The 45712-nt window shown below is 68.7% G+C and carries 40 protein-coding genes and 2 pseudogenes; 16 read left to right on the top strand and 26 right to left on the bottom strand.

What is annotated here, in order from left to right:
- Positions 1-367: 367 nt before the first annotated feature.
- The gene (locus tag ABZ783_RS33915; protein ID WP_357446050.1) at positions 368-1669 is read left to right on the top strand and encodes an RNA-binding domain-containing protein; all 1302 of its coding nucleotides are present in this window, start codon (positions 368-370) and stop codon (positions 1667-1669) included.
- Between the two features lie 354 nt (positions 1670-2023).
- Here ABZ783_RS33915 and ABZ783_RS33910 read toward each other — a convergent pair whose 3' ends face one another.
- The 9 genes from ABZ783_RS33910 to ABZ783_RS33870 form a co-directional block, all read right to left on the bottom strand.
- Positions 2024-2452: a hypothetical protein gene (locus ABZ783_RS33910; RefSeq protein ID WP_357446047.1), complete on the bottom strand. Its 429-nt coding sequence runs from the start codon at positions 2450-2452 to the stop codon at positions 2024-2026.
- On the bottom strand, positions 2449-3330 hold the full coding sequence (locus ABZ783_RS33905) for a hypothetical protein (RefSeq protein ID WP_357446044.1): 882 nt from the start codon (positions 3328-3330) through the stop codon (positions 2449-2451). The genes ABZ783_RS33910 and ABZ783_RS33905 overlap by 4 nt, the downstream gene beginning before the upstream one ends.
- A 264-nt stretch (positions 3331-3594) precedes the next feature.
- Positions 3595-4521, bottom strand: coding sequence for a TauD/TfdA family dioxygenase (locus tag ABZ783_RS33900; RefSeq protein ID WP_357446041.1), 927 nt, complete (start codon positions 4519-4521; stop codon positions 3595-3597).
- 382 nt (positions 4522-4903) lie between these two features.
- Complete coding sequence (locus tag ABZ783_RS33895) at positions 4904-5092, bottom strand: hypothetical protein (protein ID WP_357446038.1); 189 nt, start codon at positions 5090-5092, stop codon at positions 4904-4906.
- A gap of 202 nt (positions 5093-5294) precedes the next feature.
- On the bottom strand, positions 5295-6362 hold the full coding sequence (locus tag ABZ783_RS33890) for a hypothetical protein (protein ID WP_357446035.1): 1068 nt from the start codon (positions 6360-6362) through the stop codon (positions 5295-5297).
- A 130-nt stretch (positions 6363-6492) separates the two neighbouring features.
- On the bottom strand, positions 6493-7146 hold the full coding sequence (locus ABZ783_RS33885; protein ID WP_357446032.1) for an N-acetyltransferase: 654 nt from the start codon (positions 7144-7146) through the stop codon (positions 6493-6495).
- 24 nt (positions 7147-7170) lie between these two features.
- Positions 7171-7845 carry a GPP34 family phosphoprotein gene (locus ABZ783_RS33880; protein ID WP_357446029.1) on the bottom strand — a complete coding sequence of 225 codons (675 nt, stop codon included), beginning with the start codon at positions 7843-7845 and terminating at the stop codon, positions 7171-7173.
- An 11-nt stretch (positions 7846-7856) separates the two neighbouring features.
- Positions 7857-8870: an acetamidase/formamidase family protein gene (locus ABZ783_RS33875; protein WP_357446026.1), complete on the bottom strand. Its 1014-nt coding sequence runs from the start codon at positions 8868-8870 to the stop codon at positions 7857-7859.
- Entirely contained in the window at positions 8867-10273 is a 1407-nt protein-coding gene (locus ABZ783_RS33870) for an APC family permease (RefSeq protein ID WP_357446023.1), read from the bottom strand. The genes ABZ783_RS33875 and ABZ783_RS33870 overlap by 4 nt, the downstream gene beginning before the upstream one ends.
- 481 nt (positions 10274-10754) lie before the next feature.
- Here ABZ783_RS33870 and ABZ783_RS33865 point away from each other — a divergent pair, with 481 nt between their 5' ends.
- Positions 10755-11369: a hypothetical protein gene (locus ABZ783_RS33865; RefSeq protein ID WP_357446020.1), complete on the top strand. Its 615-nt coding sequence runs from the start codon at positions 10755-10757 to the stop codon at positions 11367-11369.
- On the opposite strand, the gene ABZ783_RS33860 is transcribed toward ABZ783_RS33865, so the two are convergent.
- Positions 11359-11805: a hypothetical protein gene (locus tag ABZ783_RS33860; protein ID WP_357446017.1), complete on the bottom strand. Its 447-nt coding sequence runs from the start codon at positions 11803-11805 to the stop codon at positions 11359-11361. The two genes, ABZ783_RS33865 and ABZ783_RS33860, sit on opposite strands and share 11 nt — an antisense overlap.
- Positions 11806-11952: 147 nt before the next feature.
- Between ABZ783_RS33860 and ABZ783_RS33855 the strand changes: the two genes are divergently transcribed.
- The 4 genes from ABZ783_RS33855 to ABZ783_RS33840 all read left to right on the top strand — a co-directional run bounded on the left by ABZ783_RS33855 (position 11953) and on the right by ABZ783_RS33840 (position 16085).
- The gene (locus tag ABZ783_RS33855; RefSeq protein WP_357446015.1) at positions 11953-12429 is read left to right on the top strand and encodes a metal-dependent phosphohydrolase; all 477 of its coding nucleotides are present in this window, start codon (positions 11953-11955) and stop codon (positions 12427-12429) included.
- Positions 12430-12476: 47 nt separating this feature from the next.
- Positions 12477-13424 (top strand): aminoglycoside phosphotransferase, encoded by a 948-nt coding sequence (locus ABZ783_RS33850; RefSeq protein WP_357446013.1) that lies wholly within the window; start codon positions 12477-12479, stop codon positions 13422-13424.
- A gap of 232 nt (positions 13425-13656) precedes the next feature.
- Entirely contained in the window at positions 13657-15288 is a 1632-nt protein-coding gene (locus tag ABZ783_RS33845; protein ID WP_357446011.1) for a helix-turn-helix transcriptional regulator, read from the top strand.
- Positions 15285-16085: a methyltransferase domain-containing protein gene (locus ABZ783_RS33840; protein ID WP_357446008.1), complete on the top strand. Its 801-nt coding sequence runs from the start codon at positions 15285-15287 to the stop codon at positions 16083-16085. The genes ABZ783_RS33845 and ABZ783_RS33840 overlap by 4 nt, the downstream gene beginning before the upstream one ends.
- A gap of 733 nt (positions 16086-16818) precedes the next feature.
- Here the strand turns inward: ABZ783_RS33840 and ABZ783_RS33835 are convergent.
- From ABZ783_RS33835 to ABZ783_RS33800, 8 genes are all read right to left on the bottom strand, one after another.
- Complete coding sequence (locus ABZ783_RS33835; RefSeq protein ID WP_357446005.1) at positions 16819-17217, bottom strand: RidA family protein; 399 nt, start codon at positions 17215-17217, stop codon at positions 16819-16821.
- Between the two features lie 344 nt (positions 17218-17561).
- Complete coding sequence (locus tag ABZ783_RS33830) at positions 17562-17843, bottom strand: Tn3 family transposase (RefSeq protein ID WP_357446002.1); 282 nt, start codon at positions 17841-17843, stop codon at positions 17562-17564.
- A 22-nt stretch (positions 17844-17865) separates the two neighbouring features.
- On the bottom strand, positions 17866-18390 hold the full coding sequence (locus tag ABZ783_RS33825; protein ID WP_357445999.1) for a hypothetical protein: 525 nt from the start codon (positions 18388-18390) through the stop codon (positions 17866-17868).
- Positions 18391-18553: 163 nt separating this feature from the next.
- Positions 18554-19222 carry a 2'-5' RNA ligase family protein gene (locus tag ABZ783_RS33820; protein ID WP_357445996.1) on the bottom strand — a complete coding sequence of 223 codons (669 nt, stop codon included), beginning with the start codon at positions 19220-19222 and terminating at the stop codon, positions 18554-18556.
- Entirely contained in the window at positions 19219-20574 is a 1356-nt protein-coding gene (locus ABZ783_RS33815; RefSeq protein WP_357445993.1) for a helix-turn-helix transcriptional regulator, read from the bottom strand. Before ABZ783_RS33815 ends, ABZ783_RS33820 begins: the two co-directional genes overlap by 4 nt.
- 653 nt (positions 20575-21227) lie before the next feature.
- A complete protein-coding gene (locus tag ABZ783_RS33810; protein ID WP_357445990.1) occupies positions 21228-21596 on the bottom strand; it encodes a hypothetical protein in 369 nt (122 codons plus the stop codon).
- Positions 21597-21666: 70 nt separating this feature from the next.
- Entirely contained in the window at positions 21667-21894 is a 228-nt protein-coding gene (locus tag ABZ783_RS33805; protein WP_357445987.1) for a hypothetical protein, read from the bottom strand.
- A 162-nt stretch (positions 21895-22056) separates the two neighbouring features.
- Complete coding sequence (locus ABZ783_RS33800; RefSeq protein WP_357445984.1) at positions 22057-22632, bottom strand: dihydrofolate reductase family protein; 576 nt, start codon at positions 22630-22632, stop codon at positions 22057-22059.
- 307 nt (positions 22633-22939) lie between these two features.
- Here ABZ783_RS33800 and ABZ783_RS33795 point away from each other — a divergent pair, with 307 nt between their 5' ends.
- Together ABZ783_RS33795 and ABZ783_RS33790 are read left to right on the top strand one after the other, a co-directional pair.
- Complete coding sequence (locus ABZ783_RS33795; RefSeq protein ID WP_357445981.1) at positions 22940-23197, top strand: hypothetical protein; 258 nt, start codon at positions 22940-22942, stop codon at positions 23195-23197.
- Between the two features lie 164 nt (positions 23198-23361).
- On the top strand, positions 23362-23613 hold the full coding sequence (locus tag ABZ783_RS33790) for a hypothetical protein (protein ID WP_357445978.1): 252 nt from the start codon (positions 23362-23364) through the stop codon (positions 23611-23613).
- 1001 nt (positions 23614-24614) lie between these two features.
- Here the strand turns inward: ABZ783_RS33790 and ligA are convergent.
- Entirely contained in the window at positions 24615-26765 is a 2151-nt protein-coding gene (ligA, locus tag ABZ783_RS33785; protein WP_357445975.1) for an NAD-dependent DNA ligase LigA, read from the bottom strand.
- Positions 26766-27618: 853 nt separating this feature from the next.
- Between ligA and ABZ783_RS33780 the strand changes: the two genes are divergently transcribed.
- Positions 27619-27744, top strand: coding sequence for a hypothetical protein (locus ABZ783_RS33780; RefSeq protein WP_357445972.1), 126 nt, complete (start codon positions 27619-27621; stop codon positions 27742-27744).
- Between the two features lie 367 nt (positions 27745-28111).
- Here ABZ783_RS33780 and ABZ783_RS33775 read toward each other — a convergent pair.
- The 5 genes and pseudogenes from ABZ783_RS33775 to ABZ783_RS33755 form a co-directional block, all read right to left on the bottom strand.
- Positions 28112-28243 (bottom strand): annotated as a pseudogene (locus ABZ783_RS33775) (IS3 family transposase); the annotation flags it as partial.
- Between the two features lie 286 nt (positions 28244-28529).
- Positions 28530-30116: an MDR family MFS transporter gene (locus tag ABZ783_RS33770; protein ID WP_357445969.1), complete on the bottom strand. Its 1587-nt coding sequence runs from the start codon at positions 30114-30116 to the stop codon at positions 28530-28532.
- 43 nt (positions 30117-30159) lie between these two features.
- The gene (locus ABZ783_RS33765; RefSeq protein ID WP_357445966.1) at positions 30160-30786 is read right to left on the bottom strand and encodes a TetR family transcriptional regulator; all 627 of its coding nucleotides are present in this window, start codon (positions 30784-30786) and stop codon (positions 30160-30162) included.
- Positions 30787-30921: 135 nt separating this feature from the next.
- The gene (locus ABZ783_RS33760) at positions 30922-31077 is read right to left on the bottom strand and encodes a hypothetical protein (protein WP_357445963.1); all 156 of its coding nucleotides are present in this window, start codon (positions 31075-31077) and stop codon (positions 30922-30924) included.
- Positions 31078-31781: 704 nt separating this feature from the next.
- Complete coding sequence (locus tag ABZ783_RS33755) at positions 31782-32306, bottom strand: HAD domain-containing protein (protein WP_357446053.1); 525 nt, start codon at positions 32304-32306, stop codon at positions 31782-31784.
- 189 nt (positions 32307-32495) lie between these two features.
- On the opposite strand from ABZ783_RS33755, the gene ABZ783_RS33750 reads away from it, so the two are divergent.
- Both ABZ783_RS33750 and ABZ783_RS33745 read left to right on the top strand, forming a co-directional pair.
- On the top strand, positions 32496-32933 hold the full coding sequence (locus ABZ783_RS33750; RefSeq protein WP_357445960.1) for a DUF6228 family protein: 438 nt from the start codon (positions 32496-32498) through the stop codon (positions 32931-32933).
- A gap of 40 nt (positions 32934-32973) precedes the next feature.
- Positions 32974-34071 (top strand): hypothetical protein, encoded by a 1098-nt coding sequence (locus tag ABZ783_RS33745; RefSeq protein WP_357445957.1) that lies wholly within the window; start codon positions 32974-32976, stop codon positions 34069-34071.
- A gap of 171 nt (positions 34072-34242) precedes the next feature.
- Here the strand turns inward: ABZ783_RS33745 and ABZ783_RS33740 are convergent, their stop codons facing one another.
- Entirely contained in the window at positions 34243-34665 is a 423-nt protein-coding gene (locus tag ABZ783_RS33740) for a hypothetical protein (RefSeq protein ID WP_357445954.1), read from the bottom strand.
- A gap of 238 nt (positions 34666-34903) precedes the next feature.
- Between ABZ783_RS33740 and ABZ783_RS33735 the strand changes: the two genes are divergently transcribed.
- From ABZ783_RS33735 to ABZ783_RS33720, 4 genes and pseudogenes are all read left to right on the top strand, one after another.
- Complete coding sequence (locus ABZ783_RS33735; protein ID WP_357445952.1) at positions 34904-36799, top strand: Hsp70 family protein; 1896 nt, start codon at positions 34904-34906, stop codon at positions 36797-36799.
- Positions 36800-36820: 21 nt separating this feature from the next.
- Entirely contained in the window at positions 36821-38929 is a 2109-nt protein-coding gene (locus ABZ783_RS33730) for a bacterial transcriptional activator domain-containing protein (RefSeq protein WP_357445949.1), read from the top strand.
- 265 nt (positions 38930-39194) lie between these two features.
- A complete protein-coding gene (locus ABZ783_RS33725) occupies positions 39195-42275 on the top strand; it encodes a BTAD domain-containing putative transcriptional regulator (protein WP_357445947.1) in 3081 nt (1026 codons plus the stop codon).
- A pseudogene (locus ABZ783_RS33720) lies at positions 42272-42553 on the top strand (hypothetical protein); the annotation flags it as partial. The gene ABZ783_RS33725 and the pseudogene ABZ783_RS33720, both read left to right, overlap by 4 nt.
- Positions 42554-42678: 125 nt before the next feature.
- Here the strand turns inward: ABZ783_RS33720 and ltrA are convergent.
- Positions 42679-44136 (bottom strand): group II intron reverse transcriptase/maturase, encoded by a 1458-nt coding sequence (gene ltrA / locus ABZ783_RS33715; RefSeq protein ID WP_357445944.1) that lies wholly within the window; start codon positions 44134-44136, stop codon positions 42679-42681.
- Positions 44137-44753: 617 nt separating this feature from the next.
- Between ltrA and ABZ783_RS33710 the strand changes: the two genes are divergently transcribed.
- Positions 44754-45422: a DUF2637 domain-containing protein gene (locus tag ABZ783_RS33710; protein WP_357445941.1), complete on the top strand. Its 669-nt coding sequence runs from the start codon at positions 44754-44756 to the stop codon at positions 45420-45422.
- The last annotated feature ends 290 nt before the right edge of the window (positions 45423-45712 follow it).

Here is a 45712-nt window from a genome sequence, read left to right as displayed (position 1 = left end):
CGTTACCCATGAACGTCCTCCTCCTGCGATGGGACACCAAGCCCGACAAGCGCATCAGGGGGACGTTCCTACGTCCTGCATCGACACGCAGAACGCCTTTCTATGCCGCACACAACGCTCGCCCGACCCTCTGCGGCGCGTCAAGATACTGTTGACCGCGTAATCGACCAGATCCTTCTGCACCCGCCGGCCGACTACGTCTGTCGGCCTGCTCGAGCTGCGGATCTTCGAAGCGTGCGGCGCTGACATCGCCGATCTTGGTGAGGAACACGGCTATCGCGTGCTGCGGTTCTGCGGCGAGGTCGTGCTCCTGCCGCTACCGCCCACGTGCCTCGGTGATCCGGTGGACCCGGAGTATTCTCACCTGGTGGTCACGCCCGATGACGTACAGCAGCTCCTGGCCCTTGGTCATGAAGTTCGTTCGTTTGAGGTCAAAGGCCCGGGTGACCTAGACGACAAGGCTTACTGCGCAAGAGTTGCCCGAGCAGCGATTGCACTCGGCAACCTCCGAGATGGAGGGTTGATCTGCGTCGGTATCGATGACACACGCATGGTCGATATGCTTCCCGGCCTGAGCGCCACGCAACTTAGCGGGTGGTCCGACTTCGATAACGTCAACGACGCGCTGGCTCGCTATGCCGACCCGCCAGTCGCGTTCCATCTCTATCCGATCCGACTTGTCAACGGGATCGATGTGGTGGCGATTGAAGTTGCGGAGTTCGAGGATATTCCTCACCTGTGCCGGCGAGACTACCCAGGCATCCTGCAGAAAGGCATGACGTACGTACGTCCACGCGGCAAGCCAGAGTCCGTCCCCGTTCCGTCCTCAACTGAAATGCGTGAAGTGCTCGACCTGGCAATCACCAAGGGCGTACGAGAGTTCGTCCGCAGAGCCGGCGTGGCTGGGGTCCACTTGACTGCTGGGACTGTTGAGGAAGCCGAACGGGAGCAGTTCCTAAAGGAAGCCGAGCTTGCTTGGGCCAATCCGACAACCGTGGCAGAACAAGTACTGCGCCTGGGCCATACGGACGTTGCCATCCAGCCTGGTCCTTACACGCGCGATCGCGTATCTCCGGCCAATCTTGAAGAATATGTGTTGCAGAACGTCGTCCGACTTCGTGGCTGGCCCGTTCCCTTCGTGGATAGCCGTACCCCGATCATGCGACACGGAGCATGGATCGGTCAAGATATAGGACCGGGGGGTGTCCCGCACCTCGAAGCGTGGCGTGCGTGCACGAGCGGCCAATTCCTACATCGGCGCGCACTGGCTACCGACCTTGAGGAAAGCCAATACCTCAAGCCGTATGTTCCAAACGCCTCTGGAGCTGTTGCCGTTTGGGACATTCTTCTCTATTCGGTTGAGGTGGCCGAATTTGCCGCCCGAATTGGAACTCGGCTGGAGTGCGAAACGGTCACCATCTCTGTCGCGTTGGCCCAAATCGGCGGTAGGCAGCTGATATCTGGCAGTCCTCACCGCGAACTGAACGCCAACTACGTCGTGAACGCTCGGACGCTGGAAGCGATCGAGACCCTTGAAACGGCCCGCCTAATCGAGGATCCCCGCCGAGTTGGCATGCAGATCACGCAACAACTGCTTCGCCAGTTCGGCGCGAACATTAGTGACCAAGTCCTGAGTGAATGGCAAGATCAAGTTTTCGGCGGCCGTTGACTCGCCTTGCCAGAAAGGACTCGCACGCCCACGCTATGCCGCCAACCGCGCGCATACGCGGGCGACCAACCCACCTTTGATCCGGTTCGCTCTCATGCCGCAGACAAGGCGCGTCGATGCTGGCAAGTCCGCCACTCCCGGTAGCCGTCACCGTGGCGCATCCTAGTGCGGAGAATTCCGGATTTGGCCGATGTGAGTGCATTTGTGTTCACAACGTGTACCTGTCGACATGAACAACTAGGGCCCCGGCGATTCTCCCGCCTAGCGCGCACCTGCGACGGGAGGGCGCAGCGTTCCATCTGGCGGGCTGACGCGGCTTAGGTTGAGGCGGTAGGAAGCGAATGTAGGGAGAGTCTATTGAATCGACTTCTCCAATGAAGATTCTTCCTGGGAAAAACTGCCTTGAAACGTCCTGCGCAAATGTGCGCTCACCCCCCACGACGCGGCAGTCACCCCACCGCCGGCGCCGAGCACCGATATGGCTGCAAGCACAGATTCATCGCCGACCCTAATGGCGACAACCACCAGTGTCATGAGGCAGATGAAATTAAGAGCAACTCCAGTCATCTGAGTCCACCAAAGGCGCCTGTCCATGAGTTCGCGGTGGGCGGCCTCCCTGCGGCGCAGGTCATCGTCCAAGAGGGCGCGCTGGCGTTCAATCTCCATTGCGTGATGCGCCTGATCTTTTGCCATTTCCACGATGTCCGCCGAGAGTTCGGGAGCGACCTTGAGCCATCGTGCCGCCTTATCCCAGGGGTCCAACGAGGTCCACTGGGCGGTCACCGCGCAACCACCGGAGAAAGAGGAACTGGCGACCGCCCATCCTGTTCGAAATCTGCCGGGTCGGGAGGTGGCCCGAGTGAATCGAGCACCTTATTAAAGAAAGCAGTTACGCTGTCGATGTGTCTACCGTCGACAGCTGGGGGCAACTCATCGCCGATATCCGAGTGGATCGCATTGTCATGGGTGGCGGGCTGCTGCAGAGAAAAGAGTAGATCAATGATGCGTCGCGCGTCATCGATGTCATCCACGATCTTCATGCGGGATCGACGGGAAATTTCAGGCAAGTTACTGGGATCGACATCCGTTAGAAGTCTGTCGGCCAGCTCGGCAAATATTTCGTCGGCAGACATTCCCGTAGCAAGGCCGAGTAAGATATCAAACTGCATATCTGGCAGTACGTCCGCTAGCCCCTCTAGCTGTCGCTCCGTGGTAATTGCCCGCACAGTTGGGAGTAGGTCTGGTTCGACGCCCAGGCGCAATAGGTCGCTGTCTGACACCTCCGCAAACAGGCCTCTTTCGGTTGATGGCTCCTTGCTCTGAAGCGCAGCTAAACGTTCGTCGTCACGCACTTCGAATACACCGAGCCCTTGATTCACGGTAAGCAAGAGGCTGTTGGCATAGCTGATGGCTTCGTCGTGGGGCTTGACCGTCAGGAGAATATTGATGTCCTTGCCGAGCGCGAGCACAACCCCCCGATAGTACTGGTCTACTCGGAATGTGCGGACGCGAGAGTCGCGGGCGAGCGGGTAGGTCTCAAGATGGATGGCATCCCGCGATGAGTCTAGCCTCCCTAAGGCTGAATCTACCCTGCGTTGGTCCGCTCTGGGCAATTCGGCATAGGCGGCGAGAAAGGTTCGCGAGATCGCTAGCTCGGCCACGCTCGATATGCTATCGCAAGCCGCACCACCATGGACGAGGCCGTTTAGCGCCCGAAGACGCAGATCGCGCTCCTCGCTGGACGATGGCGGTGGCGAGATGGTAAAGGACACGTCCGCTTCTGCCGCTGACCGAGCGCTACCCGCTTGGCGGAGGTTGCTCTTGGCGAGTCACCTGTCGGGTCGACGGTCACCAGACCTGTGGCAAATCGCGGACGATCAGTGACGCGCGGGAGGGGGAGCCGTTGTGGCTCGTTGCTTGCGCCGTCACATGTCGAGCCACAGTCGGAGGAGGTGCCGACGGCGCTCCGGCTCCGGGTGGTCCTCGTATGCGGTACGGCTGTGCAGGATGACACGGTTGTTGAGCAACTGCAGGTCACCCGGACGCAGCTCCATGGTGAGCAGGAAGTCGGGAGCGTGGTTGAGTCGGTCGAGAGCCTCCATGGCCTCCACCCGATCGGCGTCGAGTGCCGGTACGTGGGCTCCCCGCTGGGCGCTGCGAATGTAGTCCGGGCCGTAGCGAGTGCTGAGGCGGCCGTCGGTCCCGATGGCGTAGACCGGCTGCTGGTAGAAGCTGTCCGGACCGTCACCGGTGCGTCGGTCGAACCACCACGGCTCGTAGAGCAGCCGCGCCAGGTCGGGACGTGCCGCCACGAGCGCATTGTGCACCGCGACCGAGCTGACGATCGCGCTGAGCCCGCCGGAACGAGCCGGCCGCAGACACAGCAGCGCGACGACATCGGTCGGGTCGGCGTGGAAGCCGAGCCTGCCGCTGTGCTGGTAACTGCGCGTAATCGAGGACGCCGCGTCGGCGCCTCCGTCACGTACGTGCACGACCGGTGCCCGCTGCGGCCCCTGCGGCACGAGGTCGCCGATGTAGGCGGAGATCCCCACCGCGACGAGCACACATTGCTCTTCGGTGAGCGCGTCCACCGGCACGCCCTGCACCAGTGCGAACCCCCGGCCGTGCACCACATCATCCGCGAGTCGCCGCAACTCGACACCCAGTGTCGGCAGCGGGAACACCTCACGCGAAACGCTGTCAAGCGGGACATCAGCGCCCTGAGCCACCGCCAGCGCGACCAGCACCTCATCCTGTTGGGCACTGCTCAGCGGCAACCGCCAACCCGGATCGTCGGCGACCTGGCTGCCACGCCAGTCCGCCGCACTCCACACCTGCGCGATTTCCGCCACGCCAGCACCTCCCGATCACCGACCGCGAACGCCACTGAGCACCGACGTTTCAAACCTGCCGCTATTGTGTGTGCCGCTCCGACGCTGGCGTGAGCCCGTTCGCTGTCGGCAGACGCAATCGACTGACCATCGAGATCAATTCACTCTCATGCCGCCGACCGCGCGGTCCGGTAGCCAGGCGTCATGAGCAGCCGCCGGCTTCAGGAGAGCATGCCAGAGCCCCTCATGTTGGGCGAGTTGCTCGACGCGGATGTGAACGGCGTGAACGAGTTGGAGTCGATCGCCGGTGGCGGCTCGCCGTGGGTGTAGGTCTGGGCCAGCGCCCTGCCGGATCAGTAGTCAGCCGATCAGGGGCGACAGCGGCAGATTCCGTGGAGTGCCGCTACCCGGGAATGACCTCGTGGCGGTACGCCCGCACGCATGTCCCGTCACTCAGAACGACTTCAACCTGGCCGCTCTCGTCGAGCGCCGTGCCCACGAAGCGAACCTGCTTGCCGGCGTGCTCCTTAGCGTTGTCGGCACGCTCTGGACGGAAGATCCACCCCAGGCTCACAGGCTCAACGGACCGCACGGCACTCTCCCGACTAGTACAAACGTACGATCGCCAAGCTTAGTCATCCGGTAGCAGTCGCACCACGCGACACGTCGACCCAAAAGCGATGGACGGGCCGGGCTCACAGAGGCCGTACGCCGGACCTTGGCTGCTGATCCAGGTGCCGAGTGGGGGACCGGCCCCAGCGCCGACGTCCAAGGCCCGTTGGCGGTCCGGGTGGTCAGGTGTCGTCGTGGTGGTGGCCTTTGGTGGCACAGTCGTTCCAGATGCGGGTCAAGTGTTGGGTCATACGGCCGGTTGCCGGGTGATCGGGATGTTCGCGTCGATGAGTGGTGATGGTGTCGGCGAGGAGGGTGCGGGCGGCTTGGCAGTGGCCGAGGTCGTGAAGGATGAGGGCGGTGGTGGCGTGGATGGCAAGGGTCTGGTGGGTGTGCGGGCCGTCGGTCGTGGCGAGGTGTTCGGCGAGTTGGCGGTAGAGGTGGTAGGCACGCTGGTGGTGTCCAGCCTGCCGATGGACGGCGGCGTGGAGATGGAGGGCGTGCAGGCTCCGTGGGTGGGTGGGCCCGTGGAGGCGGACGGTGCTGTCGTGGGCGTAGGTGGTCCAAGCAATGGCGTCGGACGGGTGACCGAGCCGGGATAGCAGGTCCGCCAACAGCGCGGCGGCTTCGGCGTGCAGCGGGTGGGCGGGCGCGGTGGCGGGGTCGACGCCAGCGAGGCTGTCGTGCAGGAGCTGCCGGGCGCGCAGTGGGTCGCTGAGGGCGAGGTTGCGGGCGGTGGCGACACGCTGCGCGCGTTCGGCCTCGAGCCGGTCGGCCACGGGCCTGGGAGTGGAACGCCAGGTGAGGGTGATGTCGGTGAACGTCGCGCCGATGGTGATGCGGGCGAAGACGCGGTGGGCGTGGATCGCGGCGAGGTGTGGGGGTGTCGGCGTGCTGCCGGCGGGGATGATCCGCGGCGTGTGCCGCAGGATCGCCCGGCCGACCGTGTCGGCGATGTGCGCGGCGTCGAGGGGTCGGGGCCGGCAGCCCGCCTGGCACTGGTAGCCCCGCATGGAATCGTGCAGCTCGGCCTGTTCCATGGGTTGGTGGCAGAACGTGCAGTGCAGCAGCCCTGTCGGTAGGTACGCCTCCCACGAGTCGGCGGCCGGCCTGCCCGGCTGGGGTGCGGGTGGGGCGGTGGCTTTGGTGACCCATTTCTGCACGAGGCGCGGGTCGAGGTTGAGCTGGCGGGCGACGGTGGTGACCGCGCCGTATGCCTTGATGGTGCGGGCATCTGCGACGCGCTGCACTACAGCGTCGATCAGGTCTGGAGGGTGTCTGCGAGGAAAGGCCATTGGGGTGCGGGGTCCGTTGGGAAGGTCGTGGCTCAGTTGGCGGTAGACGGAACTGGTCGACTTGCCGGTGGCGACGGCTGTGCGGCTACGTGTGCAGGTCCTGCCAGCGGTTGTCGACCGGGCGGGCCGGGTTGATCGGCATGGCGCCGCTGCCGCGGCGGGAGTTGCGGCGCATCGGGAGCAGGGTCGGCCCGTCGGGCAGGGTGATCGCCGGCCGGGGTGTGTAGCCGTAGCGGGCGAGCAGGTGTTCCCCGCCCAGGGGGATGGTGGTCCAGGCGGGTAGGTCGATGCGGTTGAGGCGGCTGCGGTGATGGGCCAGCAGCGCGGCGCCACGGCCGGCTCGCTGATGGGTGGGGGAGACGGCGAGGAACGCGAGGTGGTGGTGCGGTTCGGTGGGCTGTTTCACCGATAGCAGGCTGTCCAGCAGGTCGAACCGGTCGGCGTGGCCTCCGGCGGCGTCGGTGAGACGGATGCGGTAGTTGGCCGGTGGTGGGATGGGCCGGTAGCGATGGAAGCCGACGGTGGCGGCGGTGAGGTCGTCGGTGAGGTGGATGTCGCCGAAGAACATCGCGTGTTCCACCCAGATCCCGACCACATCGGTCAGCACTTGGCGCCGCTGATCTGGGTCGGGCACCAGCCACATGGCGAGCGGACTGGAGTGCAGGGCGTCTGCGATCAGCGCGGCGACCAGGTCCTTGTCCGTCCAGCGGGCGGCGCGGATACGCAACGGAGCGTCCATCGGATTGATACCCCTCTGGATTCGCTAGCGGTAGGTGGCGGTGGCGAGGTCACCGACCGCGGCGTCGACGACGGCGGTGATGTCCCGCACCGTCCGGTGGTGCTGGCCGGCGATCGTCTTCAGCCGCGCAGTGAGGGTGGTGGTGTCGTCGTCGAGGTAGAGGTGCTCGGTGAGGCCGAGAGTGGCGACCAGGCCGGCCAGGGCGGCAGTGTGGTTGTCGGGCTGGTCGCGGCCGGTGGCGAGGTACCGCAGCCGGGCTCGGGCGACGACCGCCCATTTGGTGTCGGTGGCGAGGTAGGTGTCGGTGCGGGCGAGGCCACCAAGGCGGCGGCGTGTGCTGTGGCGGAGGACGCCGGCGGCGACGAGTCCGGCGCGGGTGCGTTCGTACAGGTCGGGGGAGAAGCCGCGCAGGAACCCCTTCACCGATGGGGCGGTACGCCCGTAGCGGATGGCGGCGAGGGCGGTGTCGGCGATCAAGTCCCCGACTGGCTGATCGGTGTGCAGGCGCAGCCACCGTTCGCCGGCCGGACGGTCGTCGTGGGGATCGAGGACGATCCGATCGGCCAGGAACAGGTCGACCAGAACCGCGCCGGCCAGCCCGAGTGCCAAAGCCTGGCGGTGAATGTGTGGCTGGCCGGTGTCGTCGTTGTGGCCGAGCAGGAACAGCTCGTCCCGCAGTGGCAGTCGAGGAAGACTCATCCCCGTCGCCCCTACCGCATCCCGGCCGCGGACTGCCGCAGCCGGCCGTGCACCCCGCCATAGCGGGTGGCAGGCGCGGGCAGTAGCGCCTTGTCGACCGCGGCGAGGACCGTGTAGTTCGGGTCGCACACGTTGCCGATCGGCGCCCGCCCGGCCTGAGAGATGAGCTGGTATGCGTCGAGCGTCTCCAGGCCGGTCAGGGACTCCACCCAGCTGACGAGGTCGTGCTGCGCGATGCGGTAGGCGTCCTCGAGTGGGCGGGCGCAGCCGATCGACATGATCGCCGTGTCGGTTTCCAGGCGCGGCCACACCGTCGCAACGCCCTTGATCACTTCGATGGCGAGGGTTGTGGTGGTGGCGATCTCGACACCGACGCCGCAGGCTTCGCCCTCGCCCTGGCGGGCGTGGCCGTCGCCGAGGGCGAGCATCGCCCCGTGCACCCTGACGCCGAGGTAGAGGGTGGTGCCGGCGTGCAGTTGCGGGGTGTCGAGGTTCCCGCCGTGGGTGTCCGGGACGATGGTGGAGCGGGCTTCGAACCCGCCGGGGGCAACACCCATCGTGCCGATCATCGGCTCCAGGGGCATGTCGATGGCGTGGTCGGTTTCGGTGGCCTGGAAGCGCACGGTCCCGGCCTGCCGGTCGATGCCGTACACCCACACCCGCTCCTCCAGTGGCGGCTGCAGGGTCGCGGTGTGCGAGGTCGACGTGAGCGCGCCGAAGTGCGGGAACGTTGAGGACACACCCCAGTCCCGCGCCGGGGTGATCGAGATGAGGTGGATGGCGAGGGTGTCGCCGGGCTCCGCGTCCTCAACGAAGAACGGCCCCGACACAGGGTTGAGGTAGGGCATGCGGCACACCTGCGACGGCAGATCCCCCGGCCCCCGTACGAGCCCGCCGAAACAGTCCTCGGTGAACACCTCAAGCACATCCCCGGAGCGCAGGTGCGCGACCTGCATCCGCCCGCCAAAGGTGTAGGCCAGCTCGTCCCGCGCGGGACGGTAGGTGATCTTCTCCATGGCGGTCACACCCGCTCCACGTCGCGCTGCTGCGGCTGGGCGGGTGCCAGCCCGGAGAGCACCGGCCGGCGGCCCGACAGGTAGAGGCCGGCGAGGACGAGGACGCCGAGGGCGAGCCAGGCCAGGCCGAGGCGCTGGGCGGCGATGTTCGCGTTCACCACCACGTAGGCGAGGATCACGAACCCGACCACGGGCATCACCAGATGCGCCCACCAGTTCCCGCTACGCCTGCGGATGAGGTGATGTACGACCACGGAGACGTGCAGGACCAGGAAGGCGACCATCGCCCCGAAGTTGATCAACGACGACAACAGCGTGATTCCGTCAGAGCGGGTGGCCATGTACAGGCCGAGGGCGAGGGACACGGCGCCGGTGAGCAGGGTGGCGTTGATCGGCACGCTCCGGCGGATCGACACCCTTGCCAAGAAGGCGGGTAGCTGCCGGTCGCGGGCCATCGCATACAGCAGCCGAGTGGTGGCGACCTGGGCGACCATCGAGTTCGGCAGCCCCCACGCCACCGCCGTGGCCACCGCACATAGCGTCGCCAGCCAACCTCCGCCGGCGGCTTGGGCGGCGTCGTAGAAAGCGGTGCCGTTCGGATCCCCGTTCGTCAGCAGCCCGGACGGGTTGGGGACGAGCATCGCCGCGAGCCACGTCTGCGCGATGAACAAAACCCCCGCCAGGAACAGGACGGCGGCCATGGCGCGGCCGATCTGCCGTGAACCACCCTTGGTTTCCTCGGCGAGCATCGAGATGCCGTCGAACCCGAGGAAGGACAGCACCGCGATCGACACAGCGCCCGCGACGAGGGACCACGTGAAGGTGTCTGCGTCGTAGAAAGCCTCCCAGCTGAACCGGCCCTTCCCGGAGGCGAGGGCCCAGCCGGCGACGGCGATGAAGACGACCAGGACGACCAGCTCGCCGACCAGCATGATTCGGGTGACCACCGCGGTCATGCGGATCCCGACCGAGTTGACGACCGTGTTGACCGCGACGAAGCCCAACAGCCACGCCCACACCGGCACCACCGGCACGGTGGCGTGCATGGCCACCGACGCCACCAAATACAGCAACCCGGGTACGAGGACGTAGTCGAGGAGGATCACCCAGCCGGCCAGGAAGCCGACGGGTGGGCTGATACCTCGGCCGGAGTAGTTGTAGACGCTGCCGGACATCGGGAACGCCTTCACCATCTGCGCGTAGGAGAACGCGGTGAACACCAGCGCCACGACGCCGATCGCATAGGCGAGGGCGACCATCCCGCCGGAGCCGGCGTAGACGCTGCCGAAGATCGCCATCGGTGCGATCGGCACCATGTAGACGAGGCCATAGGCCAACAGGTCCCGAAAACGCAACTGCCGGCTGAGCTCCTGCCGGTAGCCGTAGCGGGTCAGCTCATCCTGATCAAACATCCCGTGAGCCCTTCAAGTTCGCGTCCAGGGGTTGCCTTCTCTTGCTTTTCGAAGGCCATATGGGGCCGCTGATTTCTGCTTCTGCCACCTAAGGCGAGGGCGACCGATGTCGGCTAGGTCGGTCATCTGGTCCGACAATCCGTTGACATGCCCTGCGGCTGGTGATGAGTCCCGCCGCCAGGCAGCGGGGAAGGTGGCCGGAGGCAGACGCCAGCACGGATCGTGTTCGGCGGGCCAGCGCGACGTCGGCCGCAGGCCCATGAGATCCGACCTGCACGACGATCCGCCGACGGCGCCGATTGGGCAGCAGGAGCTGTCGGCGAATTGTCGGAGGCCGTGAACAAGCCTTATCGACAAGTCAGATCGATGACTGTGATGAGGGTGTCATCGTTCGTTCCGGATTTGGAGCGGCGGTGAGGGGAGCGCGAGTTCCCGCTCGCGATGCCTCGAGGTGTCCGTTGTCCCGTGGAAGGGAAGTGCCATGGCCAACTCATCCATGCCCGAGGCCGCAGCCGTCGGCCGTCGGGCCGCCGAGATTCTCGACGGTATGCGGCGGCATCCGGCCTTCGACCGGTTGCACAGCTCGTCGATGAAGTACTCGAGCTGCTGGGCGACGTTCACCGGGTATCCGGCGATCAGTCGGTGGTCTCTGGAGCGGGACGCGGGGCCGCTGCTGGTGGAGGCGTTGCGGGTGTTGGCGTTGAAGGCGGCGGTGTTCGAGCTGTCCGGTGGCGACGAGGAGGCTGCGGAGCTGCTGGTGCCGGCGCCGGTGGACGAGATGGTCCACGCGGTGCTGGCCCAGTTCACTCTGATGTCCGGGATGCAGGCCGACTTGGGGGTGGTGTTCCCGCACGCGACGGAGTTGGAGGAGTTCACTTACACCCGCGGGTGCGTCACCGACGCCTACTACGCCGCGGCCGGCTGGGGTGAGCAGCCGCTGCGGTACTGGCTGGATTCCGCTGAGGTGGCACGGCGGCTGGACCAGCTCAACGCCCACTACCGGGCGGCGGGTCTCGGGCGCGATGGCCGCAGCCACGACTTCGACTTCGACCAGCCAGGCCCGACGCCCGCCGTGCCGGTTGGGGTCAGCGGTTAGCCAGTTCCACCGACAGCACCCGCCGCATGGCCGCCACCACCTGCTTCGGGTCGAAGCGTTCACCGGCGAGCCGTTCGGCGCGGGCGACGGCGGCGAAGATCCCTTCCGGCGGTGTGTCCCGGAGAACGGCGACGAGCCAGCCTTCCAGGTCCACCAGGTCGGCAGGAAGTTGAAGGGCTGCCGGAGTCGGTGCCGGTCGCGGCGCCTCGGCGGGGACGGGTTCACCCTGTGAGGCGTACCGGCCGGGTGGAAGCCCGACCCGGTAGGGGTGGACGCAGACGGCGACGCCGTCTGCGGTGACCCGCCAACCGATATCCGGGTGGTAGGCGAACTCGGGTCCGGGCCGGTCGACCACGTCGAACTGGCCCGGCCCGAGCTGCTGGGCAGGACACACGACGCACGTCTGCTCACACCACTGTGGTAGCGGCCCAGGCATGGCGCCGATGCTACGGCAATTAGGAGGTATCAGGGTATGACGGTCTTATCTCCTCCCCGGCCCGTCATCATCGACCATGCGCTGCGGGACGCGAGACGGTGGTGCGCGGGGCACATCATCGACGACCGCCCTGCCCTGGCGCACGCGGTGAAGGTCGCGGTGACGGTCGGCGAGCATCTCCCCGACACGCCGCCCACCCTGGTCGCGGCGGCGTTGCTGCACGACGTCCCGGACTTCGCCCCGGCGACCCCGGACATCTACGAGGTGCTCGCCGTCGGTTACGGGTCGGAGGTGCCGCGGATCATCGCCGCCCTGCAGGCCGAGCATCACGCGCTCGACGAGCCGGACCCGCCCGTGCGGGTTGACGACCTGCCGGTGTTGCTCGTGTCCACCGCGGACAAGATCGTCGCACTGGGGTCGTTGTTACGTCGCGCCCGCAGCAGCGGCAATGTGTCCGACTTCTTTGCCCGACGGCTGGCGTTGCGCGCGTTGCTGCCGCACTTCCGGGCATTCCAGCAGGCCGCGCGCTCTCGGGTGCCGGCCAGCATGTCGGCGCGCCTCGACGTCACGCTGACCCTGCTCGAACGGATTGACACCAGCATTCGAACCGGGAGCACGCGGTGAGCACACTCGGACTCGACCAGTGCACCGTTGACCAGCTGCGGCGGGACTTGCTCGCCGGCGCCGGGCACGTCCAGACCGGGCGGCAGGTCATCCAGGCGTGGGAGCTGTCCGCTGTCGAGCGGCTGTTCCTCGCAGACGGCAGCAGCATCGTGTACAAGGCCGCCGCGGCACCCTTCGCCGGTGAAGCCGCCGTGCTGCGAGCACTCGGCGAGCAAGACGCGGACGTACCGGTGCTGCACGGCTATGCGATACGCCGTGGGACGCTGGGCATGTTGATGGACGACCTCGGTGAACCGCTGCGGCCCCCGACAGCGGCCGAGGCCGCAGCCGCCGCGGCCCAGGTCCACGCCCTCCCGCCCCTGAGCATGCTGCCGGCGTTCGACCAGGCGGCGCTGGCGTGCCTGCCAGAGCAGGCACTCGACGCGCTCGCCGCTCTTCGACAGCAGGCACGCTTCCTCAACACCGACCTCGTCGAGGAACTGCTGGAGAAGCTGGCCAAGGTCGCCCGAAGGAGAGCGGACGGTGCAGAACGGCCGCCCTTCGGGCTGTGCCACGGCGAGGTCCACCCCACCTCACTGCACGTCAGCCGAACCGGATGCCACCTCGTCGACTGGGCAAAAGCCTTCACCGGCCCAGGACTCCTCGACCTGGCCACCTGGTTCGGCACCCGCACCCCTGCCAAACCCGCCAGGCTCGCCCGGCTCATCCACAACTACATCAGCGCCGGCGGCCACCCCGCCGCGGCAACCGACCGAGGCGGCCTCCCCGCAGCACAGTGGGCGCTCGGCTGGCACCGGGTATGGGCCGCCTGGTGGTTCCTGACCACCGGCGCAGCCGGCCACCACCGGCCCGACACCGACCAACGCCACCACCAGATCGTGCAGCGCCAACTGTTGGGAGCCACGCAGCTGTTCGAAGTTGCCATACCGGCCACCACCAGCCGTGGATCACTGGAAGCGGGAAGGCCCCCACGCAGTGCCGGCAGCTTGCCGTAGAAGTCCGACAAAACTCCGACATCGCTTCCGGCTGGCCCACCACAGGAGCCCACTCGCCCACCCGCCCCGCTTTGACCTGCGTGTTCACTGCAGCAGCACGCTCCCGGAGAGGTCAGCTGGTGCGGGCCTCAGGAGGTCGCGCGTACCTGCGCGGCCGTGTCAGGGTTCACGCAAGACCTCCAGCAGCAACACAATCAGGGGCCGGCGGGCTGCGTGATTAGGGAGGCAGGAAGTGGTCGACACGGTAGGCCCTCACGACATCCGTGAAGCGCGGCGCAGACTCGGCCAACAACTCGCCGCGCTGCGAAAGGCCGCCGGCCACACCCAGCACACACTGGCACCCCTCACCCTGTACGGGCGCAGCACGATCGCGAACGCCGAAACAGGCCACCAGCGACCGGACCGAACCTTCTGGCAACGCTGCGACGAGATCCTGCACACCGACGGGATCCTCACTGCCGGCTACGACCGCATCGTGGCCCTAGAACGCGAGTACCAGCGGGCGAGAGGCACCACGCTCATGGCATTTCCGCCGCAGCCAGCAGCGGATCACACACCAGTGCCGGCTGTCTCCTGCGCGTTGGCGCAGACGACCGAATCGCCCATGCAGTGGCGTCACGCGCCATTGAAGACCACCTCCGGGGAAACCGCTGAGACAGACGGCCGCAGCCAAGGCGTGGAGCCGCGCGAACAGGCGACGCTTTCGGCTGCCGCCGAACCGCACCCGCCGCAGGTGAATTCCCTTGTCGCATTCGAGCCACACGACCACGATGACCTGGAACTCGCTGAACCCACCCCGGCGAGATCCATCGTCATCTGGCATAAACCTCCGGCCCCCGCCGCGCTGGAGGACGCGGTTGCGCGGGACGCCCAATCCGCAGCCCGGTTCACCTGGCTCGTCTCCGCCTCAGCTGTCGAGCCCATCGCCATCGACCAGATCTCGGCGGACATCCGTCGCCTCGTCCGTTCCTTCATATCGAGGCCCCTCGCGGAACTGTTCGACGAAATACGAGACCTGCGCCGCAGCGTGGCCGACGTCATCCTGCGAAACAAGTACCCACACCAGCTGAGGGACCTGCACCTGGCCGGTAGCCAACTATCCGGGCTGTCCGCCCACCTCTGTCTCGACCTCGGCGACTACACCTCTGCCGACACCCACGCCCGAGCCGCCTGGCTCTGCGCCGAACTCGCGGGACACCCGGGCATGCAGGCGTGGGTACGGGCGCTGCAGAGCCTCATCGCCTACTGGGACGGACGCATTGACGAGGCCGTCGCCGCCGCCGAGGACGGCACACGATACACCCGCGAGGGAACCATCATGGTCAGGCTGTTCAGCCTGGTTGCCCGCGCCGAGGCCCGCCGACACCGTCTTTCGAGCGCCTTGGCCGCGCTCGACGCCGCCAACAACGCCCGGACCACCCTCGCCCACGAAGATCACCTCGGCGGACTGTTCACCTTCCCCGAAGCCAAGCAGGCGGCTTACGCAGGCACGACACTGCTCAGCCTGAACCAACCCACTCTGCTCCAGCGTGCAACCGAGGAGTCCCGACGCGCGCTGGCCCTCTACCATGCAAGCGCACCAGCGGACCGCTCCGTGGGAGACGTCCTCGCCGCACGACTCGACCTGACGACTGCCCACATCGCCGCCAACGACCTCGACGGCGCCGAGTCGGAACTGGCACCCGTCCTCGCCACCCCGCCGAGCCAACGCACGGCCAGCCTCGTCCGACGCGGCCACGCCGTCGCCACCGGGTTGGCCCACCCCCGGTTCGCCGGTTCGCCGCAGGCCATCCGGGTGCGGGAGAGCCTGACGGCCTTCACCGCCGCGCAGGCTAGAGCCGCAAGATATGGGGCGGCCGTATGAGTAGCGAACCGACGACCGACCGCATCGTACTCACCACCGCCGCCTACGCCTGCGGGCAGCACCTGTCCGCCCGACAGGCGCTCTACCGCTACCAGACACCGGCGTACGACCTGCCCGCAATCGTCATCGAGAACCTGGCCACCGTAACCGGTACCGTCGCCGACATCGGCTGCGGCAATGGCCACTACCTACGACGCCTACGAACCAGACGCCCGGATCTCACCACCATCGGGATCGACATAGCCGTCGGCATCCTCCGACAGACACCCCCACCCGTAGCGGTCGCCGACGCCGCCGCCCTACCACTGCAGAACGAATCAGTCGACGCCGTGCTCGCAATGCACATGCTCTACCACATCACCGACACCGAAGCCGGCCTGGCCGAACTCACCCGCATCCTGCGACCACGCGGCATCCTCGTCGTCTCCACCAACGCCAACAACGACAAACACGAACTCGACGACCTTTGGGCCGCCGCCGCAGCGGACGTCCTCGGCACCCCCAACGGTCCACGACGCATCTCACTAAGCAGCCGATTCCCCCTCGACGACGCCCAAGACCGCCTACGGCCCCACGTCAGCGACATCCACCTCATCGACCTACGCGGCACCATCACCGTCACCGAACCCCAACCAGTCCTCGACCACCTTGCCTCATACCGAGCATGGGCCCACCAAACCGGCGTGCCCTTCGAAGCAACCCTCCACCGCGTACGCGAACGCCTCACCGAAGCGATCGACCGAGACGGCACCTTCCTCATCTCCGGACACGGAGGCATCCTTGTCTGCCGCCGATGAGGCGCAGGAAACAACCTGACGACGCCGGACAGCGTGAACCTCCGCGTTGTCGTCCTCACCGCTGGCAGGCACGGCGCAATTCGCCAACTCCCACGGCTGCGGCCGAATACGGGAGCCGCTGCCGCGCTTGGGCTACGACTGGGTGACGTCGAGGCAGGCCTGCACGTTGCGCATCTTCCTCCCGAGGTTGACCAGGCTGCGGGCGGCGGCCTTGAGATCCTTGGAGGCGGCGCGCATCGCGGCCAGGTTCGCGGCGTCGGTGCCCGCGTTGCAGGCCGCATAGCCACCGCTGTCGGCCTCTCACTCGGCATGAAGACCCTCACCGTCGCAGACGAGGATATCGCGGCCGCCCGCGCACTCCTCTGGCAGCGGCTACGCATCGTGGCCGAACCCGGCGGAGCCACCGCCCTCGCGGCGCTGCTCGCCCACCCAGAACCCTTCCCAGATGGGGCCACCGTCGTCGTCTCAGGAGCCAACACAGCACCCCGGTCAAGTATTGGCAGCTGAGGAGCCGATGCCGCACCGAGAGACCGGCTTGACCTGGGGTCTTGCCGGCATTGCTGCTGGCGGTAAGGGTGTGTTAGCCCCCAAAGACGTGCCAGCTGACGATCGAGCATCACTGGCCATGGACGATCCCTCCCGACACCGTCGCCGATCTCGTGCATGCCGCAGCTACGCCGAGCTGATCTGGGAACGCCCTGAAGTGTCACGTCGCCCGGGTCAATGGACCAGTTCAGTCTGGCTCGACCGCGTAGACCTCGATTTCGACCTTCATCCGCGGGTCAAGCAGTCGCGACACTTCCACGAGAGTGGCTGCCGGGCGTACCTGAGCAAACGCCTCATTATGAGCTTTGGCCACCAGTTCCGCGTCCGTCATGTCGGTGACGTAGGTGACCGTGCGGACCACCGCCTTCATACTCGAACCAGCCTCGCGCAGCGCGGTCTCGATGATCGCGAGCGCGGCCCTTGCCTGCTCATAGGCGTCCACCCCATCCAGGTGCGGCGGCTGGGCGGTGGTGCCGGAGACATGCACCTGCCCGGCGACTCTCACCGCGCGGCTATAACCGTAGACGCCCTCAAACGGACCACCGGAGGACACGATCTGCCTTATCCGATCGTCGTTCTGCCCCATCGTCGTGACCCTTCGTCGACCAACTTGATCAGTACTGGAAACACAAGTGCCGGCACCCTGTCAGGCTGCTGCCGTTACCCCGATCTCGACAAGCCACTCGTCGTCCAGCATGGTAGCGACGATCGCCGCCGTCGGAACCCTACGCCCGACGAGCGCCGTCACGCGGGCAGCGGCGTTCGCCTCGGTGTGGGAGGGGCCCGCAGGTAGCTCGTGAGTCTGACGATGTTGTCCACGGTCATGGCGGCCGATGCCAGCACGGCTCTGATGGATTGCCGAGGGGAGTGTGCCGTTCACCGGGGGCGCAAGTCATTTGGGCAGAGCCGCCCCGGTGGGGCCGGTCGTCGCTACAGCCCGGCTGCGGGGTCGTCGGTGGCCGAGGTCCGCAGCGGCCGGTGTCCCCGCTCGTCGAGCTGGGCGAGTTCGCGTTCGTAGTCGACGGTGATGGAGCCGTAGTAGTTCACGGCCGAGCTGCGGGCCGGGGAGATGTGCGCCAGGACTTCGGCGTCCACTGCGCGGCCGGCTTCGCGCAGCTGGTCGACGGCCAGGCCCATGTACTCGGTGTGCCAGCAAATGACTGCGTTGGTCGCGACGTGTCGACCTGTGCCGGGAGCACGACAAGTGGGCACTGCGGCTGACCGGCGCCGAGGACTACGTCGACGCCTGATCGGTAGTCGGCAGCTGCAGCCGGAAGCGGGCGTGTTCGGCCAGGGCGGCGACGTCGTCGACGGGCTGACCGTGCCGGTGCAGCACCGCGAGGTGGTGGCTAGCGAGGTGTGCCAAGGCGTCGCGGATCGCGGGCGCGGGGTGGCCGGTGCGTGCGGCCAGCCGGGTGAGGGTGGTGTCGGTTTCGTCGCCGCCGATGGTGACGATCAGGGCCGCCACGGCGGCCGCGGCGGCGTCGTCGAGCGCGCCCAGCTCCGGATCGCCGTGCGCCAGCGGTGACGGATCCGCGTGCGCCGGTGGCGGCGGGCTGATGGGCCAGGGGACGGGCAGCGGGTCCTCGCCGAGGGCGCGCAGCACCCCGTTGAGGGCGTCGCGGATCCGGTGGCGGTCCCACGCGTGGCGGCCGGCGCGGAGCTGGCCGGCGAGCGCGTCCAGGGTGGTCTCCCACTGGGAGACGGTAGTGGGCACGCGGGGCTGGGTGACCCGCTCGACGACCCGTGGGGCGGGCACGGTGAAGCGCGTTTATTGCCCCAGAGTGGTTCTCCGCACTGTGCTGAGGATCGGGAGTATCGCGTCGCTGCGTGCTACCCACCGGCATGTTGCTGCTTAAACAAGTGGTGGGCCTGCGACTTCCGCTGGGTCGCTGCTGTTCGCTTCTACATCCCGGCCGGGATCAAGGTCCCGTCAGCGGCACCGTCGCCACCGTTGTCCAACGGTAGGTGCGGCCGTCGCGTCGTAGCGCGATCAGCGGGACTTTGTTGATCCTTGCGCGGGCGGGGGGCTGGTGGCGCAGTTCGGCGAGCCGGTCCCGGATCTGGCCGGTCGGTGCCGCTGATCCGCTGTAGGCGATGGTGACGTGCGGCCGGAATCCCTGCGCGGCTTCCGGCACGGTCTTCCACACGGCGCCGATGGCTTCTCTGATGCTCGCGCGGAGTCGTTCGACTTGGTCCCAAGGTTGGATCAGGAGGCCGATTCCTTCGGCGTCGGGATCGACAGGACCAAGGGAAAATTCCAGGGGTGGCAGGCTGGCGCAGCGTTCACGGGCCTCGCCGACGATGGCGTCGAGGTTTTTGTCGCTGACCTCATCGGTGAACCCGAGGCCCTGCATGGTGAGGTGCAGGCCATCGAGTGGCACCAGGTCGAGCCCGGGCAGCGCCAACTGGCTCTGCAGATAGGTGACGAGCTGCTGGAGCTCAGGTTGATCTTCAAAGGTGAGGTGCCAGGTGTAGAACTGGCGGTCGGCTCGCCAGCCCGGGCGCCAGTACCAGTGTTCGGTGAGTTCAGGCAGCTCCTGGTAGGCGGTCCAGCGCTGATGAAGGCTTGCCAGTTCCCGGCTACTCATGACGGAGATGGTAGGGCCGGCGGCGTCCGGACGCCGATCCGAATGCGGTCGCAGAGTAGTTCCGCGACTTGCCGCAGTTGCGGCTGCTGGGCGAACGGCCGCGCGGTGGCGAGGAACTGACGCGCCCGCTGGTTGACCGATTCGTAGCGCTGGTCTGCGGTGAGGGTGAGGGCTTCCAGCGCCAGCGCGCTGGCCTGCTCGGGTTCGGGGTTGTCGGCGCGTAGATAGGCGGTGGCCAGGTCGAGGCGACTGAGGGCTTGCGGGCCGCGGAGGGCTGCCGCGTCGAATGCGTCGATGGCCGTGACCAGGTGGGTGGTGACGTCCGTCCCGCAGCCGAGGGCCAGGTAGGCGGTTGCTGCGTTCGCTGCTGTCCTCGCTTGGCAGTACGCGCCGAGGGCGAGGCTCGCGCTGACCTGGGAGCTGGACGGACACTCGGACAGTGAGTTGAAGGCATAGTCGACGGCCTTGTCCACGCCGTACCGGTCGCCGAGACGCGCGAGGGCGCGCGCCTTGCCGTTGATCGTGAGGCGGATGCTGTGCGGGCCAGTGCCGGCGCGGCGCAGGCCGTCTTGCGCGTAGGCCAGCGCATCGTGATAGTCGCCGGTGTAGTAGGCGATCAGGCTTTGCGTGGCGCGGGCCCATGCCTGCAAATCAGGCTGGTGCGCAGCGTCTGCGAGGTCGAACGCTTCCGCGGCGTAGGCGTGCGCGACGCGGAACGCGCCGAGATCCAGAGCAAGGGCACCGAGGAGCCCGGACATGTAAGCCGCGACGCTGTAGAGCCGGACACGCTGCGGCGGGTGCTGACGGCCTCCCATGAGCTGGTCGACGTAGATGCGCAGCGGTCGCATGCGCGCTACAAGAACGGCCGGGGTGAATCGTTCGTTGTCGGCGATCGCCCGACCCACCTCATCTTCGAGGTACGTCAGCCGGGCGTCATTATCGTTGCAGGACTTCAGCGTCAGCCGGCGGGCGTCGATGCTGCCCTCGTGTTCCCAGAGGACCGATCCGTCGTCGTCGCTGCCGACGTCGGGGCGCGTGTGAATGACGGCGACTGGCCAGGGACCGGTCCCAATCGACTGGACCGCCGATCGGCGGCGTTGCTGCCGGGCACGCTCGGCGATGCGGTCGTACTCCTCGGCGAGAACGCCCCCGGTCTGAAGAATGGCGTCGCACCGCGCCCAGAACGCACGGTCGGGGTACTGGTGGCCGGTCTCGGTGTTCGCCACGGAGCTGCGGGCGTACTGCACGAGACGGGCGAAGCTGTGCTGAGTGTGATCGGCGGCCTTGCGCAACTGCGCGAGCCGACGGCCGAGGTCACGCCGGGCGGCCTTGATCTCGTCGCTGTCGCCCATCGCTCCTACCCCTCATCGTCTGCGGACGCTGCGGTCACGATGCGCCTAGACAATAGCTGCCGCCTGTGACCGTCCCGGACCGTCCGAGGCCCCTTCTAATCGGGTGCGTATCGGGGCGCGGCTGGCGGTGGCGGCGGCAGATCCGCAGGCCACCGGCGTTGTTGCCGAGGGCGCGCTGCAGAGACCAGGGGCGGCCGCAGGTCGGACCGTGACGGTGTCGAAGTTTTGTCGGAGTTGGTGCGGCGTCTGCCGACAATGTCGGCCCGCGCTGTCGCGAGCGCGTCAGGCTCGGGCCGCCTAAAGCGGCGGCGGTCGCGACGACCAAGCCCCCAACGACGTGCGCGCGTCGGCGCGGTGGAACCGGATCGGCGGGTCTCCCCGGCAAGTACCGTGTGTGTGATCTGCAAGGGGTGCCACATCCACCCCTGGCGCAGCCAGCGCAGCTATCGCTAGCCCGGGCCGCGTCGTTGGAGTTGGCGCAGCCGAGTTGGTCGGCCGGGCGAGCGCGGTCACCTCGCCGACCAACTCGATCCCCGGGCCGTGCCCGGGATACCGCGGCCCGGAACGATCGGCTGGTCGTCCATCGCGGGAAGCGGGCTTGGCGGTCCCACGCGTGCCGGTTGATCGCCCTGAAGATGCGGGTGTGCATGGGACTACGACTGGGTGGCGTCGAGGCGGGCCTGCGCGTTGCGCATCTTCTTTCCGAGGTTGACAAGGGTTCGGGCGGCGGCCTTGAGGTCCTTGGAGGCGGTGTGCATCGTGGCCAGGTTCGCGGGGTGGGTGTCCGCGTTCGCTTTGGCCCAGCGGTCGATGGTGCGGGCGATGTGTTCGGCGAGTTCGGCTTCTTTGGTGACGACGCTGCGGAAGTGGCCGGCGGACTCGGTCCAGTTCCATGGGTGGGGTTCGTGACCGATCCCGGCGGTGTCGAGCTGGTAGTTGGTGTACTTCAGCGAGGTGCTGATGCCGTCGAGCATGTCCCGGACCGTCACGACCCGGCCGCTGGTGTCCCTGGCTATCGCCATCGCCACTCCTCGGTTGTTCCCCGGGGTGGCCGCGCGGCGCGGGGGAGGCTGCGCGCGGCCACCGGTTCTGTCAGGTCAGCGGGGCCAGGGTCCGCTCGATCCAGGGCGTGCGCATGCCGGCCAGCTCGCGGCGCATCGTTTCTACCTCGGTGCCGAAGGACACGGCGCAGCTGCCAGACATGTTGGGAGCGCCCTGGTAGGCGTGGACCAGCCTGCCGCCGAGAGCCGCGTGCGCGAGGATGCTCTCGCGCCGACGCGACTCGTTGAACCAGGTGCCGTGATACAGCTCGTCGAGCACTTCAGCGGTCGCCTTGTCCAGATCATAGACCCCGCCGGTCTCTGAGAAAGCCGCGCAATTGGAAGTGGACCAGCCTGCATCCTCACCGTCTCCGGCGGTGCCCGCCGCGCGGGTGGCGAGGAGTGCGAGGGGCTGTGCCGGGGGATCGCCGGATCGGCGGGGTCAGCCAGCCTTGCGTACGCGGTAGGCGAGGTGGGTGACGCCGTTGCCTTCGATGACACTCGTGGGCCCGTCCAGTTGGACGGGGGTGATCTTCAGGCCGGTGAAGAAGGGGATGCCGTCGCCGAGCAGGACCGGGACGAGGTCGACGTGGACCTCGTCGAGTAGGCCGGCCTCGAGGACCTGCGCGGCGATGGTGCCGCCGTTGACGCCGACCTGCTTGTCGCCGGCGATGGCCTTGGCGGTGTCGATCGCGTGCTCGATGCCGTCGGTGACGAACACGAACGAGTCGTTCTCGCGCTCCCAGCCGTCGGGGACGGTGTGGGTGACGACGACCACGGGTACGTCCATGGGGTGCCGGCCGTCCCAGCCGTGGGTCATGTCGAACAGCCGTCGGCCGACCACCAGCGCTCCGGTCCGTTCGGTCAGGTCGCGCAGGTGCTTGGCGCTCGCCGCGGAGGTGCGCATCGTCATGCCGGGTGTGGCCGTCGGCGTCTCGACGTCGCCGTTGTTGTACCACTGGAAGAGGTACTCGAACCCGCCGTGCGACGCGTCGGCGATGTAGCCGTCCAACGACATGGTCGCCCCCGGTCGTAACCTTCGTCATCGATCCACTCCCTGATCTCCGTCGGCCCGCCGATGACCCGGCCGGCCCGTCTCTGCCCAGGGGTCGAACCTGGCGGCGCCCCGTTCGACATCGGGCCGCAGGATTTTTTCGGCAGACCTTCTCCAGCGGCACGGCCCCCGGGGATGGGGGAAGTGTCACGCGGGTCGGTGTGGCGACACGGGCGTTCTCGTGCGCGATGACGGCCGGCGATGGGCATGGGTACGGGCCCAATCTGCGGAACACGCCCGGTGCCGCCAGGTCTCGGCCGATGATCAAAACATGTGGGCGAAGGTCGACGTACCGTGCGTTGGCGGGCCGGTGGACGGCCGCTGCGTCCTGGTGCCGGTCGACGAGGAGGGCTTGCCCCCTGCGCAACTCGATCAGACCTGGTTGTGGATCGAGTACGGCGGCGAGTTGCTCGACGCGGACATCAACGGCGTGTACGCGCTGGAGTCGATCGCCGGCGGCGGCCCGCCGTGGGTATACGTCTGGCACAGCGCCCTGCCGAATCGGCAGTCAACCGATCAGCGGCGATAGCGACTACTTCCTTGGAACGCCGCTACCCCGGAACGACTTCGTGGCGACCTCGGAGCCTGTGATCCGGCGGCGCCCCGGCCCTGCCCATGCACCCAGGCCGCTCCACGGCTTCCATCTTCCTCACATACACCACCACCACTTCCGAACACTTGTACGATAACCGGGTGGGGAAAGAGCTGGTGACGCGCTGGTGGAACGGCAGCTGGGGCCGGCTGACCCGGCGCGACGTGTGGCTCGCCCGCGAGGTCCGGTGGCACATCATCGCCAGGGCAGGCGACTCGGAGACAGGCAAGGTGCTGCGGTGGGAGTTCGACACCGAGGACGAGGCCCGGCAGATGGTGCGGCGCCTCGTGCACGCCGACGGCGGCCAGTGGCGGGAGATGAACGGTGACGCGGCCACACAGCCGCCCAGGTGAGGGACGGCTCCCGAGGGCGACTACCAGCATCCGGTGCTCGGCTTTGATGTCGAAGCCGACCGTGTCGTGCTGCTGGCAGACCCACGTTTGCCCGGCAAGGCACAATGCCGCCCGTTGCCGGGTGACTGACTGGTGACGATCGCCGCGGACAAGCGAGGACGCCTAGGGACGCCGAAGGACTGTTGCGGCTTCTCAGCCCCGCTGTGACCGTAGGTCACGGCTCGTTGTTGGTTACCTGGAAGCCAAGGCGTCCAGGGAACACGACGACCAGGCGGTAGACCCATGCCCGGTGCCGGTTACGGGAGCGGCCGGACGTGGACCCACCGGCTTACTGCCAGCCGCCATCGCAGGGTGCCCCTGTGGCCGAAGTTGCCCCGTTCGATGACCTCCGCGTCGAGGACGACGGCGAATTTGGCAGAGTAGGTTCGCCCACCTTCGCTGGTCCGCAAGATCTCCGTAGGCCACGGGGCTGCGTCACTCCCCAGCTCGCAACGCACGCGGCGGCGCCACCAGCGTCCGGGGACGTCGATCTCGAACCGGCTCCATTCCCAGTGGGCGTAGTAGGTGCCGTCAAACCGGTCCGACGAACCGACCGTGAGCACGTGTCTGGTCCGGTCCATGACGTACATAGAACCAGAAGGTCGGGCCTTGCAAGGATGACCATGGCACGTCCAGGCCGTCACCGATCTGGTGGAACGAAGGGATCAACCTCAGCGGGCGCTCACGGATGACCCCAGACGATCATGGCCTCCACCCTAGGGCCCGGCAGTCGTAGCGGTCACACGGTGCTGCCGGCGGTGCAGCGGCGAAGTACAGCAACGTCCCTGGCAGTGGGCACACGGGGGGCGCAAGACACCGTGAAACATCGTCAACAAGTGTCGAACGGTAGCAGCCCGAGACGCAGTGTGGCCGGCCGGCGAAGCGCGGCAGGAAGGTCGTGGAAATCTTGGACCGGACGACCCCTGGACTCTGTGGGCAGCATGTGAGATCGACTGTTCGGTTCAGGCAAGGATCCTGCTGATGGTGTCGATGTCCCCGGTGGCGTGGGCGTGTAGTAGGGCGGCGAACTGGTCAGCGGGCAGGATCCGGATGCCCAGATGCTCGGCCTTGTCGGCTTTTGTGCCGGCGCCGTCGCCGACGACGACCATGTCGGTACGTTTGGACACCGATCCGGAGGGCTTTCCGCCGAGCGTTTCGACGGCCTCGTTTCCCTCGTTGCGGGTCAGGCCTGGGACGGTGCCGGTCACGACGACGGTCATCGGGGTTCCGTCGGGCCTCCGCAGCGGGAGAGGACGGGCGGCTGCGCCGTCCGGGGCCGGGGCGGCGACGGCCGGGGCGCTGGGTTCGGTCAGGTTCACCCCGCGCGCGGCGAGTTTGTTGATCACGCTGGTCAGCTCGACCAGCTCGGCGGCGATGGTGACAGCGCGTTCCGGGCCGACGCCCTCGACCTGTTGGAGGTTGTCGACGCTGGCGTCGAGCAGGGCCTGCATGGTGCCAAAGTGTCGGGCCAGCCGCCGGGACATGGACCGGCCGGTCATCCGTACCCCGAGGCCGGTCAGCACCCGCGACAACGGACGGTCCTTCGATGCCTGAATGTTGGCTACCAGCTTGCTGGCGGAGATCTCACCCATCCTGTCGAGCGCGGCGAGGGTGGGCACGTCGAGGTCGTACAGGTCGGCTGGGTCGGTCACGAGCTTGGCCGCCACCAGCACATTGATGATCTTATCGCCGAGACCTTCGATGTCCATCGAGTCGCGGGCGGCGTAGTACGCGAGGGACTCGTGCGCACCGCAGGCCCGACCGCGGGTGCAGCGCCACCGCTTCTGCGAGCGGTCGATGTCGCCGCCGCAGCGGGGACAGACCATCGGAGGTTCGAACGGCGCGGCGTCGGCCGGCCGGTCATCGAGCTTGGCACCGGTGACCTCGGGGATGACATCGCCGGCGCGGCGCACGAACACGGTGTCACCGGCCCGGACGTTACGGCGGACCAGGTCGTCGAAGTTGTGCAGAGTGGCGGAGGCGACGGTGACGCCACCGACGACGACCGGTTCGAGCACAGCGACCGGGGTGATCACGCCGGTGCGGCCGACCTGGACCTCGATGCGCAGAAGTCGCGTGGTGCGGGTGTCGGCGGGAAACTTGTAGGCGATGCCCCACCGCGGTGCCCGGCTGGAGAAGCCGGCCCGGTCCCGGTCGGCGGGCTGGTCGGCCTTGATGACCGCCCCGTCCACCCCGAACCCCAGCTCCCCACGGCGAGACCGCAGAGCCTCCACCGCAGTGATGACCTCGTCGACGCTCGCGCACAGCGGCATCCCCGCCGCCGAGGTCGCGGTCGTCGCGACGCCGAGCCGCCCGACGCGGGCCATCGCCACCGAGTGCGGCACCGGCTCACCGTCGGCGCCGTCGAGGCCGTGTACGGCGTACGCCAGAAACGACAGCGGCGCGTCGTAGGCGCGGTCCTGCGCGCGCAGAGTACCGGCCGCAGCGCTGCGCGGGTGCGCGAACGCCGGCTCGCCGTGACCGGTCCGCAGCACGTTGGCGGCGGCGAAGTCGGCGTCGGTCATGAACACCTCGCCGCGCACTTCTACCGTCAACGGTTCAGCCAGGCGGGCAGGCAACCCGACCGCCCGCCGGGCCTGCCCGGTTACATCCTCACCGGCCCGCCCGTCACCGCGGGTGGCGACCAGGGTCAGCCGTCCGTCGACGTATCGGGCAGCGACCGCCAGACCGTCGATCTTCGGCTCGACCGTGTACCCACCGACCGGCCGGCCCAGCAGCCGCTCCAGCCGGACGGCCCACTTGCGCAGCGTCTCCTCATCGAACACGTTGTCCAGGCTGAGCATCGGCGAGCTGTGCTCGACGTCGCCAATCACACCGGCGCCGGCCGCGACCACCTCCGTCGGGGAGTCGTCGGCCTTCCACTCCGGGCGGGCGGCCTCGGTCGCGGCGACCCGCGCCAACAATGCGTCGTAGGTCGCATCGTCCATGACCATGCCCGGCCCGCTGTAGTACGCCGCGGCGGCCGTCCGGACGTCGGCGATCGCTGACCGGTACGCCTGCACCGAATCGAAGGGCTCGGCGCGCGCGGCGTCAACGACCGGGTCGACGGCGTCGACCCGGTCCTCAAGACCTGTAACACCGGGGCTGGCCATCGCCGACCTCCTTGAATTCGCGCTGGCCACGCCCGCGGCGGCGGCGCGGCGCAGACTTGCCCGACTTGAGCTGACCTGCTGCACAAACTACTGGTCGGGTACGACATCGATGCCGCCATCAGGCGCGGGATCATGCCTACGCAGTTGGATCGGGATGGGCGTGGCGGTGGAGGTGGGCAAGGATCTGATCCCGGTCGGCGGTGGTTAGGGCCGGGCCGAGGACCTATCGGGCGCGGGGATGGCCAGATACAGCTGCGAGACCTCGGCGGCGATGCACGCTCACTGCTGCTGACCGAGCGCTGCCGCTGGCCAGCGATCCTCACGCTCCGTACCCGCACCTTCGTAGCGTGGGCGGCGGCAGGGCGGAATGTGCTGATCTTCTTCGCACCGCGGCGGGTAAGGCCGTCGCCGGCATCATGATCACGGCGCTTGCGATGTAGCCTCGACGAGGCAGCGGATCCATCCACCATCTGGTTGGCCAGCCCTACTGGGCGGCGGCGGTCATGTGGTGTGGCGCTTGGAGCAGTGGTCAGCCGCAGGTTGTTAACTGCGGCGCGCTGGCTAGGGGCCGGGCCGTCGTTGGGCCCACGCCCGAGACCCTGCTCATCGGCGCCGACGGCGTTCACTCCGCGACCCGGACTGCGATGTTCGGCCCCGATCATCGCGTCGACCTGCCGTACGTCGTGGCCGCGTTCCCGATCCCGCATCCGGTAGCGGCCGTGCCCGAATCGTCCGCCACGACCTTCATCGGGCCCGGCCGCACGGCGGCATCATCAACCTGGGCTCACAACGGTCCTCGGCCTTTTTCGCGTACGGCTGCGCGAACCCAGGGCGGGAGCTGAAACGCGGACCGGTGGATGCGCTTCGCGCAGCGTTCGGAGACCTGGCCGCAGGCGTACCCGAGGTGATCCGTCACCTGGAGACCGACCCGGCCGCCGCCTACTTCGACCAGGTCAGCCAGGCGGACATGCCACGATGAGCACCGGCCGCACCGTGCTCCTCGGCGAGGCGGCCTGGTGCGTCACCCTCTTCGCCGGACACGGCGCGGCCCTAGCACTCGCCGGAGCCGACCAGCTCGGCACCGCCCTGCAGCGGTACGGCCACGACATCCCATCCGCTCTCGCAGAATGGGAGACCGGCCTACGTCCCGAGATCGTCAAACGGCAGGCGCTCGCCCGCCGCGGCATGTGCCAGTACGCGCCACCGAGCCGGTTCCACGCCTGGATGAACGACGTCACAATCCGAGCGATCACCCTCTCCGGCATCAGCGGCCTCGTCCGAACCGAGCAGGCCAAGAAACGCCAAGGCGAAGTCGTTCGGGGTGCGTCACCGGCGGCGCGGGGTTTGATCAGCTCGGTCTTGAACAGCCCGATCGTGGATTCGGCCAAGGCGTCGTGGGCGTCGCCGACCGGTCCGACGGACGGGTCGACGCCGGCGGCGGCGAGGCGTTCGGTGAACGCGATTGAGGTGTATTGGGTGAGTTCAACCGGTCGTCGCAGCACCTCGATCTTGGAGGTGTCGATGGGCAGGCCGGCGGGGTGGATGAAGGCGTTGACGGGCAGGTCGCCGATGAGGTCGCCGGGTGCGCCGGCGCTGAGGCGGGAAGCCGAGCGCTACCGGATTCCTGGACACGGCCCCGCTCCTTCAGGGATGACACTCCCGCGCTCAGCGGCAGGGCGACGCGCAGCGAGCCTGCGACCACGGAAACGACGAGGTGTCCCGCAGCGCGGTGCCGGCGCTGCGGGACCCCGTCTCCGCTGGGCGTCAGTGGGAGATGCCGGCCGCCTGGGCGGCCTCCTCCTGGGCCCGCCGTTCGTCGCCGCTGACGGTGTGCAGCGGCTTCTCCTTGATGAAGAGGACCACCACCATCGCCAGCAGTGCCAGCGGCGCGCCGATCAGGAACAGGTCGGCCGTGGCAGTGCCGTAGACGCTCTGCACGATCCGCAGCACCGGCTCGGGCAGCGCCGACAGGTCGGGGACCTCGCCGGCGGAAGCCCCGCCGGCCACGGCCGGGCCGAGCTTCTCGGTTATCAGGTCGGTGACCCGGTTGGCCAGGACGGCGCCGAGCACGCTGACGCCGATCGCGCCGCCCATGCTGCGGAAGAACGTCAGCACGGAGGTGGCCGCGCCGAGTTCGTTGGCGGGCACGTCGTTCTGCGCCGCCAGCACCAGGTTCTGCATGAGCATGCCGACGCCGATGCCGAGCACGGCCATGTAGATCGACAGGACGACCACGCTGGTCTCCGCGTCGATGGTGCCGAGCAGGACCATGCCGACGGTCATGATGGCGCCACCGGCGATCAGGTACATCTTCCAGCGGCCGTACTTCGTGATGAGCTGGCCGGCGACGGTCGACGAGACGAGCAGCCCGAAGATCATCGGAAGGCTCATGAGCCCGGCCACGGTCGGCGACTTGCCGAGGGAGATCTGGAAGTACTGGGAGAGGAAGACCGTGCCGCCGAACATGGCCACGCCGACCAGCACGCTGGCGATGGTGGCCAGCGAGACCGTCCGGTTGCGGAAGATGTCCAACGGAATGATCGGCTCGGCGGCGCGGGACTCGACGAACACCGCCACCGCCAGCAGCGCGACACCGCCGACCACCATCACCGCCGTCCAGCCCGACGCCCACGCGAACTTGTTGCCGGCGAGCGACGACCAGACCAGCAGCAGCGAGACGCCCGTCGTGATCAGCGCGGCGCCGAGCCAGTCGATGCGCACCTGGCGACGGACGACGGGCAGGTGCAGCGTCTTTTGGAGCAGGACGATCGACAGGATGGTGAACGGCACGCCGATCAGGAAGCACCAGCGCCAGCCGAGCCACGAGGTGTCGACCAGCACGCCGCCGATCAGCGGTCCGGCGATGGTGCCGACGCCGAAGACGGCGCCGAAGATGCCGGCGTACCGGCCGAGCTCGCGCGGCGGGATCATGGCGGCCATGACGATGGTGGCCAGGGCGGTCATGCCGCCCGCGCCGACGCCCTGCACGATCCGGCTGAGCAGCAGGACCTCGACGTTCGGCGTGAAGCCGGCGATCAGCGAGCCGATCACGAACAGCCCGAGGGACAACTGGATGAGCAGCTTCTTGCTGTAGAGGTCGGCCATCTTGCCCCACAGCGGCACGGTAGCCGTCATGGCCAGCAGCTCGGTGGTGACGATCCAGGTGTAGACGGTCTGGCTGCCGTTCAGGTCGGCGATGATGCGCGGCAGCGCGTTCGCCACGACCGTGGACGCGAGGATCGACACGAACATGCCGACCATCAGGCCGGAGAGGGCCTGCAGGACCTCACGGCGGGACATGCGTGCCGTGCCGACCTCGACGGTGTCGGCGGGCACAGCGGGTGCGGACATCAGGTTCCTTGTCTTGTCGATGGGGGAGCGCCAGGGACGGTGGTCACCGGGTGCATCGGGGGTCGGGCAGGCCGGCGGCGAGCGCGTCGAACGCCTCGTCGGCCAGCTCGGCCAGGGACCGGGTGCCGCCGGCGGCAGCCCAGCGGAGCATCGCGGTGCGGAACGCGGCACCGGTTACGGCCGTGAGCAGCGCGGGGAAGCCATGATCCGGGGGTACGCCCACCCGGGCGGCGAGGGTCTCGGTCATCGTCCTTTCCGCCTCGACGCCGAGCGCGGCCAGGCGCGGCAGCAGGGCCGGATTACGTGTGACGACCTCCATGCGCAGCAGCCACAGCTCGCGGTCGGCCTGCATCTCGTCGATCACCTCGGCGAGGGCCGTGCGGATGGCCGCGAGCGCGGACACCTCCGGCGGCACCTCGGCGACCCGGGCCACGAACCGGGCGGTGTCGACGGCGTGGTCGCCGATGAGGGCGTCGTCCTTGCTCGGGAAGTAGTTGAAGAAGGTCCGGGACGAGACATCCGCCGCCTCGCTGATCTCCTCCACCGTGACGTGCTCCAGGCCGCGCTCGGCGACCAGCCGCAGCGCGGCGGTGGCCAGCGCGGCCCGGGTCTGCCGCTTCTTGCGGTCCCGCAGGCCGGCGGTCGCGGGCGAGGTGCTGCCATCGGTCACCGGGCAACACTAGGACGGATCTTTCAGTAACTGCAAACTTTCGTGCTCTGAAGTGAGCAGGCTAACGGCGCCGCCGGCGAGGGCCGGCACGCGGCGGCCCCTCCCGGTCAGGTCATCTGCCGAGCGTCCGTCCCGTCAGTGCTCGGGGTGGCGCCGGATGAAGTCCTGGTAGCTCTCGTTGGCCAGCTCCAGTTCCCGTACCTGCGCGGCCAGCTCCGCCCGGCGCAGCTCCGCCGCCGAGCACGCCCGGGCGAGCCGGAGCTGCCACGGATGGCCAGGCGTTGCCCTCATGGTTGGCGTGGGCGGCGATGGCGATGGCCACCGCTCGCTCGTTCTTCCCAAGATCTTTCGTGGTGAGCAGGGCAGCCTTGACGGCTTGACTCATGGCTTGCGGAACTCCGTCCGTCAGGGTCCGCGGCGCCTGTCGTGGCGCCCCGGGCCGATCTCTGGGTTGAAACTGCCGGCACTTCCGGTCCGGCGGTTGGGTGATATTGCGGACTGTCGCCGACGGATCAGCCACCGGCGGACCTGATCGACGCTCAATCCGTCGCCGGGGTCAAGCCACGTCAGCCGGGACCGCCGGCGGACGCATCGGCGCCGCAGATCAGATGCTGAGCGATACGACGCACGGGTTCGCGGCGGCTGAGCGCGCTGCTGGACCGGGCCGCCGCCCTGGTGGAGTCGCCGCACCGCACTTCACCGCAAGGTCACAAAACGGGTGCCGGCGGCTCTGCCATGAACTCGGCCGAGCCGCAGGCGGTCTGCGGCCTGGACCGGCTGCCCGACGGGCGGATCCCGGCTGAACCTGGCCGACATCGCCCTCGCGCTGGATCCGTCGCCCGGGGGAGTGGATCGCCGCCCGGCCGGCCCACGGAGCCGACCAGCCCTGGTCGGCGCGGGCCTTGCCGCATCCAGCTGCCGCTGGCCTTCTATCACGGACCGTGAGGAGCGGCGACCTGCTGCGCGCACGAACGGCGGCATGAGCGTGCAGGTGATCAAGCGGCGCCGTCAATTTGCCCGAGCCATCGGCGGACCGCTGAGAAATCCGCTTCGGTCAGGCCCACGTATGGGTCGACACGTTGCAGCAGCGCCCGCACCGGGTGGTGTGCTGCGACCCATCGCCGGTCAGCATCAGTTATCTCGTCGTCAAGCCAGACGAATGGGCGGCCGGCTGCCCACCGGGTAAGGAGCACGGTCTTCCAGTGCAGACCGTGCTCCGGATCCTCGTCGTCGTCCGGCCATTCCACGATCGGCAGGTCCGGAAGCCCAAGCCGTGGTGAGATGACCTCGTTCGCCTCCGCCATCCATGTCGTCGCCCAGACCAACTGGCAGCCCAGTGCCAACAGCCTCCGCCCGTCATCTGGGTCAAGCCGATCGAGCAGAGGGTTGCCAGTACCGTCCAGTGGCTGCACGACGGCATCGTCCGAAGAACGCTCGGGGCTAACCGGCCGGGCTTTGAACGGGATCAGCGGTCCGTCGACATCGACGAAGATCAAGGGGTTGTTGGCAAGGTCGTCCATCACGCTCGAACCGTATCGTGGGCCCATCCGGGCTGAGCCAGGTGCGCGTACTCTCCCTGGAAGGACCGGCTGTTCGCTGCACGCACCCCTCGTAAGACACCCAAGACGCCCGGTCAGCGGCAGAAGAGTGAGCCGCCGCGATGCGGGGAGTGGGCGTCAAACATCGCGACACCGGCAAGCAAGAGTGGCATGCTCTTCCCGGTGTTGAGGCAGTTGGACGACGGCGTCGAAATCACCGCCGAGGCGGGGCTTGGGCCCGTCTGTCTTCATTGCGCCGAGCGGCCGTGGAACGACGAGGTACTCGACCTGCGGTGCGAGTTGGCCGATGACGGCGTCAGTGCGGTGACCTGGGTCCGGACGTTCAATGGCGACGGGGTCGTGTCGTGGGCAGCCGACCTCGCCGAGTCGTATGAGGGATGGGACGGCGTGCGGGCCTGGGGGTCACTGGAACACGACCTCCGCATCGACGCGACGCATGACCTACGAGGTCAGGTCAATCTCCGTTTCGTCATCCGGGGTCCTCGGGGCTACGACCCGAGTGCGTGGGAGGCATCCGTCATGGTGACCCTTGACGCCGGCGAGGACATGCAACGTCTCGTCGCCGAACTCGGCGACTTGGTCTCGTAGCGCGGCCTCAAGTCGGAGGCGCGCCAGTAGGATCCCGGACATGTCCGATCTTGCTGCGCGCTTCGCCCAGCTCGCTGGCGAGTACGACTCCCGAAGGAGAGCGGCGACCGCGCTCGTCGGGCGCTGGGACTGGTACACCTGGCCGGGCCTTGATCTTCGTCCGTTGCACTTCGAACGGGACCTGCTCAAGGCTGGCCGCCGGTTGGACGCCAGACCGCCGGTGGATCGGGATGTCCTGCGCATCGGGTTCGACGCCGAGGGCCGCGCGGTGGTGATCGAGGAGTACAGCGGCTTTCTTCACGGCCGCCTGTACTACGAGACGTTCATCCGCCACGACGGCGACGTGGTCGAGGCGGCGCACTTCGATACGAACGGGCCCATCTACCTGCACGAGTACCGCTTCGTGGACGGGTTGATGCGCTCGGCCGACACAGTCGCGCGGGGCGGCTCGGGGCGGGAGTCGTACGCATACACCGATGGGCGGATCAGCCGCGTCGAGATCGAGCACGACGGCCGGGCGCCTTCGGTGCTGACGGCCGAGCACGACGACCGCGGCCTGGTCCGCATCGTCGAGGTCACGGGCCGTCGGTCCGAGGTGCGCTATGAACGGCCGCCGGCCGGATTCGACCTCGAAGCGGCGTGCCGGACCATCGAGGACGCATTCCTCACGCTGATCCCGGACGCCGTGGCGCGCCTGGTGGTCGACGGCCCCGCCGCCTGCGTCGCGCTGAGCTACTACCGATCGGACGCGCTATCCTTCGAGGTCCACGGGGCCACTGAGGACGAGCGCGCCGCCTTGGCGGCGATCGACGCCCAGGCAGCATGGTCGCCCGCCGACTTCGAGGCCAGTACCGACGTCGACCTCGACGACGCAGGATCGGTGCGGCTGGTACGACAGGAGCTCGCCCTGCTCGACGCGGGCGACCTCGATGCCGCCGCCGGATCCGAGGTGGGCCGGCGACTGTTGTGCGCGGTGGCGGCTCGGCTCAACCTCCGCGACTGGTCGGACACGCTGCCAGTCGCCGACGACTTCGTGGTGTACCCGGTCGACCTTGAGCTGGTCGACCTGGAGCGGAACCTGGCCGACTGCCTGCCGCCGGACCGGCTCGCCCGGCTACGCGAACGCGGCCTACTGTGACTGACCCCGGCCGGGCCCGACCTCTGCATCCGCACATCGGCACGAGCGGACGCTGACCGGGCGCGTGATCAGCGGCAGAACAGTGGACCTGTCTGCGAGTTTCGACGCCGTCGCGCCGCAAGCCGCTGATGGCCTGGGTGTTTACTTGCCCCTGGTTGGCAAGACCGGGCGTCAGCACCGGACGAATCCCAGAGCCTCGTCACGTAGCCCTTCCAGCACTTCGACGTTATGCAGCATGACGCCTGGGTCGTAGGTATGGGTCACCGTCAGCCTCGACATCCGATCGAGCACCTCCTCGTCGGTCAGTTGGGCCAGCCACGCTGCGATCTGCTGGTCGCTCGGGGAGCCGTCCACCTGGTCGATCAGATCGACCAGGTCGGTCCGGACGACTGCCGCGCCCAGGCGCTGTATTTGGCGATCTGCGGCCGACGTCGTCGAACCCATCGACATCGCGCGGCGTTCGTCCTGGTGGCCAACGGCGATCTCATAGCGCGTCGGAAGTGCCGGCTCGGGCGGCTCCGTGCCCGTGACGAGGCGCGGCACCGCCTGGGTGCGGACCCAGTGGGAGATCTCATCGAGCTCCTGCATCAGCACCGGCCACCGGTCCGTGCCCCCGGATAGTCTCGTCCCGCGTCCGCATCAGGGCCGACCGCAGCGCGTCGAGGCGTCGCACCTCCAGAGCGAGCTCCGCCACCAGCGCCGGATCAGCTTCCGCCTTCGGTGCCGTGGCCTGATGCAGCTCCTCCACCGCGTGGCGCCGGTTGCCGGGTCGCCGTCTCTGTGAGTGATTCGTGGGTGACGTGAACGTGATCCTCATGTTTGACTGAGGTCTATGCGAGCGGGGGAAGCGCGGCTGGCGATCGACTGTGGCAGCGCGAGCACTACGGCGGTGGTGGCGTGGCCTGACGGCAGATGGGTGCCGCTGATGTTCGACGGCGAGCCCGCCCTGCCCAGCGCGGTACTGCTCGGTGGGGACGGGAACGTGCTGACGGGCCACCAGGCGTGGCAGGCCGCCGCCACCGACCCGCAGCGGTTCATCCCGGCCCCACGGCAGTCTCCCGAGCAGCAGCTCACCATCGCCGACACGGACGTGGACACCCTCGATCTGGTCGCTGCCACTTTGCGGCGGGTCGCGGGGGAAGCGCAGCGGGTCGTCGGGTCGGTGGTGGAGGATGTGCGGCTGGTGGTGCCGGCCGGGTGGGGTCCGCGGCGGCGGACGTGGATGCGGCACGCCGCTCACCGTGCTGGTCTGCCCCAGCCCCGCCTGATCGAGGCCCCCGTGGCGGTGGCCGGTCACCTTGTCGCGGCGGGGGTGCAGCTGCCGGTCGGATCGTTCATCGTGGTCTGCGATGTCGGTGCCGGAGCGGAGGTCAGCGTCCTGCGGCGCGGCCCGGCCGGGTTCGAGGTGCTCGCCACCCTCGCGGATCCGACCGCCGGCGGCACCGCTATCGACGAAGCTCTCGCCGCCACGCTCGACAACGGCAGCCCGGCAGATGGCGACGGTCAACGGTGGGCGCTGCTGGCCAGCGTCGGCGCCGCGAAACAGGCCCTGGCCGACCGGGCCGCGGTGACCGTTCCACTGCCCCAGGGCTCTGCGATGGTGCTCAACACCGGCCTGCTGGAACAAGCCGCCCACCCGGTCCTGCACCGCGTCGCCCAGCTAGTAACAGAAACGATCGCCGCGGCAGAGATCAACGCCACTGACCTCGCCGGTGTCTACTGCGTCGGCGGGGTCGCCCGGATGCGGCTGCTGGAAAAGGCACTCATCGAGACCGCCTCTGTCACCCCGACCCTGGTCCCGGACCCCGCCACCGCGGCAGTACGGGGCGCCGCGGATGCGGGTGCCGCGGACGCAACGGCGGTAGGCCCGCCGGTCGAGGTGCCGGTGCCGCCGGTACGGCGGGCGGTGGCTATCGCTGTTCCGGGGCTGGCGTCTCTTGCCCTGATCTGGCAGTACTTCCTCACCGCGGAGTACCACAATGGCAGCCGAACGCTGCGGGGTCTTTACTACTGGGTGGTCTTGAACTGGGGTGAGCTGGCCATGGCGGCCGTGTTCGCCCTCCTGGCGTGCCTGGCAGCGGGCACCGTCCTCGGTTCCCTGATCGCCGCCCGCAGCCCCACCACGGAGATCAGATCCGAAGGTGGGAAGGTCAGCGTCGGGATCCTCGCCGCGGTGTCCCTCGGCGTCGCGATCGCCGGCCTCTACGCGGTGGTCGCCAGCCAATATTTCAGGCTGCCGTTCGGTGGATTCCTACGTTGGGCATTGTGGCCGATCGCACCGATTGCGGTGATGGCGGTGGCCATGGCGGTCGTCGCAGCCCGCCAGTGGCGGGTACCGCAGGGTGGCTGGTCGGCGCTGCTGACGGTGCCGGCGGGTTCTGTGATTACCGCCGCCGTCGGGATGCTGCTGATTCAGTACTCGCTGACCGCCGCCCGGCGGCCGCATCTGGTGCTGTGGATCGATATCGCTGGCCGCGTCGGTGGCCTGCTGCTCGGCGTGGGTGTGGTCATGGCGCTGGTGACACCGTTGGTGTTCCGCCTGATCCTCGGCGCACCGCTCGCGGTGATCGCCGCCGCGATCGTCAGTTGGCGGGCCTCTGGGGTTCTCGCGGTCTTCTACGCCATCGCCGTGGCGGTGTGGTGGGCGGCCCGGTTGTGGACCCGCGTCGTCCGCCCCGTCACCCCCCACACCTTCCCAGCAGGCGCAGGTAGCAATGCGGGCAGTTGATTCGCCGCCGGGTGGGGGTGGGTGAGGTTGCGGTGGCCGCGGCAGGTGCTGTCGCTGCTGTTCGTCCTCCTGCTCCTGATCGGCCCGCCAGCGGTGCTGCTGTTCGTCGTCGGCCCGCCGATGCGGGGATGGCCGACTGGGCAGCAGGTTCGGGCGTGGGTGGAGCAGCCGCTGACCGAGCAGACTCTCGCAGCCGCGTTGACCGTCGCGGCGTGGCTCGTGTGGCTGGTGCTGGCTTACACGGTCACCGTTCGGGCCCTGGCTCGCCTCCGCGCCGGGGCCGCATGGCTGCGCCGCATGCCCCTGCCCACGCCCCTGCAGGCAACGGCCAGCGGAATGGCCGGAGCGGCAGTCTTCACCGTCAGCGCCAACACGGCGACCGCCGCGCCGCCGGAACCTGCCCTCCCCGTCGCCGCTGGCACCCTCGATAGCCGAGACGACACCGCCCACCTCGACGCCTACAACAGCCGCAGGGATGACGGAGTGGTGTTGTCCGGCGGCTGGCTGCCCCGGGACGTCGCCGACCAGGTCGCCGCCGCCGCAGCCCTCGTCTGGCTACGCCGCCGCCTCGGCTACCGGCCCCGCCGGCCCGGCCCTCCCGCACGCGAGGATCCGGACCTGGCCCCGCTACCCGCGACCGCCACCGCCGTGCAAGCCGCCCTTGCCGACCACCCCCCGATACCGCAGCCAGCCGACGTGACCTCGGGCGGCGATGGATCCTCCGGTGCGATGCCGGCCCTCGTCTCCGGTCTTCCAGCCCCGCGTGTGGGGCTCAACGGAGCGGGCGCCGCCGCCGCGGCCCGGGGTCTGCTGGTCACCGCCCTGCTGACCGCACGCCGCCATCCGGCGATGTCGCTCGTCGTCACCCGCACCGCCCTCGCCGGCCTGCTCGGCTCCGCCGCCGAGGAACTACGTCGGCACCTGACACGGCTGCACGTCGTTTCCAGCGTCGACGAGGCCGTGCAGGTCCTTGCCCGAACTCGCGGCCATGACCGCCACGGGCTAGACGAGCCACGCCGGCGCGACGACCTGCCGGACGCCCGGGCGACCGTTGTCCTGATCATCGACGAACCACCGTCCGGTGCGGTCGCGCAGCGGTTGGCCGTCCTGCCGCCTGCCGCCGCGACCGTCGTGGTGTTGGGCGGGTGGCCAACCGCCGCGACATGGCAGGTCGACGCGGCGGGCCACACCCACGACCCGGACCGGCCCGAGTGGCGCGGACCACGGCTGTGCGTCCTCGACGCGCAGGCGGCCACAGACCTGCTCACCGTGATCGCCCACACCGACCCGCCATCCGACCAGCCCGCACCGACTCCCACCCCACACGCCGTGCAACGATCTCGGCCCCGCGTGCCGCGGCAGGCAACCGGACAGGACCCCCGTCCCGGACCCGCTGCCCCCGGCCACCGCCTGGAGCTGCGGGTCCTGGGTAACCCGATGCTGGCCTTCGGCGGTGAGCCGATCGTCGTCCGCCGCACCGCGGCCATGCAGGCCCTCGTGTTCCTCGCCGCCCACCCCGACGGGGCGGACAGCCGGAATCTCGTCGACGCAATCTGGCCGGGCTTGCCCCGACACTCGCTGACCGGCCGCCTCTACACGACACTCAGCGAGCTGCGCGGCACCGTCCGGGCCGCCTGCGGGCTTGCCATCGTCGATCACACCGATGACCGCTACCGCCTCAACCCTGACCACCTGGACGTGGACCTGTGGCGCTTCCACGCCGCGGTCCAGCACGCCGCCACCGCCGTCACCAACACCACGATCGCGTGGCAGGCGATCATCGACGCCTACCCCGGCGACCTCGCCGCCGGCCGCCCCTGGCCGTGGTTGGACCCGGTCCGGGAAGCCACCCGTCGGCACGTCATCGACGCCCACATGGCCCTCGCCGCCGCCGCATCCGACCCGCACCACGCCCTGGCCGTGCTGCAACAAGGCATCCGCGTCGACCCCTACAACGCCGACCTGCACGTGCGGGCGATGAACGTCCTCGCGGCCCTCGGCGACCACGACTCGGCCGCCGAACTGCACGACAGCTACACCCGCCGTCTCGCCGAGGCAGGCCTCGAACCCGGCAACGAGCTCAGGGAAACGGCCGCATCGCTGAGCAACAGCGTCGTTCCAGGCCGATAACACCAACCTGTTCACCGCCAAAACCGTTGGCGCACCGGTCACCTCACACCCGCCGACGGCCAGCCCCCGTGTAACACGAAGCTCTCCTGACCTGCGGGTGTCAGGTTGTGTGAGGCGGTGTGAGGTCCTGTCAGCCAGCAAGCCGCGACGGCGGCCGCCCGGCCGCCATAGCGTCGACTCGCACCAGCCCCCGGCACGCGGCACCCAGCACGACGTCACTCGCCGCCCAGCCCTGGTGACCAAGATCGACAGGCAGGAGGCAGCGATGAGAACCCGAGCGTCGTCGGCAGCCACGACGACGGCCTGCGCACTTCTGCTCGCGGTCGTACCGGCCGTGCTCATTCACCTCGCCGCCTGGCCTGACCTAGACGGGTCGTGGACGGCCACGCTCCAGGAGTGGATCCAGCAGCCCCTGACCGCCGGTTTCCTCGCCGTCCTCGCCTACATCGCGGCCTGGCTGATGTGGGCGCTGCTCGCCACCGCCGTCACCGCCCACGCCTACACCCGGCTCACCCGGCTACTGCGATGGCTGCCGGCGCTGCACCTACCGGGGCCCCTGCGAAGCCTCACCGCCGCCCTCCTGGGTGTCACCGCCCTCAGCGCCGGCACCGTCCCCGCGCACGCCGCCAGCACCCCCACCGTCACCACCTCGGACGAAGCCGTCCACCCGCCCCGGCCAGCCCGCGCTGTCACCCCCACACCCCACGCCGCTGACCGCCCGACCGGAAACACCCGACCCGAAGGCGAACCTCACAACACCTACACCGTCCGGCGCGGTGACACGCTGTCCGGCATCGCCCGCCGCTGTCTCGGCGACGCGGACCGGTGGCGCGACATCTTCGCCGTCAACCGCGGCACCCACTTCAAGATTGGGGGGACACTGCGCGACCCTGACCTGATCTATCCCGGCTGGACCCTCCGGCTGCCCACCACCGCCCGGGACCCGCACCAGGCCACGCCGCCCGCTCAGAAGGCATCCCCGACGCGACCCGAACCACGTAAGCCGCAGTCCGACGCGACCCCGCCGCCGGCTCACCCCACACCCGCCACCACCGCGCCTCACCGATCACCGGAATCGCCCGGCACCCCGACCGCCACCGGCACACCCCGTGATGACGCGGCCGTCTCGCCCACCCCTACGGCGTCCCGACCGGCGCCTGCCACCACCCCGGACGACCGAGGCGAGCAACGCCATGTGCGGGGGGTGCCTCTGCCGACCGGCAGCTGGGTCGACCTCGGTCTGGCCGTGGCCATCGCCGCCGCCGTCGCCCTGGTATGGGCACACCGCCGACGCCGCTACGTGCCCCGCAAGCCCTCAACGTCGCCCCGCATGGATGACCCGGACCTGGCGCCGATGCCCCGCGTGGTCAACCAGATCCGCCGCAACCTGAGACTCACTGCCGCCCAGCCCGACGAGGCGGGCCACGACGCCAACAACGTGCACCATGACGCCATCGACGCCCACGATCCCGCCGACCCCAGCGGCGGCCCCGATGAGGACGATGTCGTCGACGGCGAACATCGCTCGCCTGACCTGCACCATGCCCGTGAAGCCCTGCCGGTAGCGCCAGCCCTCGCGCACCCGCTGTCGGCGGTATGGCCGCCAGCCGGTCTAGGGCTGACCGGACCCGGAGCAGACGCCGCCGCCCGTGGGTTTCTCACCGCGGCCCTGGCCACCGGCGGCGCGGACCACCCCGACGCCCGCAGCCAGGTGGTCATACCGTCGGCGACCGCAGCAGCCCTGCTCGGCGTCGCCACCGTCAACCTGCCCCACACACCGAGGCTGACCATCACCGCCGGCCTCGACGAAGCCCTCGAGCTCCTGGAAGCGCAGGCCCTGCACCGCACCCGACTGCTCTACCAGCACGAGGTAGACACCGTCACCGAACTACGCGCCGCCGACCCCTACGAAGAACCCCTCGCACCGGTCATGCTGCTCGCCGACACCACCAGCCGCCACGAACGCTCCCGCATCGCCGCCCTGCTCACCCAGGGCCAACGCCTGGACATCCACGGCGTACTGCTCGGCGCCTGGCCCGAAGGCAACACCGTCCACGTCGCCGCCGACGGCACCACCACCCCAGCCGACGGCGACGCCCCGCCGGGCTCCCACCCCGCAGACGTCGGCCGCCTCACGGTGCTCAACCCAACCGAGACCACCGATCTCCTCGCGGCCCTCGCCGAATCCCACACCGGGCAGCCGTCCGCACCCACCCCCACCGAAGCCCCACCCACCCACGCCCAGCCTGCACCACCACTGCCCGCCGACCCGGAGCCACCGCGTCCGGAGGCCCGCGGCACCGACCGGCGACGCACCGACGAGCAGGACGCGGACACGGCGTCTCCCGCTACGGCGCCCCCGGCCGGCCCCGAACCGGACCCCGTCGCTGCGGAAAGCCCCATCGTGATCGAGCGAGCCAGCCCGGAAATGGACAGCCCCCCGACCAGCGGCGGCGCCAGTACCCCGACGGAACCGGACACGTTCAGCCGTAGCGGCCAGCCCTCAGCCGTCGTCAAACCGTCCCGGCCCGACACGCCAGCCCTCGACCCCCCGCACACACCCACACCACCGTCGCAGCCGGACCAGATCAAGGTGACAGTGCTCGGCCCGCCCGGCATCATCGACGCCGATCCACAGCGAAACCTACGCGCGAAATCCCTGGAACTGCTGGTGTACCTGGCGGTGCGCGACGGCAGCGCCTCCGTCGAAGCGATCCTGGACGACCTGCTGCCCGACGCCCCCGCCAGCAAAGCAGTGCACCGACTGCACACCTACGTCTCAGACCTCCGCGCAGTGCTACGCCACAACGCCGGACCCGGCACCTACCTCACCCACCCCCACCACCGCTACCAACTCAACCCCGACCGCTTCAACATCGACCTATGGCGCATGCGCGCCGCGATCCGCGCCGCCGACACCACCGCATCCCCACCCGAACGCATCCAAGCGCTGCGCCGCGCCGTGACCGCCTACCGGCCCCTCGCCGACGGCTGCGAATACGAATGGCTCGAGCCCTACCGGCAGGCCGTACGCCAAGAAGCCCTCGACGCCACCACCGCCCTCATCGAGGAACTCACCGACCAGCCCGCAGCACAGACCGCCGTCCTCGACACCGCCCTGCAGCAACACCCCTACACCGAAACCCTCTACCAGGCCGCGATGCGCGCCCACGCCCGCCTCGGCCACCTCGACACCATCCGCGCGCTGCGCCGCGCCCTGACTCGTCGCCTCGCCGAGATCGACACCGAACCCGCCGACGACACCCTCACCCTGGCCGACAAGCTCATCGCCGACCTACGCCAACCCCGACGCGGCACCCGCCCCACCGGCAGGCCAGCCCCATGAGCGCAACACTGGACACCGCACCGGCCGGCCATCCCGCCAGCGGCAAGCATCTGCATCGACTGCGGTGGGCGGTACGCGCCACCCTCACCCTCGGCGTCGCCGCCTCCGTCGCCGCGAACGTCCTACACGCCCGACCGAACCCGATCAGCCAGATCATCGCCGCGTGGCCACCCCTGGCACTGCTCATCACCGTCGAACTGATCTCCCGCGTCCCCCATCACCGGCGTGCCCTGGGCGTCATCCGCATCGCCGCCACCGCCGTCATCGCCGCCATCGCCACCTGGTGGGGTCGGGTCAGGGCGCGGTGCCGGCCTTTCGGTCCGGTCGTCTCCCTGACCCGCCCGCCCGAACCGGACGTGCGCGTCTCCGCGCATCCGGCTCTCCACGAGCACATGCCGTCAGGTCACGTGCTGGGTGTGGCCGCTGGTTGATGCCATCTGTCCCACGGGGTGGGGATCTTCGTCCCGCGGTAGCGGTAGCGGTTGATCGCCACCTTCTGCGGGTCGAACAGGGTGATCCCCTCGTGCGTCGGTTTCCATCTAGGCAGATACCGGCGGATCAGGTGCTTCCACGGCACTCCGTCGTGGCGTTTGCGTATCCACCCGAGCACCCGCCGCCAGGCGTAGCGCGACAGGTAGCCGAAGGTGGCATTCGAGACGCCGTGACGGAAGTAGTTGCACCAACCGGCAAGCGTCGGGTTCAACGCTTGCAGCAGGTCGGACAGATGCGCGTGTGCTGTTCGTCGGGTGATCGTCCGCACCTTGCCGACGATCGAGGCCAGGGCCTTCTTCGCCGGGTAGGTGTAGACGTACCGCTTGTTCGACCCCTGCTGTCGCCGGCGCTGGACGTGCCAGCCGAGGAAGTCGAACCCCTCGTCCAGGTGGACCACCTGCGTCTTCGGCCCGGACAGGCGAAGCCCGATCCGCGCCAACACCGCAGCGACGTCATCCCGAAGCTCCTCGGCGTGCTCACGCCCGCCGGCCACCATGACGACGAAGTCGTCGGCGTAGCGCACCAGCCGCCAGTTGCAGCGCCCAGTGCGGAGCCGGTTGTGTCGACGCCACGGGCTGCCCATCTGGCTCTGCCACGCCGTGACGAACCAGTCGTCGAGCGCGGACAGGGCGATGTTGGCCAGCAGTGGTGACAGGATGCCCCCTTGCGGCGTGCCAGTGCTCGTCTCCTGGTAGCCGGTATCGGCGCTGAGCACCCCGGCTTTCAGGAACGCCTTGACCAACGCCAGCACCCGCTTGTCTCCGACCCGTCGACGTACCCGGTCCATCAGGGCCGCGTGGTCGATGGTGTCGAAGCACGCCTCGATGTCCGCTTCCAGCACCCACTCGTAGCCCTTGGCGCCGAAGTGGCGGATCTCAGCGATAGCGTCGTGCGTGCGCCGTCGAGGCCGGAACCCGTACGAGCACGGGCGGAACCCGGCCTCGAAGATCGGCTCCAGCACCAGCTTCAGGGCGGCCTGGACCACCCTGTCCCGCACGGTCGGGATCCCCAGCCGGCGCAGCCTGCCGTCGGATTTCGGAATCATCCGCTCCCGCACGGGCAACGGGGTGAACGCACCGGCCTTGACGTCGGCGCGCAGCTCGGCGAGGAACGGCTCCTCGCCGCGCAGCACCCGGATGTAGTGGGCGGTCTGCCCGTCCACTCCGGCGGTGCGTGCACCCTTGTTCGTCCGCACCCGCTCCCACGCGACCATCAGGAACGCGGGATCGGTGACGAGGTTGAACAGATCATCGAACCGGCGGGCCTCATCCTCGCCCGCCCATCGGTGCAGCTTCGCCTGGATCTCCAGTACCCGCCGCTCCGCCTGCCCCAACTCGGGCCACCCGGACGGCGGCACGCCAGTATTCACCGGCGGCCTCCTGGCATTCCAGTGTCTCGGCTGCGTACTCGCTGTCGCCCTTCGCCCTGTGGCCGGCTTTCCCGACCTCCGACTACTACGGCGACTCCGCCCCCGGCCGGAACCGTCAGCTGACGGTGCGCCTGCCCCACCGGCACGGCCTGGCTGGCCGACAGGCGGGGCGGTCCCGGACGGGTTCCCACGTTCACCACACGATCGTTCGTCGGGTTAGGTGCCCAGCTCTGCCCCTGCGACCTCGCCACGGCTACGCCGCAGATCTTCACCGTGGCCTCCCCGCCAGCCAATACCAAACCGACCAGGGAGTTACCCGACACCGAACCGGTGTCGGGATACGCGCCGCAACCCAGCCCACATCCGCCAGGTTCGAGCTGGTGCCTAGTCTTGAGAGGCTTTACACGCTGGTTCCTCACGTACACCTTCCCAACTCGCTCGCCGGACCCGAGCCGTCTGGCAGTGTCAGCCCGTCCCGGCTTTGTCAGGGCCGCTTCCCACCCACACCCGGCACCTCCCGGGGGCAGGCTGCCCTCAGCTACACCGCCCTGCTGCGACAGGAACGGCGGTGGTGGTCTTTCACCTCCACTCGATCGTGCAGCGCCTCGTGGCGCACGGTGTCGTACTGGCATCTCGCCGGCGTCGCGGTCCGTTACGGTGAAACCGAACACGGCGCCGCCTACCTGCTGCCCATCTCCGTCGACGGCCTCGTCATCGTCGCCAGCGTCAGCCTCGTCGAACTCACCGCCAGGATCCGCACCACCACCCCAGAACGAGGCATGCCATCCGCTGCCACAGCGCCCACCGCATCCGCACGCCCATCCGACCCAGGTCCCGTGCCAGAAGCCATCGGCAACCTCACCGCCGAGCCGGCGCGGCCACCTGCCCTACTTACCGGCAAACGCCACCGACACCACCCCCAGGCCGACAACACCGGCGGCACACCCAGCACGGCCAACCAGCCTCGACCGCGCACCCACACCCATGAAAACGACACGCGGGACGTGATGCGGACGAGCGACACACGACCGATGCCTCCCAGCGACGGCAACCCCACGGACCAGCCGCCGGATCCCTCAGAGGACAGGCCGCCAGACAAGATCCCCTCGGACACCGCCGCCGCCGTGGCCTACTGGCACTATCGCGACCCTGAGCTTCACCCCGCCCAGATCGCCAAGCGGATCGGCCGATCCGAACGCACCGTCCGCCGACACTGGCCACCACCACCACCGTCCAGCAGCCCACCGCACATCAACGGTCACCTCGCCGATAACCTCCTCCAGTGAACCCGCCGTCCTGTGTCGCCCGTGGGCATGATGACCACGGACAGCACCGCACAGCGCGACCCAACGACGAAAGGACCCATTTCTGCCTCGAGGCTCGGCGCGAGCGGCGCGTGGAACCGTCCGATCGTCAGGCAGACTCGTTGATCAACCGGCAGGGCCGGGCCGGACCGCGGAATTTGGATGGTCGTTGGCCTGGGGGCATGATCTGCTCCCGTGGACGAGGCCATGATCCGCACGTGGGCGCCGGATGATCTCTGGGAGATAGCGGCGCCGTTGATCCCGCCCGCGCC

Origin of the sequence: Micromonospora sp. NPDC047738 (assembly GCF_040642675.1) — a bacterium.
GTDB lineage: Bacteria > Actinomycetota > Actinomycetes > Mycobacteriales > Micromonosporaceae > Micromonospora.
The sequence above is the reverse complement of the archived record's forward strand: the minus strand, read 5'-3'. Positions and strand labels throughout refer to the sequence as shown.

What these genes read in the sequence shown, in the direction of transcription:
- ABZ783_RS33885 (WP_357446032.1), bottom strand. Translation starts at nt 7,146, where the DNA reads ATGGACGCTCCGTTGCGTATCCGCGCCGCCCGCTGGACGGACAAGGAC.
- ABZ783_RS33880 (WP_357446029.1), bottom strand. Translation starts at nt 7,845, where the DNA reads ATGAGTCTTCCTCGACTGCCACTGCGGGACGAGCTGTTCCTGCTCGGC.
- ABZ783_RS33870 (WP_357446023.1), bottom strand. Translation starts at nt 10,273, where the DNA reads ATGTTTGATCAGGATGAGCTGACCCGCTACGGCTACCGGCAGGAGCTC.
- ABZ783_RS33865 (WP_357446020.1), top strand. Translation starts at nt 10,755, where the DNA reads ATGGCCAACTCATCCATGCCCGAGGCCGCAGCCGTCGGCCGTCGGGCC.
- ABZ783_RS33860 (WP_357446017.1), bottom strand. Translation starts at nt 11,805, where the DNA reads ATGCCTGGGCCGCTACCACAGTGGTGTGAGCAGACGTGCGTCGTGTGT.
- ABZ783_RS33840 (WP_357446008.1), top strand. Translation starts at nt 15,285, where the DNA reads ATGAGTAGCGAACCGACGACCGACCGCATCGTACTCACCACCGCCGCC.
- ABZ783_RS33835 (WP_357446005.1), bottom strand. Translation starts at nt 17,217, where the DNA reads ATGGGGCAGAACGACGATCGGATAAGGCAGATCGTGTCCTCCGGTGGT.
- ABZ783_RS33820 (WP_357445996.1), bottom strand. Translation starts at nt 19,222, where the DNA reads ATGAGTAGCCGGGAACTGGCAAGCCTTCATCAGCGCTGGACCGCCTAC.
- ABZ783_RS33815 (WP_357445993.1), bottom strand. Translation starts at nt 20,574, where the DNA reads ATGGGCGACAGCGACGAGATCAAGGCCGCCCGGCGTGACCTCGGCCGT.
- ABZ783_RS33810 (WP_357445990.1), bottom strand. Translation starts at nt 21,596, where the DNA reads ATGGCGATAGCCAGGGACACCAGCGGCCGGGTCGTGACGGTCCGGGAC.
- ABZ783_RS33800 (WP_357445984.1), bottom strand. Translation starts at nt 22,632, where the DNA reads ATGTCGTTGGACGGCTACATCGCCGACGCGTCGCACGGCGGGTTCGAG.
- ABZ783_RS33795 (WP_357445981.1), top strand. Translation starts at nt 22,940, where the DNA reads ATGTGGGCGAAGGTCGACGTACCGTGCGTTGGCGGGCCGGTGGACGGC.
- ligA (WP_357445975.1), bottom strand. Translation starts at nt 26,765, where the DNA reads ATGGCCAGCCCCGGTGTTACAGGTCTTGAGGACCGGGTCGACGCCGTC.
- ABZ783_RS33770 (WP_357445969.1), bottom strand. Translation starts at nt 30,116, where the DNA reads ATGTCCGCACCCGCTGTGCCCGCCGACACCGTCGAGGTCGGCACGGCA.
- ABZ783_RS33760 (WP_357445963.1), bottom strand. Translation starts at nt 31,077, where the DNA reads ATGAGGGCAACGCCTGGCCATCCGTGGCAGCTCCGGCTCGCCCGGGCG.
- ABZ783_RS33755 (WP_357446053.1), bottom strand. Translation starts at nt 32,306, where the DNA reads ATGGACGACCTTGCCAACAACCCCTTGATCTTCGTCGATGTCGACGGA.
- ABZ783_RS33750 (WP_357445960.1), top strand. Translation starts at nt 32,496, where the DNA reads ATGCTCTTCCCGGTGTTGAGGCAGTTGGACGACGGCGTCGAAATCACC.
- ABZ783_RS33745 (WP_357445957.1), top strand. Translation starts at nt 32,974, where the DNA reads ATGTCCGATCTTGCTGCGCGCTTCGCCCAGCTCGCTGGCGAGTACGAC.
- ABZ783_RS33735 (WP_357445952.1), top strand. Translation starts at nt 34,904, where the DNA reads ATGCGAGCGGGGGAAGCGCGGCTGGCGATCGACTGTGGCAGCGCGAGC.
- ABZ783_RS33725 (WP_357445947.1), top strand. Translation starts at nt 39,195, where the DNA reads ATGAGAACCCGAGCGTCGTCGGCAGCCACGACGACGGCCTGCGCACTT.